The 57,671-nt window shown below is 72.8% G+C and carries 42 protein-coding genes (2 of these 42 cut by a window edge); 21 read left to right on the top strand and 21 right to left on the bottom strand.

Annotation, left to right across the window (positions count from 1 at the left end; genetic code table 11):
* Together NAEX_RS33150 and NAEX_RS33145 are read right to left on the bottom strand one after the other, a co-directional pair.
* Positions 1–452: the beginning of a CHASE domain-containing protein gene (locus tag NAEX_RS33150; RefSeq protein WP_170136197.1), read on the bottom strand. Its footprint begins 1,306 nt before the window's first position; only the first 452 of its 1,758 coding nucleotides appear in the window; its start codon is at positions 450–452; the stop codon falls past the left edge of the window.
* A 262-nt stretch (positions 453–714) separates the two neighbouring features.
* Positions 715–1,062 (bottom strand): hypothetical protein, encoded by a 348-nt coding sequence (locus NAEX_RS33145; RefSeq protein ID WP_096331483.1) that lies wholly within the window; start codon positions 1,060–1,062, stop codon positions 715–717.
* A gap of 553 nt (positions 1,063–1,615) precedes the next feature.
* On the opposite strand from NAEX_RS33145, the gene NAEX_RS33140 reads away from it, so the two are divergent.
* Positions 1,616–5,371, top strand: coding sequence for an ATP-binding protein (locus NAEX_RS33140; protein ID WP_096331482.1), 3,756 nt, complete (start codon positions 1,616–1,618; stop codon positions 5,369–5,371).
* 33 nt (positions 5,372–5,404) lie between these two features.
* Positions 5,405–5,590: an ATP-binding protein gene (locus NAEX_RS48660; RefSeq protein ID WP_143141227.1), complete on the top strand. Its 186-nt coding sequence runs from the start codon at positions 5,405–5,407 to the stop codon at positions 5,588–5,590.
* Positions 5,591–5,656: 66 nt separating this feature from the next.
* Here the strand turns inward: NAEX_RS48660 and NAEX_RS33135 are convergent, their stop codons facing one another.
* Positions 5,657–6,409, bottom strand: a complete 753-nt coding sequence (locus tag NAEX_RS33135) for a hypothetical protein (RefSeq protein WP_096331481.1) — start codon at positions 6,407–6,409, stop codon at positions 5,657–5,659.
* 87 nt (positions 6,410–6,496) lie between these two features.
* Here NAEX_RS33135 and NAEX_RS33130 point away from each other — a divergent pair, with 87 nt between their 5' ends.
* Positions 6,497–8,572, top strand: coding sequence for an ATP-dependent helicase (locus NAEX_RS33130; protein WP_096331480.1), 2,076 nt, complete (start codon positions 6,497–6,499; stop codon positions 8,570–8,572).
* 104 nt (positions 8,573–8,676) lie between these two features.
* Here the strand turns inward: NAEX_RS33130 and NAEX_RS33125 are convergent, their stop codons facing one another.
* Positions 8,677–9,111 (bottom strand): hypothetical protein, encoded by a 435-nt coding sequence (locus NAEX_RS33125; RefSeq protein WP_143141226.1) that lies wholly within the window; start codon positions 9,109–9,111, stop codon positions 8,677–8,679.
* Positions 9,112–9,480: 369 nt separating this feature from the next.
* Between NAEX_RS33125 and NAEX_RS33120 the strand changes: the two genes are divergently transcribed.
* A complete protein-coding gene (locus tag NAEX_RS33120) occupies positions 9,481–9,930 on the top strand; it encodes an SPW repeat domain-containing protein (RefSeq protein WP_143141225.1) in 450 nt (149 codons plus the stop codon).
* Between the two features lie 49 nt (positions 9,931–9,979).
* On the opposite strand, the gene NAEX_RS33115 is transcribed toward NAEX_RS33120, so the two are convergent.
* Positions 9,980–11,047 (bottom strand): glycosyltransferase family 9 protein, encoded by a 1,068-nt coding sequence (locus tag NAEX_RS33115; RefSeq protein ID WP_096331477.1) that lies wholly within the window; start codon positions 11,045–11,047, stop codon positions 9,980–9,982.
* Positions 11,048–11,778: 731 nt separating this feature from the next.
* On the opposite strand from NAEX_RS33115, the gene NAEX_RS33110 reads away from it, so the two are divergent.
* Positions 11,779–13,938 carry an NHL repeat-containing protein gene (locus NAEX_RS33110; protein ID WP_096331476.1) on the top strand — a complete coding sequence of 720 codons (2,160 nt, stop codon included), beginning with the start codon at positions 11,779–11,781 and terminating at the stop codon, positions 13,936–13,938.
* A 24-nt stretch (positions 13,939–13,962) separates the two neighbouring features.
* On the opposite strand, the gene NAEX_RS33105 is transcribed toward NAEX_RS33110, so the two are convergent.
* Together NAEX_RS33105 and NAEX_RS33100 are read right to left on the bottom strand one after the other, a co-directional pair.
* Positions 13,963–14,718 (bottom strand): ferritin-like domain-containing protein, encoded by a 756-nt coding sequence (locus NAEX_RS33105; protein ID WP_096331475.1) that lies wholly within the window; start codon positions 14,716–14,718, stop codon positions 13,963–13,965.
* Positions 14,715–15,923, bottom strand: a complete 1,209-nt coding sequence (locus tag NAEX_RS33100) for a hypothetical protein (RefSeq protein WP_096331474.1) — start codon at positions 15,921–15,923, stop codon at positions 14,715–14,717. The genes NAEX_RS33105 and NAEX_RS33100 overlap by 4 nt, the downstream gene beginning before the upstream one ends.
* A 235-nt stretch (positions 15,924–16,158) precedes the next feature.
* Here NAEX_RS33100 and NAEX_RS33095 point away from each other — a divergent pair, with 235 nt between their 5' ends.
* Both NAEX_RS33095 and NAEX_RS33090 read left to right on the top strand, forming a co-directional pair.
* On the top strand, positions 16,159–17,247 hold the full coding sequence (locus NAEX_RS33095) for a CehA/McbA family metallohydrolase (protein WP_096331473.1): 1,089 nt from the start codon (positions 16,159–16,161) through the stop codon (positions 17,245–17,247).
* Positions 17,248–17,803: 556 nt separating this feature from the next.
* Positions 17,804–19,849 carry a hypothetical protein gene (locus NAEX_RS33090; RefSeq protein WP_096331472.1) on the top strand — a complete coding sequence of 682 codons (2,046 nt, stop codon included), beginning with the start codon at positions 17,804–17,806 and terminating at the stop codon, positions 19,847–19,849.
* A 188-nt stretch (positions 19,850–20,037) separates the two neighbouring features.
* On the opposite strand, the gene NAEX_RS33085 is transcribed toward NAEX_RS33090, so the two are convergent.
* Complete coding sequence (locus NAEX_RS33085) at positions 20,038–21,582, bottom strand: benzoate-CoA ligase family protein (RefSeq protein ID WP_211302516.1); 1,545 nt, start codon at positions 21,580–21,582, stop codon at positions 20,038–20,040.
* A 463-nt stretch (positions 21,583–22,045) separates the two neighbouring features.
* On the opposite strand from NAEX_RS33085, the gene coaA reads away from it, so the two are divergent.
* Together coaA and NAEX_RS33075 are read left to right on the top strand one after the other, a co-directional pair.
* On the top strand, positions 22,046–22,987 hold the full coding sequence (gene coaA, locus NAEX_RS33080; RefSeq protein WP_096331471.1) for a type I pantothenate kinase: 942 nt from the start codon (positions 22,046–22,048) through the stop codon (positions 22,985–22,987).
* A gap of 331 nt (positions 22,988–23,318) precedes the next feature.
* Positions 23,319–24,266, top strand: coding sequence for a hypothetical protein (locus NAEX_RS33075; RefSeq protein WP_096331470.1), 948 nt, complete (start codon positions 23,319–23,321; stop codon positions 24,264–24,266).
* Positions 24,267–24,454: 188 nt separating this feature from the next.
* Here NAEX_RS33075 and NAEX_RS33070 read toward each other — a convergent pair whose 3' ends face one another.
* From NAEX_RS33070 to NAEX_RS33060, 3 genes are all read right to left on the bottom strand, one after another.
* Complete coding sequence (locus tag NAEX_RS33070; RefSeq protein WP_096331469.1) at positions 24,455–25,699, bottom strand: hypothetical protein; 1,245 nt, start codon at positions 25,697–25,699, stop codon at positions 24,455–24,457.
* A complete protein-coding gene (locus NAEX_RS33065) occupies positions 25,696–27,555 on the bottom strand; it encodes an ABC transporter ATP-binding protein (RefSeq protein WP_096331468.1) in 1,860 nt (619 codons plus the stop codon). Before NAEX_RS33065 ends, NAEX_RS33070 begins: the two co-directional genes overlap by 4 nt.
* 441 nt (positions 27,556–27,996) lie before the next feature.
* The gene (locus NAEX_RS33060) at positions 27,997–30,882 is read right to left on the bottom strand and encodes a serine/threonine-protein kinase (RefSeq protein ID WP_096331467.1); all 2,886 of its coding nucleotides are present in this window, start codon (positions 30,880–30,882) and stop codon (positions 27,997–27,999) included.
* A gap of 441 nt (positions 30,883–31,323) precedes the next feature.
* On the opposite strand from NAEX_RS33060, the gene NAEX_RS33055 reads away from it, so the two are divergent.
* Together NAEX_RS33055 and NAEX_RS33050 are read left to right on the top strand one after the other, a co-directional pair.
* Positions 31,324–32,472 carry a serine/threonine-protein kinase gene (locus NAEX_RS33055; RefSeq protein ID WP_170136196.1) on the top strand — a complete coding sequence of 383 codons (1,149 nt, stop codon included), beginning with the start codon at positions 31,324–31,326 and terminating at the stop codon, positions 32,470–32,472.
* A gap of 115 nt (positions 32,473–32,587) precedes the next feature.
* Positions 32,588–34,561, top strand: a complete 1,974-nt coding sequence (locus tag NAEX_RS33050; protein ID WP_096331465.1) for a BRCT domain-containing protein — start codon at positions 32,588–32,590, stop codon at positions 34,559–34,561.
* 663 nt (positions 34,562–35,224) lie between these two features.
* Here the strand turns inward: NAEX_RS33050 and NAEX_RS51085 are convergent.
* From NAEX_RS51085 to NAEX_RS33025, 5 genes are all read right to left on the bottom strand, one after another.
* Complete coding sequence (locus NAEX_RS51085; RefSeq protein ID WP_170136195.1) at positions 35,225–36,601, bottom strand: hypothetical protein; 1,377 nt, start codon at positions 36,599–36,601, stop codon at positions 35,225–35,227.
* Positions 36,602–36,835: 234 nt separating this feature from the next.
* On the bottom strand, positions 36,836–37,228 hold the full coding sequence (locus tag NAEX_RS33040) for a hypothetical protein (RefSeq protein WP_096331463.1): 393 nt from the start codon (positions 37,226–37,228) through the stop codon (positions 36,836–36,838).
* A 210-nt stretch (positions 37,229–37,438) separates the two neighbouring features.
* Positions 37,439–38,374: an FHA domain-containing protein gene (locus tag NAEX_RS33035; protein WP_143141224.1), complete on the bottom strand. Its 936-nt coding sequence runs from the start codon at positions 38,372–38,374 to the stop codon at positions 37,439–37,441.
* A gap of 72 nt (positions 38,375–38,446) precedes the next feature.
* Entirely contained in the window at positions 38,447–38,659 is a 213-nt protein-coding gene (locus tag NAEX_RS33030) for a hypothetical protein (RefSeq protein WP_096331461.1), read from the bottom strand.
* A gap of 89 nt (positions 38,660–38,748) precedes the next feature.
* Positions 38,749–41,673 (bottom strand): serine/threonine-protein kinase, encoded by a 2,925-nt coding sequence (locus NAEX_RS33025; protein WP_170136194.1) that lies wholly within the window; start codon positions 41,671–41,673, stop codon positions 38,749–38,751.
* Between the two features lie 732 nt (positions 41,674–42,405).
* Here NAEX_RS33025 and NAEX_RS33020 point away from each other — a divergent pair.
* Both NAEX_RS33020 and NAEX_RS53250 read left to right on the top strand, forming a co-directional pair.
* The gene (locus NAEX_RS33020; RefSeq protein WP_143141223.1) at positions 42,406–43,533 is read left to right on the top strand and encodes a hypothetical protein; all 1,128 of its coding nucleotides are present in this window, start codon (positions 42,406–42,408) and stop codon (positions 43,531–43,533) included.
* 155 nt (positions 43,534–43,688) lie between these two features.
* Positions 43,689–44,447, top strand: a complete 759-nt coding sequence (locus NAEX_RS53250; protein WP_245913849.1) for a hypothetical protein — start codon at positions 43,689–43,691, stop codon at positions 44,445–44,447.
* A 155-nt stretch (positions 44,448–44,602) separates the two neighbouring features.
* On the opposite strand, the gene NAEX_RS33010 is transcribed toward NAEX_RS53250, so the two are convergent.
* Positions 44,603–46,147, bottom strand: a complete 1,545-nt coding sequence (locus NAEX_RS33010; RefSeq protein WP_143141222.1) for an NHL repeat-containing protein — start codon at positions 46,145–46,147, stop codon at positions 44,603–44,605.
* Between the two features lie 754 nt (positions 46,148–46,901).
* Between NAEX_RS33010 and NAEX_RS33005 the strand changes: the two genes are divergently transcribed.
* Positions 46,902–48,650: an FG-GAP repeat domain-containing protein gene (locus NAEX_RS33005; RefSeq protein WP_096331457.1), complete on the top strand. Its 1,749-nt coding sequence runs from the start codon at positions 46,902–46,904 to the stop codon at positions 48,648–48,650.
* A gap of 186 nt (positions 48,651–48,836) precedes the next feature.
* Here NAEX_RS33005 and NAEX_RS33000 read toward each other — a convergent pair whose 3' ends face one another.
* Together NAEX_RS33000 and soxR are read right to left on the bottom strand one after the other, a co-directional pair.
* Complete coding sequence (locus NAEX_RS33000) at positions 48,837–49,244, bottom strand: VOC family protein (protein ID WP_096331456.1); 408 nt, start codon at positions 49,242–49,244, stop codon at positions 48,837–48,839.
* A 249-nt stretch (positions 49,245–49,493) separates the two neighbouring features.
* On the bottom strand, positions 49,494–49,964 hold the full coding sequence (gene soxR, locus NAEX_RS32995) for a redox-sensitive transcriptional activator SoxR (RefSeq protein WP_211302515.1): 471 nt from the start codon (positions 49,962–49,964) through the stop codon (positions 49,494–49,496).
* A gap of 104 nt (positions 49,965–50,068) precedes the next feature.
* Between soxR and NAEX_RS32990 the strand changes: the two genes are divergently transcribed.
* The 4 genes from NAEX_RS32990 (at position 50,069) to NAEX_RS32975 (ending at position 53,402) form a co-directional block, all read left to right on the top strand.
* Positions 50,069–50,737 (top strand): antibiotic biosynthesis monooxygenase, encoded by a 669-nt coding sequence (locus NAEX_RS32990; RefSeq protein WP_096331455.1) that lies wholly within the window; start codon positions 50,069–50,071, stop codon positions 50,735–50,737.
* Positions 50,734–51,315 (top strand): NADPH-dependent FMN reductase, encoded by a 582-nt coding sequence (locus NAEX_RS32985; protein WP_096331454.1) that lies wholly within the window; start codon positions 50,734–50,736, stop codon positions 51,313–51,315. The genes NAEX_RS32990 and NAEX_RS32985 overlap by 4 nt, the downstream gene beginning before the upstream one ends.
* Positions 51,316–51,516: 201 nt before the next feature.
* Positions 51,517–52,413, top strand: a complete 897-nt coding sequence (locus NAEX_RS32980; RefSeq protein WP_096331453.1) for an arylamine N-acetyltransferase family protein — start codon at positions 51,517–51,519, stop codon at positions 52,411–52,413.
* Between the two features lie 194 nt (positions 52,414–52,607).
* On the top strand, positions 52,608–53,402 hold the full coding sequence (locus NAEX_RS32975; RefSeq protein ID WP_143141221.1) for a hypothetical protein: 795 nt from the start codon (positions 52,608–52,610) through the stop codon (positions 53,400–53,402).
* 194 nt (positions 53,403–53,596) lie between these two features.
* Here the strand turns inward: NAEX_RS32975 and NAEX_RS32970 are convergent, their stop codons facing one another.
* Together NAEX_RS32970 and NAEX_RS51080 are read right to left on the bottom strand one after the other, a co-directional pair.
* On the bottom strand, positions 53,597–54,985 hold the full coding sequence (locus NAEX_RS32970; RefSeq protein ID WP_096331451.1) for a monooxygenase: 1,389 nt from the start codon (positions 54,983–54,985) through the stop codon (positions 53,597–53,599).
* A gap of 243 nt (positions 54,986–55,228) precedes the next feature.
* Positions 55,229–55,378: a hypothetical protein gene (locus NAEX_RS51080; RefSeq protein ID WP_170136193.1), complete on the bottom strand. Its 150-nt coding sequence runs from the start codon at positions 55,376–55,378 to the stop codon at positions 55,229–55,231.
* Between the two features lie 105 nt (positions 55,379–55,483).
* Here NAEX_RS51080 and NAEX_RS32965 point away from each other — a divergent pair, with 105 nt between their 5' ends.
* From NAEX_RS32965 to NAEX_RS32955, 3 genes are all read left to right on the top strand, one after another.
* Positions 55,484–56,557, top strand: a complete 1,074-nt coding sequence (locus NAEX_RS32965; RefSeq protein WP_170136192.1) for a sensor histidine kinase — start codon at positions 55,484–55,486, stop codon at positions 56,555–56,557.
* A gap of 23 nt (positions 56,558–56,580) precedes the next feature.
* Positions 56,581–57,351, top strand: a complete 771-nt coding sequence (locus tag NAEX_RS32960; protein WP_170136191.1) for a LytR/AlgR family response regulator transcription factor — start codon at positions 56,581–56,583, stop codon at positions 57,349–57,351.
* Positions 57,352–57,474: 123 nt separating this feature from the next.
* A protein-coding gene (locus NAEX_RS32955; protein WP_096331448.1) for a hypothetical protein crosses the window boundary here: on the top strand, positions 57,475–57,671 show its beginning. It continues 868 nt past the right edge of the window; only the first 197 of its 1,065 coding nucleotides appear in the window; the start codon lies at positions 57,475–57,477; the stop codon falls past the right edge of the window.

The following is a 57,671-nucleotide window of genomic DNA, read 5'->3' as shown; positions in this document are numbered from 1 at the left end:
GCCGCGCGGTTGCGCAGATCGAGCGGCTCGAGCAGCACGATCGCGTGGACCTCGTCGCGCGGCCACTCCGGCCAGATCTGCACGTGGTGCCAGCCCCTGGCCCGCGCCAGCGCGACCGCCTCGTGGAGCTCCACCGCCCCGAACCGCGCCGTGTAGCCGATCCCCTGGGTGCCCGGGTACTGGTCGGCGAGCTTCAGCCGCTCGACGAAGCGCCCGAATTCGCTGACCGTCACCGGCTGCTCGCGCGCCGGCCAGCCCGACGAGCCGCGCAGGACGGAGATGTAGATCGCCATGCGCTCGACGATCCGGTCCCGCGCCGCCAGCACCGCGCTCGCCAGCCGGGCCCGCTCCACCTGTCGCTCCGCGTGGCTCACGAGCACGGCGGCCGCCGCCGTCAGCACCAGGCACAGCGAGAACGGCAGCCACGCGCTCAGGCTGGGCCGAAGCGACATACGAGCAATGTAGCGCGCCCTGTCGCCGCATATGCCAGCGCCGCGCCCGCGGGTCGCCGCCGCCGTACACGCTCGCGGGCGCGGCGACTCATGCCATTCGCGCCGCGCCCCCTCGCATTCGCTTCGGTTTGCGCCGCCGCCGCGGACGGGCATGCGAGCCGCGCATGAGCGGTCGCCGACCCGCGAGCTGGACCGTCGCCGGTCGAACGAGCGGAACGCCGCCCTGCCGGCGCTCGGCGATTCGCACGGCCGCTCGCTCGCCTCACCCGCATCCCCAGGCGATCTCGGCGCAGCTCAGGACGCGCCCGCCCTCCGCGCTCTCGCACGAGCCCGCGTCCTCGCAGGCGAACGAGCCGTACGCCGGGTCCGTCCCGGCCGGCACGCACCCGCACGTCGCGTCGTCGTCGCAGGCAGCCGGCAGCGGCACGCAGGTCGAGCACCGGTGCGGGCCGCCGACGATGCACAGCTCGGTGGCCGCGTCGCAGGTGCCGCCGTGATCGCCGCAGGGGAACGTGCCGTCGTCGCCGGCGGTGGCGCTGTCCTCGCGGCCCTCGGGGCAGCCGATCAGCAACAACAAACACAGGGACCATCGCCGGTGGATCTCGCGCATCGGGTGCCCACCCTACAGGCGAATGGATCGGTCCGCCGCTCCTGGTCGGCGGCTCGGGCGGGCGCGCGCGCTCGCCGTGCCGGCCCCCGCTGCGAATGCACGGCCCGTTCTTGTCCGGTGAGGACGCCATACCCCGCGGCGCGGTCGAGCGCGCGCGGCCGGGCCGTCTGCGGCGGATCGCCCGGAGCCGGCCACCCGGCGCACGCCGAACCCGGCGAGGCGCGGCCGCGCCTCGCTGCGGCCATGAGTTCGTGCCCGCTGCCGAGCTCGCGGGCGGCCCCGCTCCGGCCTGGCCCGTGCTGTCCTTTTAAACATGTTCATTCGACCATTTTACATGGCTGCTCCTCAAAGCATGTCCGAAAAGACATATGCCCATCGCGCCCCGCCGCGGGCCGGCGCCTCGCGGGCCACCGGCGCCCCGCGAGGCGGGCAGAGGCCGCCGCGAGGCCCCTCCCGCGGGCCGCCGCGGCGCGGTCGGGCCGGGCGGGCGCCCCGCCGCGCGACCGCGGGTATAGACGTCCGAGCTCTCGCCCCCGCGGCAAACAGCGGCCTCATGCGATCGACGACCGACAAGCGCAGCAGCGGAGTCTGCCACTGGCTCATCGGCGGCGGCGAGATGGGCTGCCGGATCCGCGCGTACGACTGGTCGAAGAGCCCGCTCGGCCCGATCGAGGGCTGGCCGGCGAACGTGCGGACGATCGTGCAGCAGTGCGTCGCCACCAATTTCCCGATGGCGATCACCCTCGGCCCCGAGCACGTCATGCTGTACAACGACAGCTACCGGCCGCTCTGCGGCAGCAAGCACCCGGCCGCGCTGGGCGCCGACTACAGCGAATGCTGGGCCTCGGCCTGGCCGGACATCGGCGATTCGTTCGCCCGGGCGCTGGCCGGCACCGCAATCTACCTCGACGATCAGCGGATCTTCCTCGACCGCTACGGCCACATGGAGGAGACCTTTTTTGCGTTCTCGTTCAGCCCGATCCTCGACGAGCGCGGCCAGGTCGGCGGCGTCATCGTGCCGTGCATCGAGACCACCGACAGGGTGCTCGGCGGCCGGCGCACGCGGGCGGTCCGCGACCTCGCCGCGCGCACCGCCGGCGCGCAGACGATGGAGGACGTGCTCCTCGCCGCCGCGGCCGCGCTCGGCGCGTACGAATTCGACGTCCCGTTCGTGCTCGCGTACATGGTCGGCAAGGACGACGTCGCCCGCCTCGTCGCCAGCGGCGGTATCGCGGCCGGGACCGCCGCGAGCCCGGCCATCGCGCCGATCGCCGCGCCGGGCGGCGTGTGGCCGCTGGCCGAGGTCGTGCGCACCGGCAAGCCGGTCGAGGTCGGCGAGCTCGCAGCGGCGTGCGGCCCCGGCTGCGGGCCCTACCCCGAGCCGCCGCGGCGCGCCGTGGCGCTGCCGCTCATGCTGCCGGGCCACGACCGGCCGGCCGCGATCGTGATCCTCGGGGTCAGCCCGCGGCTGGCGTGGAACGAGGCCTACAGCGACTTCTACGGCCTCCTCGCCGGCGCGGTGACGGTCGCCCTCGCGGGCGCGCACGCGTTCGCGGAGGAGCGCCGGCGGGCCGAGGCGCTGGCCGAGCTCGACCGGGCCAAGACCGCCTTCTTCTCCAACATCAGCCACGAGTTTCGCACCCCGCTGACGCTCATGCTCGGGCCGCTCGAGGAGGCGCTGGCCGACGGCGACGCCCCGCTCCCCGAGCGCCAGCGCGAGCGCCTCGCCGTCGCTCACTGCAACTGCCTGCGCCTGTCGAAGCTCGTCAACGCCCTGCTCGAGTTCTCGCGCATCGAGGCCGGGCGGGTCGAGGTCTCGTATCAACCGACCGACCTCGCGCGGTTCACCGCCGACCTGGCCAGCCACTTCCGCTCCGCCTGTGAGAAGGCCGGCCTGACGCTGAAGCTCGACTGTCCGCCGCTCGCGGACCCGGTCTACGTCGACCGCGGCATGTGGGAGGCGATCGTGCTCAACCTGGTCTCGAACGCCTTTAAGTACACCCTCACCGGCGAGATCGAGGTGGCGCTGCGGCGGCGCGGCGCCGTCGTCGAGCTGGTGGTGCGCGACAGCGGCGTCGGCATCCCGCCCGAGCAGCTGCCGCGGCTGTTCGAGCGCTTCTACCGGGTCGAGGGCACCGGCGGGCGCTCGCTCGAGGGCTCGGGGATCGGCCTCGCGCTGGTGCGCGAGCTGGTGCGGCTCCACGGCGGAGAGGTCCGCGCCGACAGCCGCGTCGGCGTCGGCAGCGAGTTCACCGTGACGATCCCGCTGGGCCACGCGCACCTGCCGGCCGACCGCCTGCGCCCCGCCGCGCCCGCCCCGGCGGCCTTCGGCGCCGCCCCGTACGTCGGCGACGCCCTGCGCTGGGTGCCCGAGCCGTGCGCCCGCCGGCTCGCGGCCGCCGGCGCCGAGCCGCCGCGTCCGCCCGGCGCGCGCCCGCGGATCTTGCTCGCCGACGACAACGCCGACATGCGCGACTACGTGCGCCGCCTGCTCGCCGCGCGCTACGACGTGGTCGCCGTCGACAACGGCGCCGAGGCCCTCGCCCGCGCCCGCAGCGACCCGCCCGACCTGATCCTCGCCGACGTGATGATGCCGCGGCTCGACGGCTTCGGCCTGCTCGAGGCGATCCGCAGCGACCCGCGCACGCTCGAGGTGCCGGTCCTCCTCGTGTCCGCGCGCGCCGGCGAGGAGGCCCGCGTCCAGGGCATGCGGGCCGGGGCCGACGACTATCTGACCAAGCCGTTCAGCGCCCGCGAGCTGCTGGCGCGGGTCGACGCCCACCTCGCGCTGGCGCGCCTGCGGCACGAGGCCGGCGACTCGCTGCGGGCCAGCGAGCAGCGCTTCCAGGCCTTCATGGACAACACGCCCGCGGTCGCCTTCATCAAGGACGAGGAGGGGCGCTACCTGTTCGTCAACCGCGAGCTCGTGGAGCGGTTCCACCGCGACGACTGGATCGGCCGCACCGATCACGAGATGTTCCCCACCGACCTCGCCGACGCGCTCCGCCGCAACGACCAGCTCGTGCTGGCCCAGCGGCGGCCCGCTCGCGTCGTCGAGACCGTCACCATCGACGGCGAGCCGCGCACGTACCTCTCGCTCAAGTTCCCGCTGCCCGAGCGCGGCGGTCGCTGGCTGCTCGCCGGCATCGCCATGGACATCACCGAGCAGAAGCACGCCGAGGCCGCGCTCGAGGCCGCCAACCGCAGCAAGGACGAGTTTTTGGCGATGCTGTCGCACGAGCTGCGCAACCCGCTGGCGCCGCTGCGCAGCGTGGCCGACTCGCTGCGGGGCAACGACCTCGCCGGCCCGGCCCGCGCCCGCGCCTACGCGATCATCGACCGCCAGGTCACGCACCTCACCCGCCTGGTCGACGACCTCCTCGACGTCTCGCGGATCACCCGCGGCAAGACCGAGCTCCGCCAGCAGGTCGTCGACCTCGCGCAGATCGTCGAGCAGGCGCTCGAGATGGCCCGCCCGGCGCTCGACGAGCGCCACCACACCGTGGCCGTGACCCTGCCGACGCAGCCGCTGCAGGTGCAGGGCGACCCCGTGCGGCTGACCCAGGTCGTCTTCAACCTGCTCGGCAACGCCGCCAAGTACACCGAGCCGCACGGGCACATCTGGCTCACCGCCGCGCGCGAGGGCGACGAGGCGGTCGTGCGCGTGCGCGACGACGGCATCGGCATGCCGCCCGAGCTGGTGCCGCGGGTGTTCGACCTGTTCGCCCAGGGCGACCGCTCCCTCGACCGCTCCCAGGGCGGCCTCGGCCTCGGCCTCACGCTGGTCCACCGCCTGGTCGAGATGCACGGCGGCAGCGTCGGCGCCAGCAGCCCCGGCCGCGGCCAGGGCAGCGAGTTCGTGGTCCGCCTGCCCGTCCTCGCGGGCCCGCCGGCGACCGTCCCGGCGGCGCCCCCCGCTCGTGCGGTGCCGGCCCGTCCGGCGGCGCGGATCCTCGTCGTCGACGACAATCGAGACGTCGCCGAATCGCTGCTGCTGCTGCTCGAGGCCCACGGCGCCGCGGTCCGGGTCGCCCACGCCGGCGCCGACGCCCTGGCCGTCGCCCGCGAGTTCCTCCCGCAGGTGGTGCTGCTCGACATCGGCCTGCCCGACATGGACGGCTACGAGGTCGCCCGCCGGCTCCGCCACGAACCGGGCCTGGGGCGCGTCCTCGTCATCGCCGTCACCGGCTACGGCCAGGACGACGCCCGCCGCCGCTCGGAGGAGGCCGGCTTCGATTACCACCTCGTCAAGCCGGTCACCGAGGAGACCCTCGACGCCGCGCTGCGCCAGCTCGCCCCCGCGGCGTAAAGGACATGTCTTATCATACATTTCCTTTCGCTCATGTCCTTTCGAGCATGTCCTGGCGATCATCCGGAGGATCGCGACGGTTCGCTCACGGCGGTGGCGGCGGCGACGGACGCGAGCGTCGAAGCCCACGGGGGCAGCCTCCACGTCAGCAACCTGCCGGGCCTCGGGCGCAAATTCACGATCTTGCTGGCGCGCAGGCAGCGGCTGTCGAGGAACTGACGCCGCTCGCGGCTCCGCGCTCGCGCTCGATCGGTCAATGTCCGAAAGGACATGTCTCGAAGAACATCATGCACCCTGCGGCGCCGGCCCGCCGTCCCCGGCGAACGCGCGGGCCCGCTGCTCCGCGCGGCGCACCAGCTCCGCGGCCCGCCGCAGCTCGCCGGGCAGCCGCGCCACGCTCACGGCCGTGCCGATCCAGAGCAGCCGCCGCAAGCCGGCCCGCCGCAGCGCCGCCGTCGTCACGCGCGAGCCGACCGCTCCGATCGCCGCCCGCCGCAGCCCGATCGCCAGCGCCGCCCCGGCGCGCCGCGGCTCGCCGAGGCCGCACGCCACGCGCCAGGCGTCGGCGACGTGGGCCTCGCACAGCTCCTCGCGCGCGAGCTCGGCGATCACGACGGCGAGGACCGCGCGGCGGTCGGCCTGCGGCGCCCGCTCGGCCAGCGTCCGCCGGACCGCGTCGGTGGCGATCGCCAGCACCGCCGCCTCGGCGCCGGCCGCGACCACCGCGCCGCCGATCGGCCCGGTCGCCAGCTCCAGCGCCGTCGCGGCCGCTCGCACGCCGCCGGCGGCCAGCGCGTGCGTCCCCCGCCCGCCGGCCCGCGCCCGCACTCGCCCGACCTGCCGACTCGTCCACGCCAGCGCCGCCCGCGTCGCAGGCGCCCGGACCACCCGCCCGACCTGCTCGCTCGCCCACGCCAGCGCCGCCCGCGTCGCGGGCCCCCCGGCTTGCGCCCGCACGCGCCCGATCTGCTCGGCCGTCCACGCTCGCGCCGTCGTCAGCGCCCGCACCGCTCGCGGCTCCCTGCGCACCTCGGTCATCGCCGCGAGGATCGCAGAAAGACCTGACGTCTGCGCGCCAGCAATGCGACCTTCTCGCGACGCCGCCTGCTAGCCTGCGCCCCTCGCATGCACTGGACCGCCGAACAGCAAGCGATCCTCGCGCACCCGCTCGACGCTCACGCGCTGGTCCACGCCGCGCCCGGCGCCGGCAAGACCACCACCCTGGTCGGGCGCGTCGCCCGCCTCGCCGAGCGGGTCGACGGCGAGCGCGTGCGCGTCGTCATGTTCAACAAAGCGATCCAGGAGACCTTCACCGCGCGGCTCGACGCCGCCGGCATCACCGGCGTCAAGGTCACCACCTTCGACGCGCTCGGCCTCGAGGTCCTGGGCCGGGCCGAGCGGCGCGGCCTGCTGACGCGCCCGCTCGAGGTCGCCGCGCACCGCACCCGCGAGTGGGCGCAGCTCGTGCATCGCCGGTTCGCCCGCAAGATCGAGTCGCCCGACGACATCGCCGCCGCCGTCGGCTTCTGGAAGGCCCACCTCGTCACCCCGAACCGGGCCGCCTGCGAGGACGCGCCCGAGCTGGTCGAGGCCTACCAGGCGCTCGAGGACCTGCGCACCCGCGGCGGCCAGGCGCTGCAGGTCGACTTCCCCGACATGGTCTACACCGCGGTCGCGGTGCTGCGGCGCTACCCGCGGCTGCTCGGGCCGATCGATCACCTGCTGGTCGACGAGTTCCAGGACGTGAACCCCGCCCGCGTCGAGCTGCTGCGGCTCCTCATGCACGAGCAGACCACCCTCATGGCCGTCGGCGACGCCGACCAGGCCATTTACGAGTTTTCGGGCGCGCACCCGCGGTTCTTCCACGACTTCGCCGCCACCTTCACCCACCGGCCGACGCGCACCTATCCGCTGTCGCACAGCTTTCGCTTCGGCCCGACGATCGCCGCCGCCGCGCGCTCGCTGATCGCCCACAACGACGAGCGCTTCCCGATCGACGTCGTCGGCCGCGGCGCGCAGCCCGGCAAGCTCGAGCGCACCGACGACGTCCCCGGCACGATCGAGCGCCTCCTGGCCGCCGGGTACCGGGCCGACGACATCGCCGTCCTCTACCGCGGCCGCCTCCAGGGCACCAGCGTGCTCGCCGAGCTGGCGGCGCGCCGGATCGGCATGGAGACCGACGACCTCGACTTCGTCCGCAAGGGTCGCGGCCCCGAGCTCGCGCTCGCCTACCTCCGCTTCGCCACCAGCGACGCCCCCGTCGCCTTCGACGACGCCTGGGCCGTCGTCTTCGCCCCCGACCGCTACATCCGCAAAGAGGCCTTCGCCAACCAGATCCGCCGCCTCGGCGCCAAGGGCCTGCGCGTCGTCCTCGGCAACACCAGGGCGGCCCGCGAAGCCGACCAGCCGCGCGGCGCGATCGAGGCCATGAGCGAGCTCGCCGACCTGCTCGCGCGCATGGGCAAGTGCCGCACCGCCGGCGGCGCCCTCGACCTTTTGGTCGCCGAGACCGACATCCCCGCCCAGCTCGCCGGCCGCAAGCGCTCCGAGGCCGAGGCCGAGCAGGCCGTCGCCGGCTTCGAGGCCGTGCACACCCTGCTGAGGGGCCTGAAGGTCGGCCCCGCCGAGGCCGCGCAGGCGCTCGCCGAGCTCGACCCGCGCGCCGGTCGCCCGCCCGAGCAGTGCGTGTGGGTCTCGACGATCCACAAGGCCAAGGGCAAGGAGTGGCGGGCCGTCCTGCTGCCGCGCCTCACCGAGGGCCTGTGCCCCGCCGGCCGCCAGGACCTGGCGCTCGGCACCGTCGATGCGCCGGCCGGCGTCGACCCGAGCGACCCGCTCGAGCAGGAGCGGCGGATCTTCTACGTCGGCCTGACGCGCGCCAGCGAATGCGTGTACCTCGAGGTGACGCCGCACGCGCCGAGCCGCTTCGTCGCCGAGCTCGGGCTCGCCAGGCCCGCCCTCGTCGCCCCCGCGAGCAAGCCCCGCGTGCGCAAGCCCGCCGCCGGCGAGGGCAAGACCACCGCGTGGCGGCCGAACGAGGACGCGGCCGTGACCGCCGCCCGCGACGCCGGCGAGGACCTCGACGAGCTCGCCGAACGCCTCGGCCGCAGCCGCCGCGCCGTCGAGGCCCGCCTCGAGCTCCTCGACGCCCTGCGCCAGCGCGCCGAGGCGCGACGCCGGCGCCGCGAAGAAGAGGAGTGAGCCGGCCCTCCGCGCAATCGCGGAAGTGCGGCGATTCCCCAAACCCCGATTCACCAGGGAATGTCCGCGTCGAACTCGCGACCTGCGACCGATCGCTCCGCCGCTCACGGCCCCTGATGGGGCGGCCGCGCCCCGCGATCGATCGGCGGCTCGGGCGGGCACTCGCGCTCGTCGTGCCCGCCCCAGGTCGTCAGCCCCAGCAGCAGCGCCGCGACCCCGGCCAGCACGAACACGACCCGGGCCGCGGGCCACTCGGCGAAGCCCAGGAGCCACGGCAAGGCGACCAGCACCGGCGCCAGCGACGATTCGACGATCCCGTGCACCTTGTAGCGGACCAGGCACAGGGACCCGAACGGATAGCAGGTGAGCTGCGACAGCAGCCACAGCCCGAGCATCACGACGTAGCACGCGGTCGTGGCGACCCTGGGCGTGTCGGCCGAAAACCACGCCGGCGCCAGGGCCAGCGCGAAGATCAACGCGAGGTCACCGGCGCCGTGAGCTTCCGACACCACGACGCGCATGCCCGGAGAGCGGCCCACGGGACAAACCTAGCGCAGGCATCGGGTCTCGTCATTGCTGGCGAAATCCCCTGGCCTCGCCGCGGCCTCGCGAGCGGCGAGATCTGCGGACCTCGAGCTTGCCCCGCCGCCTCGCGCCGGCGACCCGCGCTCCCGCGAAGAGCTTCGTCTCGCGCCTCGGGCGCGCCGGGCGACCGGCCTCGCGGCGATTGGTGGTACCGCGGGCCTGTCGAGCCTGGCTCGGCCCGGGCGGTTCAGGCCGGCGATCGAGCCCGTCCTCCGACCGCCCCGTGCAGCCAGAGCTTGCCCGCCCGCCGATTGTCTTCATCACTAGCCGAGAACCAGCCGCAGCCCCGACCGCGGGCCGCGGCCAGACCCCGGAGAATTCCCATGAGATTCGTGTCCCCGCGTGTACATGGCGTCCTCGACTATTTGTTCGGGGCGCTGTTCCTGATCGCCCCGTTCTGGTTCGATTTCATGAACGGCGCCGCCCAGCTCGCCGCATTCGTGGTCGGTGGGTCGCTGCTGCTCGTGTCCCTCCTGACCCGCTATCCGCTCGGCGCCCTGCGGGTCATCCCGTTCCCGGTCCACGGCGGCATCGAGTTGGTCGGCTCGGTGGCGCTGATCGCCCTGCCGTGGCTCGCCGGCTTCCAGGCGGCGAGCCCGGAGCGCGACTTCTTCGTCGCCACCGGCATCATCCTGCTCGCCCTGTGGGCGACGACCGACTACAAGGCCGCCGAGGCCAAGCCCGGCATCTACGGCCGGCAGGTCCGCACCGGCAGCGAGGCGACCGCCCGGCCCCGCGCGGCCGGCGGCAGCGACATCGGCCGCGCCGCATAAGCATAAGATGTTCCTTCGGACATGATGGGCCGGCGCGCGAGCGCGGCGCTCAGGCTGCGGCGAGCAGCTCGAGCGCCGCCTCGCGGACCGCCGCCACCGGGACCGACGCGACCAGGCTGCCTGCGTGCTCGCAGCGGCCGGCCACGCACGACGTCCCGCACTCGGGACAATGGGTCTGCCACGAGGTGAACAGCCGGTGGTGCGTGCGCGTGAGCGGCGACGACGTGAAGACGTTGAAGCACCAGTACACGCCCACCGTGCGCGCGCCGACGGCCGCCGCCAGGTGGAGCGGACCGGAATCGTTGGACACCACCACCCGCGCCCGCTGCAGCACCCCGGCGAGCCCGCCGAGGCTGACGCGGTCGCACAGATCGATCACCTCCCCGCGCACGCGGCCGAGGATCGCGTCGACGAGCGGGCGCTCGCCCCCCGACCCGATCACGCCGACGCGCGCCCCCGCGGCGCCGAGCGCGTCGGCCACCGCCGCGAAGTTCTCGGGCGGCCAGCGCCGCCGCGGATCCCCGGCGCCCGGGTGGAGGATCGCCAGCGGCCTGTCGCCGGGCGGGACCGCCTCGGCCGCCTCGGCGCGATCGGCCGCCGTGACCGCGAGCCGCGGCTCGAGCTCCACCGGCGGCGCGCCGACCAGCGCCACCACCTCGAGGTAGCGGATGAACTCCTGCTGGAAATACACATAGGGCAGCCAGCGGTCGAGCGGTTCGGCGTCGGCCGACTTGAGCCCGGCGGTGACCCGCGCGCCGAGGCGCCGCACGAACGGGTTCGAGTGGCGCCCGCCGCCGTGGAGCTGCAGCGCCAGGTCGAACCGCTCCGCGCGCATGGCCGCGAAGAACTCGCTCAGCTCGCCCGGGTCTTCGTCTGCGGTCTCGGAGCCGTTCACCCCGCGGCTCGGCGGCACCACGATCACGCGGTCGACCGGACCCGGCCGGCCGCGAAAGAAGCGGGCGTGCCACGCCTGCCCGAGCAGCACCAGCTCCGCGCGCGGATAGGCGTGGCGCAGCGCGACCAGGGCCGGCAAGGCGAACATGAGATCGCCGATCCCGTTGGCCCGCAGCGCCCCGATCTTGCGGACCTCGGCAACGCGCTCGGCGAGGTTGAGCATGGTACGCCTCCGTCGGCCCCGGACCGCCGCGCGAGCCCGCGGCGGCGTCGGACCGACTGCTCCGTGGCCCGGGCCGACCGCCGCGGCAAGCGAGCACCGGCGCCGCGGCGCGTCCACGCGGTGCGCCGCTCGTCTCGCCCGCGCGACGCGGCCGGCGCTGCGGCGGCGCGCGGCCGGCCGCCAGCCGCCGGCCTGCTATGATAAGCTGTGCCCGATCGCGGCAGCGCCTCGCGGGTCATTTGTCAATCCCCGAGCGCCCGGATCGCCCGGCAATTCGCGCCCGCCACGGCTGAGCCCGCTGCCGCGGCGCGGGCGACGGAGCCCGCGCCGCGGACCTCGCGCGACCCGGCGCGGTCACGTGAGAGACGCCGTGTCACACAATTGTCAAGCCTGAAAAAATATCGAGAGGGGGTTCACGAATCACACAACCCCGCTCGCTCGCGCACCTCTGTGCAGGGTCCGCAGACGAGAGTGACTCCGCAGGCGACAGCGGAGTAATCGCCAGTCCCCGCCCCGGCCGTGGGGCGCGCCGCTGGTCGAGCGCAAATGACCCGAGGGGGCTTCAGCCCCCCGTATCGACAATGTCGGAACCGGCCGTTTTTTGCCGGCGTGACGGTGTCATAAATGCACGCGCGCGGGCGATTGTTGCGGACCGGGCACTGCCGGCTATCGTAACATCCCGCTGGACACATTCCCCCATGCAAAAATACCATCTTGACCGTAAGTTTTCATTGGTCCTCTCCAACGTGCTGGTGATGGCTCTGGCGGGATGTAACAATCCGACGCCGGCCGAGACCGATTCGGACACCTCGACGGGGACGACGACCGACGGCACGGAGACCGACCCCTCCGCCACCAATGCGACGCCCGCGACGGAGCCCACCGACTCCTCGCCGACGACGACCGACCCCGCCACCGACACGGAGACGACGGCCCCGACGACCGCGGGCCCGACCACCGAGCCCTCGACCGACACCGACACGACCGACACCGACACGACCGACACCGACACGACGGGCGAGCCCGTGAGCGAGGTCGTGCGGGTGTGGGCGACCGCCAACCCGCCGCTGCTCGAGCAGGACCGCATCGTCGCGCTGTCGCCGGCGCTCGACGCGGCCACGGCGACCCTCACGGTCATGGGCGACGTCGTCAGCATCGAGAGCGTCGCGGTCACCCAGCAGGGCCACGCGATCATCACCTACGACGCGCCGAACTCGACCGGCGGCGTGATCATCAAGACCGACCTCGCCGACAACCCCGCCGACGGCCCGCTCGGCCTCGGCGACCGCGTCATCCGCGGGCCCGCCACCGGCCTCGTGACCCCGAAGGGCGTCGAGGTCGGGCCGATGGGCACCTTCCTGGTCGCCGACACCGGCGCCCCCTCGATCAAGGTGTTCGAGTTCGACGCCGAGGGCGACGTGGCCCCGACCTTCGAGATCACCGACCTCGGCGGCTCCGAGGCGGTGTGGGACGTGCATTACGTCGCCAACGACGACGTGCTGTACGCGGCCGGCACCAACGGCGAGGTCCAGGTCTACGAGGACTTCTCGAACGCGATGGGCCAGACGGGCCCCGACCGCACCATCGTCCCGGTCGAGGCCGGCACCAAGGTCAGCGTCAACCTGCACGGCATCACCGTCGTCGGCGACAACCTGTTCCTCAGCGACGTCGGCGACCCGATGGAGACCACCGACGGCCAGCTGTTCCGCATCGCCGACCCGGCCAACGCCGACGGCGACGTCGAGGTGGCCCAGCGCATCGAGGGGGGCGACCTCGGCAACCCGGTCGACCTCGAGGTCACCAGCGGCGGCCAGGCCACGCTGTGGGTGGTCGAGAAGGCCAACGACAAGCTGCTGCGCTACCGGCCGTCGCTCCTCGGCGAGGACTTCGAGCTGGTCGACAGCATCGACGTCAGCAAGCCGGAGTCGGTCGCGCTGGCGACCAACAACCGCCTGATCCTGGCCGCCAACCCGGCCGGGCTCGACCTCGACGCCGTGCTCGAGGTCGAGGTGCCGCTCATCGGCGCGCCGGCGGTCTCGGCCACCATCGACCGCCTCGGCTCGATCACCTCGATCCAGAGCATCGCGCTCGCCGGCGCCGACGGCCTCGTCGGCTTCGACGGCACCCCGGCGTCCGACGGCGCCGGCGTGTTCTCGGCCCCGGCGATCGTCGACGCCGCCGACGGCACCGCGATCGACGCCATCGGCACCCGGATCTGGGGCCCCGGCACCGGCCTCGTCGCGCCCAAGGGCATGACGCTGAACGCGGCCGGCGACCGCCTGTTCGTCGCCGACCTCGGTGACTCCTCGATCAAGGTGTTCGACCCGGTGACCTTCGGCGACGCCCCGCCGCTGTTCGTCATCGCCGAGCTCGGCGGCGGCGCGGTGTGGGACATCGACTACGACGACGCCAACGACCGGCTGTTCGCCGCCGGCGTCGACGGCACCGTCCGCGTGTTCGACGCCGCGCTCGCCGACGAGGGCGCGAGCGGCCCGGCGCGCACCTTCACCCCGGCCAACGACAACGACGAGGTCATCGGCGTCAACCTCCACGGCATCCAGTACGACCCGGCCAGCAAGACCCTGTTCTTGACCGACGTCGGCGACGTGATGTCGGACTCGGACGGCGCGATCTACCTGATCGCCGACGCCGACGCGGCCGAGGGCAACGTCGCCGTCACCGCGCTGATCGCCGGCGACCAGACCCACCTCGGCAACCCGGTCGACCTCGCCTTCGACGGCAAGCACCTCTACGTCGCCGAGAAGGCGCAGTCGCGGGTGCTCCGCTACAGCGACATCCTCGGCCTCACCGGCGCGCAGAACGTCGCCGAGGACGCGTTCATCGAGGTCACCAACGCCGAGTCGGTCCGCCTCGAGTTCAGCAAGCCCTGAGCGGGCCCCGTCCGGCGCACGGCCTCAGCTCGCCCGCGCGAGCTCGCCGTGCGCCGCCGTCTCGACGTGGGCCCTGAGCCAGCGCGCGACCGAGGCCGCGTGCAGGTTCTCCTGCGTCAGCGCCAGGCGACACTGCGCCGCCAGCTCGCCGTGGCCGAGGCTCCCGGCGAGCGTGGACAGCAGGTCCCAGCCGGCGACGTCGGCCAGCTCGGCGATCTGCTGCGCGTGCAGGGCCTGCGCCAGGCCGGTGCGCGGGTCGGAGATGACCTGCAGCACCCCCAGGCTCTCGACCGCGGTGAGGTCGGCCGACGGCGTCATCGCCGTCGCGTCGGCCCCGAGCGCCGTCATCGCCTCGACCATCCACTCGAAGTGGCGCGCCTCGTCGGCGCGGAACGACACCAGGTCCTCGAGCGTCGGCCCGCCCTCCCACGAGCCCGACGCCTCGAGCTTGAGGATCAGCCCGTCGTACAGGCGCACGCCGGAGCGCTCGAACGCGAGCCGCTCGCCGAGCTTGTCGAGCAGCACGTTGCCCTTGTGGCCCTTGAGCAGCTGGACCGCGGCCTCGGCGACGCCGCGCAGGCTCAGCGGCGGCGGCATGTGGCCGATCTCGCCGGCCTCGACGGCGTAGCGGAACCGCAGCACCGCGGCGTCGCGCGCCGAGCCGTCCGAGCTCGGCGGCATCGCCTTCGCGCCCTCGGTCATGCGCGGGCCGTCCACGGGCGACAGCGCGATGCCGGTGCGGTTGATGCCGATGTCGGTGGGACGATCGTTCTTGCTCATTGGGCTGCCTCCTCCTGGACCAGCGAGACGAATTCGGCCTCGCGGACGCGTCGGTCGGTGAGCTCGGTGCCCGGCTTCCAGCGGTAGCCGGCGGCCACGAGCTCGGACGGCGAGCCGCTGGCGTTGAGCTGCTCGCGGTAGGCGACCGAGGCGGGGCTCTCGAGGTCCGGCGGCACGATGTCGAAGCCGCGGGCGCGGAGCAGGACCTCCTCGGTCAGCGTCTGGCGCACGAATTCGCGGTGGCTGCTGAAGCTCAGCGGCTCGGGGAACTCGGCCGGCAAGAGCTCCGCCGGGTCGCGCTTCTCGACCTCCTGCATCAACTCTCGCACGAGCCGCAGGTGGCCCAGCTCGTAGCTGAGGAAGCGCTCCCAGATCTGCTTGATCCGGGGGTTCTGCTCCTGACAATAGCAGCTCCAGTAGGCGTACACCTCGGTCGCCTCCTGCACCAGCCACTTCTCCAGCCAGGTCTCGCGCGGGTCGGACAGCGCCTCGTACTGCGTGACGTGCTGCTCCTCGATCGCGGCGATCTCGGCGTAGAGCAGGCGCGCGACCGGGTCGGCGAAGGTCGGGCCGACCGTCAGGTAGTAATCGCGGGTCTGCCACTCCGAGCCGGTGATCAGCGCCGCGTGGATCTTCGTCAGCGGCGCCGCCTGCGTCTTCTCGTAGTGGCGCCGCAGGTCGTCCTCCGGCGCGCGGTGCTCGACCGACGTCGGCCGGCCCGGCATGACGTCGGTGTAGCTCTGCAGGATGTTGTTGGCGTCCTTGCCGCACAGCCGGTCCATCAGCGCGGCGTAGCGGTACAGGTGGTCGAAGTCCTCGAGCAGGCCGAAGCGGTACACCTGCGCCATGTACGGGTCGGGCTCGACCGCGGCGACGTGCGCCGTCACCTCGATCGCCACCTGCTCGTAGCCGATCGTCGTCTCGAGCGGCGACTGGTCGCCGGGCATCAGCCAGTTGACCATCGTCGCCTGGAGGTGGTCGACCCGGCGGACCCGCGCCAGCGGCAGGCGCAGGTCGGGGTTGAACCGCGCCGCGAAGTGCTTGAATCGGCACGCCTCCTGCTCGACGCCGTGCATCAAGATCTGCCGCACCCGCGTGAACGCGTCGTCGTCGAGCTTGCTGTACGGCTCGCCGGCGATGTCCTTCCACGTGAACTTCTGCTGATCGAGCGGCGTGCCGCGCTCGTTGGAGATGTCGAGGCTCACTGCGTACTCCTGGGCTGAGACCTGCGCCGGGACTCTTGGGCCCCTGCCCCGCGCCGGCAAGTCAAAGCCCATCGTCACGCGCCTGCGGGTCCGTGGGTGCCGCTCGCCCTGCTTCGCGCCCCGCCTGGGCGGCCGGGCCGCCCCTCCGGCGAACCCGACCCGGCGGCGCAGCGGACCACAGGCGGGGAAATTCCCCGGCCGCACGCACGCCCGCATGATAGGTTTCTGCCACGACATGCGCGCGCTCGCCCTCGCCTCCGCGCTGCTGCTCGGCCAGGCCTGCGCCGGCCGCTACCCGAGCGCCCACGATCGCGTGGTCGAGCTGACCGGCGCCGCGGACCCCCCGGCGCTGCCGCGCGACTGCCTGGTCGCCAACCACGTCCACACGCTGGTCTCCGATCGCTACAGCCACGCGCCCACCGCCGCGAACGAGCCCGTCGCCTACGATGCGGCCGGGCTGCGGGCCGCGATCGCGGCGTTCGCCGGCGACGGCGTCGACGCGATCGTCGTCACCGATCACAACAGCCCGCACGCCGCCTTCGACCCCGTCGTCGCCGCCGCGCCGCTGACCGTGATCCCCGGCATGGAGTGGACCACCCGCCGCGGCCACGCCCTGCAGATCGGCATCTCCTTGAAAAATGCCGCCGACGCGATCATGCCGCCGCCGTGGCGCACGCGCGTCGGCGCCGTCGACTTCCGCCGCATGGTCGCCGAGACCCACCGCCACGGCGGCCTCGTGATCATCGCCCACCCGCGGGTCCCGTTCCGCACCTGGCCCGACGACACCTTCGGGGCCGACGGCGTCGAGGTGTGGGGCCTCGACAGTGTGGTGATTCGCAATCGCCAGGCCGTGCGCTGGTGGCACGATCGATTGACCCGCGGCGAGCGGCTCGTCGCCGTCGCCGGCACCGACCTCCACCCCGGCGCCTGGCTGCGAGGTCACCGGCGGCCGCTCAATCGCGTGACCGCGACCACCTGCGACGCGGCCGACGTGCTCGCCGGCATGCGCGCGGGTCACGTCCTGCTGGTCGACGACCGCGACGCGCCGCGGGTCGTCCTCGCGGTCGACGGCGGCGCGCGACCCGGCGACACCGTCGCGCTCGCGGGCCGTGCGGAGATCGATCTGCAGCTGCGGGTGCTCGCGGGCGCCGGGGCTCGCGTCCGCCTGCTCGGCCCGGCCGGCGAGCTGTTCGCGCGCACCCTGACCGGCGCCGACGCGACGGTGCGCTTGCGGCTGCGCGTGCGCGCGGGTGAGTTCGTGCGGGCCGAGCTGCACCGCGGGCGCCGGCCGCTGGCGCTGACGAACCCGGTGTACTTCCGCTGACCGGGGGTCGCTGCGTCGGCGGTCGGGCGCCGCACGACGGCTCGTCGCCGCCGCGTCGCGAAGGTTCACGCTCGACCGGGGATCGCCGCGTCGGCGGTCGGGCGCCGCACGACGGCTCGTCGCCGCCGCGTCGCGAAGATTCACGCTTGACCGGGGGTCGCTGCGTCGGCGGTCGGGCGCCGCACGAAGGTCTTCCCACCTGACGCGCTCTGCTGACGATTCTCGTTCACGCCGGTCCCATCATTCGCGACTGTCCGCGCAATTCATCACGACCGGTGTTCACCCGCGATCGGGCGCGGACGTGGACCCTGCGAACCCCGACGATTCGCCGGAGGTCGAGCGGCGATCGGCGGCGCCGCGGCACGACATGGCCGAAACCCTGAGTCCTCCGAATGACCGCACCGCGCGGAATCACCCTGCTCGCGCGATTTAAAGTAGTTGTTCGCGCCGATCATCTCCGTATACTGCCGCCTCACGCTCGCCGTCGTCTGTCCTTCAGGACAGGCGCATCCGGCGCGCGCGCGTAGACATCGACCGGAGACGCCACATGTACGCAATGAATACCACGACCCTTCGTCGGGGCCGGCGGGCGACGTCCATCGCCCTGCTGTGTACCGCGACCGCGCTGATCAGCTGTACCGCCGGCGAGCCGCCGGAGCAGGACGAGGATTCGGCCGACATCGCCGTGCGGAACGATGATTCCGCCGAGCCCGCGCTCGACGCCACCAGCGTGTCGATCCAGCGGCTGGAGAAGCCGACCGCGTTCGCCGATACGCGGATCTTCGTCACCCTGAGCAAGACCGACGCCGCCAAGCTGGTCAACCCGCAGGTGGTCGGCGCCGGCGACGAGGACGCGCCGATCGTGCTGCGCGACGACGGCAAGGGCGGCGACGAGAAGGCGGGCGACCTCGTGTTCACCGGCCTCGCGTTCGCCGACCTCGACGCCCTCAAGGCCCGCGCCGAGGCCGAGGCCAAGGAGGACGTCAAGGAGGTCCCGCAATTCACCGGTCGCAGCGTCGAGAAGTTCGTGCCGGCCGTCGGCCTCGACCTCGAGAAGTTCTTCGGCGGCGGCGTCATCGAGCTGCCCGGCGCGCCCAAGCTGCTGTTCTCGCTGGCCAACGCCCAGCACAGCCTGATGATCACCGACCCCTCGGTGGTCCGTGACTTCACCCGCACCTACGACCCCTGCACCGACGAGGGCGACGCGATGGGTCCCTGGTCGTTCGGCCACCTCTTCACCGAGCTGGCCAACCAGCCGCTCACCGGCATCGACCCTTCGGATCTGGTCGAGGACTGGCTGGCGAGCTGGCTGACCGCGCAGCTGCCCGGCTCGGCCTCGATCCCGGTGCCGGCGCGGCCGATGATGCAGCAGCTGATCGACGACTGGCGCAACGCCAGCGGCGGCGGCGCGCTCGACCTGAAGAAGGCCCCGTTCCGCCTGCTGGCGATCGTCAACCGCGTCGACCTGGCCCGCCGCGGCAAGGGCGGCGGCGGCTACGGCGGCGGGATCGGCGGCGACTTCCTCGACGCCGGCGAGGGCCGGTTCGTGTTCGGCCTGGTGCTGCCTGACGGCTACTCCACCAAGGGCTACAACAAGCCCGGCGTCCTCGACGAGAAGACGAACTGCATGCTGACGCCGTTCACCGTGATCTTCGAGTACAAGATCGACCGGCCCGGCTGCGAGAAGGTGCGCGACTGGGCCCAGCAGTGGCGCGCGCTCGACACCCTGCCGTTCGGCGCGACCTACAACGACGCCCTGCAGGCGATCACCGACCAGTTCACCGCCGCCGGCGCCAGCCCGACGCGCGGCAACGAGAGCGCGCTCGGCCAGCTGCGCACCAACGACTTCCTCATGGCGCCGCTGTGGCAGATGCGCGAGCACCAGCTGCCGCTCCCGACCGGCTTCCTGAAGCCGCACCAGGTCGCCGACACCGTCGAGCTGTTCCACAACGACACGAACTCGCTCGGCTCGTGGATCGCCACCAACCTCATGCAGCTGCCGCCGCAGAGCTTCCCGTGGGCGGGCGCGTCCGACGTCCCGAGCCCGGGCACCTTCTGGGACGGCGCGCACGCGGCCCTCGACACCCTCCTCATCACCTCGGGCCCGGGCAACGACGACAACGACTCGCGCCACAATTTCTCCCTGTCCGCCTGCAGCGGCTGCCACGCGCGCGAGACCGACGCCGAGTTCACCCACATCGACAACCGCACCCCGCTCGGCCGCACCCAGGAGGCGATCCTCAGCGAGTTCCTGCTCGGCGAGAAGGTCAACCCCTTCTTCGACAACACCGTCACCGGCAACCTGCACTTCGTCGACGACCCGTCGATCACCCCGCGCGGCGGCGTCATCAACCCGACCAACCCGCAGCACCGCCGCTCGTTCCGCGACCTCGAGTTCCGCCAGCAGAAGCTGGTCGAGTTCGCCACCCAGAGCTGCCTCAAGGTGCCCGTGCTCGACCCCAAGCTCGTCGAGGAGGCGCTCGTCTTCAAGAAGCCGCTGCCCGAAGACCTGTTCCAGGGCGCGGACGCGGTCGACGTGAAGGAGCTGCCCAGCTTCGCGCTCGAGCGCCTCGGCGACGCGGCCGTCGCCCAGGTCCACTGATGCGCTGAAAGACATGTCTCCGGAGACCTGTCCTCGGAGACATGTCCTCGCTCACGGCGCCGGTCGTTGGCCGGTCCTGGAGCGCGGTCCGCCCGGCCGCAGCGCGACGCCTCGCTCCGCAGGACATGCCGCAAAGGACATGTACGTCACGACATGTCTTTTCGCCCATGCCCTGGCGATTTCGCGCCTCAGCGCAGGCGGAACCGCTGGATCTTGCCGGTCGCCGTCTTCGGCAGCTCGGCGACGAACTCGATCCAGCGCGGGTACTTGTAGGGCGCCAGGCGGTCCTTGACGAACCGCTGCAGCTCGCCCGCCAGCGCCGGCCCGGCGGCGGCCGGGTCGCGCGCCACCACGAAGGCCTTCGGCTTGACGAGGTCGTCGGCGTCGGCGTGGCCGACCACGGCGGCCTCGAGCACGGCGGGGTGGGCGGCCAGCGCCGACTCGACCTCGAACGGCGAGACCCAGATCCCGCCGACCTTGAGCATGTCGTCGGCGCGCCCGCGGTACGTGTAATAGCCCTCGGCGTCGCGGGCGTAGCGGTCGCCGGTGCGGGTCCACGGGCCGTGGAAGGTCTGCAGGCTGCGCTCGCGGTCGTGGAAGTAGCCGGCCGCCGCGGTCGGACCGCTGACCCACAATGCGCCCTCGGCCGCGCCCTCGAGCGGCGCGCCCGCGTCGTCGACCAGGCGCAGCGCGTAGCCCGGGACCGGCAGGCCGGTGGTGCCGTAGCGGACGTCACCTGGCCGATTGGACAGGAAGATGTGCAGCATCTCGGTCGAGCCGATCCCGTCGAGGATGTCGCTGCCGAAGCGGGCCCGCCAGCGCTCGCCGACGTGGCGCGGCAGCGCCTCGCCGGCCGAGGTGCTGACCCGCAGCGCCGGCAGCCGCACCTCGGCGTGGGCCGCGTCGGCCAGCATCGCCGCGAACAGCGTCGGCACCCCGCAGAAGACCGTGCACGCGCGCTGCTGCAGCGCCCGGAACACCGCCGCCGGCGTCGGCCGCTCGGCCAGCAGCACCGCCGTGGCCCCGAACGCCAGCGGGAACGTCAGCGCGTTGCCGAGGCCGTAGGCGAAGAACAGCTTGGCCGCCGACAGCACCACGTCGTCCTCGCGCAGCCCGAGCACCGCGCCGGCGTACAGCTCGGCGGTGCGGCGCAGGTGCGCGTGGAGGTGGACCGCCGCCTTCGGCCGCCCGGTCGAGCCCGACGAGTACAGCCAGAACGCCGCGTCGTCGGGCCCCGTCGCCGCCGCTTCGACCGCCGGCGCCGCTCGCTCCAGCAGCGCGCGCAGCCGCGGGTGCCCGTCGTCGGGCCCGCCCTCCGGGCTGTCGGCCACGACCGTCGCCGTCAGCCACGGGCTGCGCGCCGCCGCCTCGCGCAGCTTCGGCAGCAGCGCGTCGCTGACCACCAGCACCCGCGCCCGGCTGTCGCGCAGCAGGTGCTCGTAGTCGGCCGGTGGCAGCAGCGTGTTGACCGGCACCGGCACCGCCCCGATCTTGATCGCCCCGAGGAACACCGCCACGAAGTCGACCGTGTCGAGCAGCGCCAGCAGCACGCGTTGCTCGATCTGCACCCCCAGCCCGCGCAGCAGGTCGCCCGCCCGGTCGACCCGCTCGGCCAGCCCCGCGTAGGTCACCGGCCCGAACGCGTCGACGTAGGCGACCTTGTCGCCGAGCCCGCGCGCGAGGTTGCGATCGATCAGGTCGACGGCGGCGTTGTACTCGCGCGGGAGGCTCACGATCGCATCGTACCAGGCGGCCGGCGCGGCGTCAGGACCTCCCTGCCCGCCGCTTGCGAGCCCTCGCGGCGCGTCTGCGTCCGGCGGACGCCGAGCGCGGCCGCGGCCCGGGAGGTGCAGGATCTCCGCGCGCACGGCCTCGCCAGCCCGGCCGCTCGACGCGGCGCTCCCGGAGGACCGACGAAGCGCGAGCGAGCTCTGCGTCCATGCCGATCGCCGCCGTCACGGCGCCGCGACTGCAGGCCCGGCCGTCGAGGCGACGGCGGCGGCACGGCTCGCGGATCGCACGAGTCCGCCGCGGCTCCTACGAATCGCCGGCGAATGCGGCCACGACCGCGAATGCGCAGAGCAGCCGATTGGCGGCACCTCCCGCGCCGGGGAGGCCGCCGCCGGCGTTTGACCCCCCCGGCCGCGTGAACTCGCTCACCCGGGCCGGGGGCGCGCGTGTGCGAGACTGCGGAAAATGACCTCGAGGGCCCCCTTCGCCACCTTCGACCGCGACGCGTGGGCACGGCTGCGCGACCAGACCCCGCTGACCCTGAGCGAGGCCGACCTCGACGCGTTGCGGGGCATCAACGAGCGGCTGTCGCTGGACGAGGTGCAGGCGATCTGGCTGCCGGTCACGCGTCTCTTGAACCTCCGGTTCGCCGCGCTGCGCGAGCTCCGGCGGGTCACGCAGACCTTCCTCGGCCGCACCGGTCCGGACCACGCCTCGCCGTTCATCCTCGGACTCGCCGGCAGCGTCGCCGTCGGCAAGAGCACCGCCGGGCGCGTGCTGCAGACCATCCTGTCGCGCTGGCCCGAGCACCCGCGGGTCGACCTCGTCACCACCGACGGCTTTCTGTTCCCGAACGCCACCCTCGAGGCGCGGGGGATCCTCCAGCGGAAGGGCTTCCCCGAGAGCTACGACCTGCGCGGGCTGATGCGCTTCGTCGCCGACGTGCGCGAGGGCGCCGAGGAGGTCTCGGCCCCGGTCTATTCGCACCTGTTCTACGACATCATCCCGAACGAGCGGCAGTACGTGCGCCGGCCCGACATCCTGATCCTCGAGGGCCTCAACGTGCTGCAGCGGGGCGCCCACGCCACCGGCCGCAAGGGCGTCTACGTCTCCGACTACTTCGACTTCTCGATCTACGTCGACGCCGACGAGGCGGCGATCCGCGAGTGGTTCTTCCAGCGGTTCCGTCGCCTGCGCGAGACCGCCTTCCGCGACCCGCACTCGTACTTCCACAAGTACGCCAGCATGCCCGAGGCCAGCGCCATGCAGCTCGCGCACACGGTGTGGGACAACATCAACGGCGTCAACCTGCGGCAGAACATCGCGCCGACGCGCGAGCGCGCCGACCTCATCCTCGAGAAGGCCGCCGACCACACGGTCCAGCGCGTGCGCCTGCGCGTCGGCTGACGCTACCGCGGGGCGACCGCGGCGTTTCGCCCCTCGCAGGTGCTCCGCCGAGTCCAGGCCCAACACGGCCCGATCCGGGCCCGGAGCTCGCTCGGGCCCGGCTCCTGCAGACGGGCGATGACGGTCACGAGCTGCTCGTCGGCCCAGTCGCCTGAGCCGCGTTCGCGACGAGCCGTTCGTGCCGCCGGCCGATCCGCTCCGCGTCCCCGACACGCACCGTGGCGCGTCGGCCTTGCTTCGATCGGACGGTGTCGGGCGAATCGGTGCAATCGTCGGCCTGCACGCCGCGACGTCGTTGTCTCCGTCTCTCGCCCCGGCTAGCCTGCTCGCGATGTTCGGCCTCGGTTCGCGTTCGCTTGCCCTGCTCGCTCTCGGCCTCGTCACGTTCGCCTGTGGCGAGGACATCGATCCGCTCGCATCCGCCGGTCCTCCGGTCTCGGGGTCGGGAGCGGTCGGCTCGGCGAGCAGCGGCTCGAGTGCCGGCTCGAACACGAACGGCGCCACCGACGGCGGCACCGCGACCGGCGAGCCCACGACCGGCGAGCCCACGACCGGCGAGACCTCCGGTGGCGCCAACATGGAGGTCTGCCAGCGCTACATTCAATGCGTCTCGCTGACCACCCCGACCGGCCTCCCGGACGCGCAGGCCGGCTTCGGCGCCGACAGTGCGTGCTGGTCGGGCAGCCCCGCCGACGCCGAACTGTGCATCCAGGCCTGTCAGACCGCCCTCGCGCAGGCGCACCAGCTCTTCCCCGAAGAAGACGCGTGCGACGAGTGCCTGTCCGACGGCGAGTGCGACCAGGCCGCCGGCGAGACGTGCATCGACGGCGGCTGCACGCCCCCGTGCGGGGACGGCAAGGTCGGCCCGGGCGAGGTCTGCGACGGCCAGAGCGGCTGCGACGACGACTGTCTGGGCCCGCTCGAGTGCAACCCGCTCAACGACTTTGGATGCGCGAGCCCGCTGCGCTGCAGCATCGTGGACAGCGGCATCGGGTCCACGACATGCGTCGAGGAGGATTTTCCTCCGGGCTCGGTGGTCGACGTCGGGGAGAGGTGCGGGTACATCAACGCCTCCACCTACTACTACTGCGGCTTCGGACGCTTGTGCCTGTCCGCGCTCCAGTTCGACCTACCGTGCGATGTGGAGTGTTGCGTCGCCTTCTGCGACGTCAATTCGCCGCAGTCCTGCCCGGAGGGTTACACCTGTGTCTCGTACGAAGACGCCACCGGCGAGGACGTGAGCAATCCGCTGAGCTACCTCGGGCTGTGCCTCCCTTGAAGCTCATCGGGGAAGCGCCGCGCGACAGCCTCCGCTCCGGCTGCAGCTCGCTCGACCCGCCGCCGACGCCCTCGTCGGCGTCCTGGCGAAGCAGGAGCAGGCGACCCTAGGCCGGCCGATGTCGCAATCTCGGCCGCAGGCACGGGAGCTCCACGCGGCCACCGGCACGCTCTTCTTTTTACAACCTGCTACCGCGGCGCGGCCCACAGCCGGTGCATCGTCGGGCCCATGCCGACGATGTACAGGCAACAGAACCCGAGCCCCGCCGCGTAGGCCGCCAGCTCGCGCGGGCCGAGGGCCGACGGCTCGGCGGGTCCGAAGCGCGGCAGGCAGGCGCACGGGACCTGGCCGGGCGGGCCCCCGCCGGCCGCCGTCATCCACGCGAGCGCCACCGGCAACAGCGGCACGACGATCACCGCGGTGGCGAACGCCAGCAGGCACCATTCGGACCGCACCCGCCGCCACGCGGCCAGCGGCGCGGCGACCACGGCGATCGCCGACACCGCGACCAGGCTCGCCAGCCACAGCCCGCGCGTCGACCAGTTGCCGGGGACCCAGCCGATCGCGATCGACGTGTGGACGACGAAGAACAGCCCGAGCGCCACCGCCGGGCCGACGGCGCGCCCGCGGCGGTCCTCCCACAGCGCCAGGAACGGCACCACGACCGCCGCGCAGGCCAGCAAGTACAGCAGCGCGCGCAGCGGCGGGCGGGGGAACACGCGCGCCACCGTGTACAGGTGGAGCCGCTCGATCCGCTCGATGTCCTCGCTCGGGCTCGCGGCCGGATCGTGACAGTGCTTCTCGATCCAGTACGCGCTGCGCGTCGCCGCCGGCCGGGGTCCGCGCGGCGGCCTCCCGCCGTTCCCGTTCGCCCGCGCGGCCTCGATCAGCCCCGCGGCCCGCTCCCGCAGCCCCGCCACCGTGGCCGTCTCGCCGGGCGCGGGCGTGGCGGCGAGGCAGCGGTCCGCGGCCTCGACGATCGCCAGGGCCACGCCGACGTTGTCCTCGTGGGCGGCGATGTCGGCCGCGCGGGCGCGCATGCAGCCGTCGACGACCAGCGGCGGGAGCAGGATCGCCGCCACGCAGCCGAGGCGCAGCAGCGCGAGCCCGGCGATCCGCCCGCGCGCCAGCGGGGCGAACGACACCAGCGCGCGGGTCTGGTCGCGGATCCACAGCACCAGGATCAGCACCGCGCCGAACAGCAGCGGCGACACCACCGAATCGATGGTGCGCAGCGGGTCCTCGGCGTCGACCGGCGGCAGGCTGACGATCAGCGCGCCCACCAGGCTGAGCACCGCGCTGGCGGGCGCGATCCAGTGGACCCGGGTCTGGCGCAGCGCCGGTCGGCGGACCAGCACGAAGCGGTCGTATCGCTGCAGTCGCCGGCGGATCGCCGCCCACCCGTCGACCAGGCGATGGACCGCGGCCCTCACGGCCTGTCCCCCCAGAACATGCGCATGTGCGAGCCGCTGATGTCGCGGAAGTACACCGGCGGCTCGCCGAGCGCGCACAGCAGCTCCAGCACCTCGCGCCGCGACACCTGGCCGCCGACGCGGAGCAGCGTCACGCTCTCGCGCTCGCGCAGGCAGCCCGGCCCGAACTCGGCGGTCAGGCGGTCGCGCGCGGCGTCCTCGAGGTGGCCGCCGATCTCGAACAGCGCCCCGCGGCGCGCCTGCTCGAGGTCGAGGACCCCGCCGTGGAACCACACCCCGCCGTCGTCGCGCAGGCCGACCACGTCGTCGGCGATCGCCTCGAGCTCGGGGATGTGCTGCGAGCTGACCACCGCCGCCAGCCGCAGCGACGAGCTCGAGACGATGTCGCGCAGGTCCTGCAAGAACCACTGCTGGGCCCGCGGGTCGAGGGCCACCAGCGGCTCGTCGACCAGCAGGAGGCGCGGCCGGCCGACCAGCGCGCGCGCCAGGGCGACGCGGGTCTGCAGGCTGCGCGACAGCTCGCGCCAGCGGGCCGAGCGGCAGTGGGCGAGGCCGAGGCGCTCGAGCCAGAAGTCGACGGTGTCGACGTTCTCGCCGCCGCGCAGCCCGCAGGCGCCGGCCCAGACGTGCAGGTACTCGTCGAGGCGGCCGCGGAACCGCGGCACGCGCTGCGGCACGTGGGCGATCCGCGAGCGCACGACCGGCCAGTCGGTGTCTTCGTTGCGCGGCAGCGCCGGGTCGAGCTGCGGGTACGAGATCATGCCGTCGTCGACCCGCAGCTCGCCCGCGAGGACCCGCAGGAAGGTCGTCTTGCCGGCGCCGTTGGGCCCGACCACCGCCACCACCGTCCGCGGGAACACCGTCAGCGACACGTCCTTGAGCACCGGCGGGCCGCCCTTGCGGTAGCGCAGGGACAGCCCGTCGCAGCGCACCAGCGGGCCGTACTCCGGCGCCGACCCGGCGTGCAGCGCCTCGCGGGCGGCCGCGTCGAGCGAGGCCGCCAGCCAGTGCTCGCCCAGGGCGTCGAGGGGCCCCGACGCCGCGGTCTGCACGATCTCGTCGGTCAGCGCGAGGATCGCGTGCAGCAGCGCCAGCCACTCGCGCCGCTCGCTCGCCTCCAGCCTGGCCTTGAAGACATGTCTCGTTCGCCATGTCCCGGCGCGCGCCGACAGCTCGAGCGCGCGCCGGCGGACCCGCGGGTCGCCGAACCGCTCGGCGAGGTCGAGCAGGCGCAGCGCCGCGCGCTTGCCGTCGGCCCGGCGCACGTGGGCCTCGATCTCCTCGCGCAGGCGCAGCGCGTCGGGGTGGATCGCGGCGGCCTCGACGGCCAGGCTGACGCTCGAGGCCTGCGCGCTCATCGACGCCGCCAGGCTGGTCAGCCGGCGGGCGATCGCCGCCCGGTGGTCGCCGCTGGCCTCGCCGCGCTCGCCCGCCTCGCGCTGCCAGCGGTGGAGGTCGGCCACCGCCAGGTTGAGCTCGTGGCGGTCGCCCGCCGTGGTCGTGCTGGCGCGCTCGAGCTCCGCCAGCTTGCTGGCCGCCGCGGCGTCGCGGTGGGCCGACAGCAGGCTCGCCACCGCGAACGCCTCCGCCTCGCTCACCCCGAGCTGGGCCGCGACCTCGCGCAGGTCGCCCGCGAGCTCGGGCCGCGCCGTCGCCAGGTGGACGAGGAAGCGCCCGAGCAGCGGCCCGTCCAGCGCCGCCAGGGCCTCGTCGACCAGCCGCTCGAACCCCGCTTCGGGCCCGGGCAGGCCGGCCCGCGGCGCGCCGTCGTCGGCGGCGAACGCCGAGAACCCGCGCCGCAGCTCGTCCGGCGACAGCTCGCGGAGCAGCAGCGTCCGCAGCGGCGCGAGGTTCATGCCGGACCTCCGCGGCCGGAATCGTGGCAGCGCCGCGCCGCCGAATCGACGGGGCGACGGATCGAGCGCCAGGCTGCGCCCGCTCGATCGCGGGCCGATCGGTCCATCTCGATCGAGTGGGCGAACCCGAGCGCTCGCGCAAGCACGCGGCGCGCCCGGCCGCGCCGCGCCGGTTCAAACCCGCCGTCGCGGCGTCCGCCGCGGCCTGCGCCGGCGGCCGCCGCCGCGGCGCCGACCGCTCTCGACGCGCGACGTCCGGCCCATCGACGGCCTCCGTCGCGCCCGCGGCGCGGACCCTCGCGCCCGGTCGGTGCGGCGATTCGCGGCCGCGTGGTGTGATGATTCGAGCGCCGCGCGGCCGCGCCGACGTCGACCGCGCGCATGGCCGCAGATCTGCCCCGCCGCCGGGATGTCCTCGCATTCGTCCGGTTCATCGTCGGCTCATCGGCGATCGCCGCTGCGATTCGGGCGGGCCCGCAGCCACTCGGCGAGCGTCGCCAGCTTCGCCTGCGGGGGCGCGGCCAGGGCCGCGTACGCGTCGCGGGCGCGCAGCGCGTGCGGCAGGGCGTCCGCCGGCGCCGGCCCGCGCAGCGCCGAGAACAGCGCGTAATGCAGATCGGCCGCGCGCGCGTCGGAGGACTGCCCGCCGGGGTCCCACGAATCGAGGGCCGAGCGAATCACCAGAGTCGCTGCGGCGGTGTGACCGCGCCGGGCCAGCACGGCGCCCTCGGCCAGCGCCAGCTCGACGAGCAGCGCCGGGGCCTTCGCCGGCTCGACGTCGGACAGGAACGAGCGCGCCGCGGCGGCGAAGCGGAGCGCGAGCTCGTCGACCCCGGCCTCCTCGGCCAGCGTCGCCGCGTGGGTGTACGCCTGGGCCAGCCGCGGGCCGTAGGCCGGGTCGCGGCCCTCGGGCGCGGTGAGCAGCTCGTGATAGGGTGCGATCGCGGCCTTGGCCCCACCTGTCTCATGGGACAGGCGCGCGACGAGGTCGAGGACGTAGGGCCGATACCCGCGCTGGTCGGCGGTCAGCCCCTCGGCCCGCAGCGCGGCGCGGGCGCTCTCGGCCAGCGCCAGCGCCCGCTCCAGCTCGCCGCGCTGCTCGGCCACCACCGCGGCGTAGAACTGCGCCAGCGACAGGTGCGGCGAGGCGAGCTCGACGTCGGCCAGCTCGAGCGCGCGGCGAGCCGCCGCCTCGGCCTCGTCGTAGCGCTCCAGCGGCAGCAACGCGTCGATGTGGTTGAGCAGCGCCGGCACCAGCTTCGGGTGGTCGGGCCCGAGCTCGACCTCGATGATCGAGCGCGCCTCCGCGTACACCTCGTGGGCCGCCGCGGGGTCGCCGCGGAGGAGGAACGTGCGCCCGAGCCCCATCAACGCCGGCGTGCGGAGCAGCGGCCACGCGCCCTCGCGGCCGTCGCGGGCCTTGAGGAACTCGTCCTCCGCGAGCGTGACGTCGCCCTCCGCGAGGGCGATGAGGCCGAGGTAATCGTGGGCCTCGACCTCGCGCGGGTCGCCCTCGCTGCCGACCCGCGCCAGCCGCCCGCGCAGCACGTCGTACCAGACCCAACCGTCGCGCGGGTGCTTGCTCTGGTAGACCGCGAAGCGGAGCCGACGCAGCGCCACGTCGGCGGCGAGATCGGGCAGGTCGTGCGCGACCGCCAGGTGGTCGGCCTCGGCCAGCGTCGCGCCGGACAGGGCCGCCCGCGGCCCGGCGTCCTGGGCGCGCGAGAGGTGATAGAGCGCGTGGGCCAGCGTCGGCGGGTGGCCGAGCTCGCGGGCGTCGCGGACGGCCGCGGTCGCCAGCGCCTCGCTGTCGCGGTAGCGGCCCGCGAGCCACGCGACCTCGGCCTCCGCGAGCTGGTCCTCGATCCGCCGCAGCGCCTCGGGGTCCATCACGATCGCGTTCATGGCCGTCTCGGCGCGGTCGAAGCTGCGGACGCACGCGGCGAACTTCGCCGGCGACGGCAGCTGGCGCCAATCGAGGTCGGTCGCGCCGTAGTCGAGCTCTCGCGCCAGCCGCTGCAAGAACTGGCGGTGCGCCGCCAGGCAGCGCGAGCCGCGGTAGAGCATCTCGTCGGACAGCATGCCGCCGAGCCGGCCGAGGCACAGGTCGCGCCGCGCCTCCTTCCACTTCTCGACCAGCGCCAGCACCTGCGTGTGCACCGGCGGCGCCAGCTCGGCCGGGGTCTGCTCGTCCCACACGTCCGCGAGGTCGGCGGCCACCTCCGCGGCGCAGCGCTCGGCCGGGGCCGGACCTCGCAGCGCGCTCAGCCACACGCCGAGCCCGAGCGTCGCCGCGGCGACCGCGATCGTCGTGCGCGCGCGGGCGGGGCCGTCGCGGTCGCGGTCGAGCTCGGCCAGCAGCGCCTTCATCGACGGCCACCGCGCGGCCGGATCCGGCGACAGCCCGCGCACCACCGCCGCGTGCAACCACGCCGGCACCCGCGAGTCGGGGGGCGGCGGGCTGATCTCGCCGCGCTCGCTGGCCTCGAGGGCGTCCCACGCGCTGTTGCCGGCGAACGGTCGCAGGCCGTACAGCGCCTCGTAGAGCGCGACGCAGAAGCTGAACTGGTCGGCCCGGGCGTCGCAGCGGCGGCCGTTGTACTGCTCGGGCGCCATGTACGCCGGCGTGCCGAGGATGTCGCCGGTCATCGTCAACGGCGTCTGGAGCACCGGCGCGTGGGGCACGACGCGCAGCGACTGCGACGCCGACGGGCTCGGCACGTCGTCGGCGAGCGAACCGACCAGGCCGAAGTCGAGGACCCGCACGCGGCCGTCGCTGCCGATCATCACGTTGCTCGGCTTGAAGTCGCGGTGCACCAGGCCGACCTCGTGGGCCGCCGCCAGTCCGCGGCCGGCGGCGATGAACACGTCGAGGATCTGCCGCCACGTCCGCGGCCCCTCGGGCCGGCGCAGCCAGGCCTGGAGCGTCTTGCCGTCGACGTACTCCATCGCCACGAACAGCCGCCCCTCGTGGTGGCCGACCTCGAAGATCTGAACCACGTTCGGGTGCGACAGGCGCGCGAGCGCCTGCGCCTCGCGCAGCAATCGCGGCCTTGCCTCGAGGTCGGTGTCGAGCGCCGCGTGCATCAGCTTGATGGCCACCGATCGCCCGAGCTCGCCGTCGAAGCCGGAATACACCACTCCCATTCCGCCCTCGCCGAGGCGGCCGTGGATGTGGAATCGACCGATCCGCAGCGGATCGGTCCCTCCGCCGTACGAACCGCCGGGGAACGTCCCTTCCACCGACGGCCAGTCGCCCCCGCTGTCGTAGACGGTCGAGCCCGACGCAGTATCGTGCTCCGTGCGTCTCTTGCTGTTGCGCATCATCGGCGCCGCTCCCGCGGCCGATCTCGTCGCCCTTGAGGCGCAAATGTGAAGAGCTCGCGCGTCGCGGTCAACCTCAGCGATGCCGCGACGGCGAGCCGCGCGGACACCGGCGCGAGGCCGAAACGCCCGGGGCCGCCGGCTGGGCGCGGCTGCGAGCCGTCGACGCAGCGCGGCGCGCCGTTTTGATATATCCCTTCGCACATGTTCGTAAAGACATCTTGCAACATGACCGTCCGCGGCTGCGCAGTCGCCACGCGATCGTCGGCGGACGCTTCGTCGGCAGCCGCGAAGAACCGGGGCGGGCCCGGTCGACGCCGGGGCGGCGGCTCTTGACGCTTGCCCGGAGTTGCTGTCGGCGGACGGCTGCGATCGACGCGGCACGGGCCCCACGGCGCCCGTGCCGCGTCGATCACCGGCGCGGGCTCGCGTATCATGACGGGCGTGACGGAGTTCACCGCGGGCGAGCGGGTCGTCGGCCTGAGGTCGGACTACGTCGTCGGTGAGCGGCTCGGCGAGGGCGGCTTCGGGCTCGCGTTCGTGGCGACGGCGGGCGACGGGCGGCGGGTCGTGCTCAAGCAGCTCCGGGTCGCGCGCATGGGCGACTGGAAGGCGATGGAGCTGTTCGAGCGCGAGGCGCGGGTGCTCGCCTCGCTCGCGCACCCGAACATCCCGCGCTGCCACGAATTCTTCGCCACCGACGGCGCCCGGGCCGTCGACCCGGCCGAGCTCGCCGGGCTCGGCGGTGACGTCTCGCTGGTGCTCGTGCAGGACCACGTCGACGGCGCCTCGCTGGCGACGCGCGTGGCCGGCGGCGCGCGCATGACCGCCGGCGAGGCCGAGGCGCTGCTGCGCAAGCTGCTCGGCGTGCTGGACTACCTGCACGGACTCCAGCCGCCGGTCATCCACCGCGACATCAAGCCGGGCAACATCGTCGTCACCCCCGCGGGCGAGCCGATGCTGATCGACTTCGGCGCGATCCAGGACCGGGCCCGCCGCGACTCCGAGGTCGGCTCGACCAGCGTCGGCACGTTCGGCTTCTTCCCGCTCGAGCAGGTGCTGGGCAAGGCGCGGCCGGCCTCCGACCTGTACGCGCTGGCGATGACGATCGTCGTCGTCCTCACCCACCGCCAGCCCGACGCGCTGCCGCTCGACCCCTCGACCAGCAAGGTGGTGGTGCGCCTCGCCTGCCCCGGCCTGCCCGAGCGGCTCGCGCGGGCCCTCGACGGCATGCTCGAGCCGGCCGTCGGCCAGCGGTTCGCGGCGGCCCGCGACGTCCTGGCGGTGCTCGACGGCGACGCGCTGCAGCGCCGGGCCCCGGCCCTGCCTGTCCCGAAGGCCAGGTCCCTGCCGGCCCTGGTCTACGAGGTCCCGCTGTACACCGGCGGGGCCGCGGCGCTGCTGCTGTACGGGTTTCTGTTCGACAATTTTTCGGAGTCCGACCTGGTCGCGCTGAGCTTCGCCTGGCTGCCCCTGGTCGCCTTCGGCCTCGGCGCCCGCCTGCGCGACTCGATCGCCGGCGGCCTGCGCTGGGCCGTGGTCGCCACCCTGCTGCTCGGGGTGGTCCTGCTCGCCGTGTTCCCGGCGCTGTGAGCCCGCGGGCCGCGCCGCGATCCGTGGCGAGGGATGACGCGGCCCGATCGGCCCGGGTGAGACTGCGCTTCGGACTCGCTTCCGCGCGCCCTCGCTTCGTGCGAAGGTCGGCGGGATGAAGGCTCACGACCTCGTCGGCAAGACCGTGGTCCTCACCGGCAAGTTCAGCGACCTCGACCGCGCCGAGGCCGAGGCCGCGCTGGCCCGGCTCGGCGCGACGATCGGCTCCGGCGTCACCAGGGCGACGCACGTGTTGTTCGTCGGCGAGCGCGCCGGGTCGAAGCTGGCCCGGGCGCGCGCGCTCGGGATCGAGGTCCGCGACGAGGCGGCGCTCAAGGAGCTGCTTTCCGCGGCTCCCGCGGCCGCCCCGACCGCTGCCCCCGCGAGCGCCCCTGCGAGCGCCCCCGTCGCCTGCCCGGGCCTCAGCGGCAAGACCGTGGTGCTGACCGGCACCTTCACGCTGATGAAGCGCGCCGACGCGGCGCGCCTGCTGGCCGAGGCGGGCGCCACGGTCGGCACCAGCGTCGGCAATTCGACCGACCTCCTGATCCACGGCGACGACGCCGGCGCGAAGCTCGAGGCGGCGCGCAGCCGCGGCGTCGCGCGGATGACCGAGGCCGAGATGGTCGCGCTGCTGAGCGCCGCGGGGATCGGCGGCGAGCTGCTCGCCGCCGCCGGCGACAGGCTGGCGCGCAAGGCCGCCGAGGACGCCGCCCACGCGACCGAGATGACCCGCGTCGCCGCCGAGCTGCGCGCCTTCCTCGAGCGGCTGCGCGGCCGCCCCGACATCACCGTCACCGTCGCCGAGCTCGGCCGCAAGGCGGGCAAGGCCAAGCTCGACCAGCTGCGCGCGCTGCGGGTCCCGCAAGATCTCGTCGATCTGTACGCGGAGATCGACGGCATTCACATCGAGTGGCGGTTCGTCGAGCCGCCCGGCGAGGGCTGCATCCGCGTCCCGGCGGTGACGCAGTGGACCCGCTTCGGCACCGACGACCAACACTATATGAATTTCGGCGATGACCGCGAGGCGATGCTGCTCGACGAGATCACCCCCGAGGGAAACACCTGGCTCGTCCGCTCGCGCAAGGCCCCGCGCGGCAGCGGCCCGCGCGAGGCGTCGATCGTCTTCGCGTCCGCCGCCGAGGGCGCCGACGGCATCGTCGCCGCCCCCTCGCTGCCCGAGTACTTCCGCGCCGCCATGGCCAGCGGGTTTGTCCCGTACTGGCCGCGCTGCTTCAAGCCGAACCGGTACGTCTCCTACGCGACGCAGGAGGCCGCCGTCGAGCGCTTCCGGGCCGCGCCGGTCGCCCCGACGCCGATCGGCGCCGGCACGCGCGTCGAGTTCGCGTACTTCGCCGAGGGCGGCCGCGGCGAGGCGCTCGCGCTGCACACCGTCGCGGCGTCGCGCCACGCCGCGTTCACCGGCCGCGAGTTCGTGCGCGTGCGCCTCGACGAGGGCACCGTCGCCTGGCTGCCGCAGAAGTGGACGAAGGCGCTGACCGGCCGCGACGCCTACGAGCGCCTGCGCGAGCCGGCCGAGCCGCTCGTCGGCGCCGAGCTGTCGCTGCGCTTCGACGAGCTCGCGCGCGCGATCGGCCCGCTCGCGCACTTCGCCGGCGGCTCGATCGGCATGCTGCCGAGCAACGCCCGCCGCGCGACCGGACTGCTCGCCACCCGGCCGTTCGCCGACGCGCTGCGCCAGGTGCTCGACCTGCGCGACGCGGCCGTCCGCGCCCGCCTCGAGCTCAAGGCCTCGCGCCCGCTCGCCCCCACCGGCGACGAGTTCGGCCCCGCCGAGCTGTCGCGCTTCGGCTGGCGCTACGACCTGTCCGGCGTGCTCACCGGGCTGCTGGGCGGCCTGCAGATCCTCGCGCACCACGAGTCGGCGCGCCGTCGCGTCCCCGGCCGCGAGCTGGTCCCGTCGGCGCTGCGCGAGCGCCTCGTCGACATCGACGCGGCCGCCGAGCTGCGCGAGCGCCTCGACAGCGCCGAGATCCTCGCCGCGCCGAAGTGGGACCACGTCGGCAGCGACCCCGCCGAGCTCGGCTTGCCGTCCGGCGAGCCGGTGCTGTCCGGCGCCGGCTTCTGATCGTCGCCGCCGTCGCAGACCTCGCCGGCGTCGAGCCGGTGAGGAGCGAGCGGAAACCGTCCAGGCCGATGCGAGCGGATCCGCGAGACGGAGCCGCGCGGGAATCGGGCGAAGTCGGCGGGTCGACCGTGCGCGGCACTGGCGGGGCTGTGGCTGGGCGCGTGCGTGCCGGAGGAGCCGCGAGGGAGCGAGCGCGTCGACTTCGTGTTCGAGACCCAGGAATACGAGCTGTGCGCCGGCACCCCCGCGCACCTCGACGATTAAAGCGCGCATCACGTCGAGTTTGAGCTCGAGTACCTGGGCGCCGGGTGAACGGAGGCGGCGCTCGAGCGCCGCGCTCGACGGCTCGCGGCACGTTTCATGCGACTTCGGGCGCCGACCTCGCAGTGCTCGGACCCTCGGGTCGGGGTGGTGAGACCTGACGGTTCGGCCCGTGTCGTCGAACGACACGCTTCATGCGGCGATTCGGACTCGGCGCGCAGCGTCGTCGACGAACGACGCCGCGAAGAGCCCGTCGAGCGCGGGCGGCTCTTCGGGCTGTTCATCCTCGCCGTGTTCCCGGCGCTGGGACGCGAACGAGGCGGCCGTGCGCCGCGCATCGTGACGTGAACGAGGCGACGGGCCCTCCGGCGCCGTCGCCTCGCGAGTCACGCTACACCGGCCTCACTCGGTGCAGGCCGACGTGTCGAACGCGCCGCAGCCGGTGGCGCAGGTCAGGGTGCCGCCGGCGAAGCCCTGGCTCTCGCAGGTCGCGCCGCCGAGGTCGCTGCCGTCGCAGGTCTCGCCGGCGTCGAGCTGGTTGTTGCCGCAATCGCTGCACTGGGACAGGTCGAAGTCGTCGCACTGCTCGGTGCACGCGAGGGTGCCGCCGAAGAAGCCCTGCGTCTCGCAGGTCTCGCCGTCGAGCTCGCTGCCGTCGCACGGCTCGTCGCCGTCGAGCTTGTCGTTGCCGCAGCCGACGCAGCCCGAGGTGTCGAACGCGCCGCAGCTGTCGGCCGCGCAGGCCAGGGTGCCGCCGTCGAAGCCGAGCGACTCGCAGGTCGCGCCGCCGAGCGCCGCGCCGTCGCAGGTCTCGCCGGCGTCGAGCTGGTCGTTGCCGCAGCTGTCGCACTGCGAGGTGTCGAACTCGTCGCAGGTCGCGACGCACCCCAGCGTGCCGCCGCCGAAGCCGAGCGACTCGCAGGTCTGGTTGGCCAGCGCCGCCCCGTCGCAGACCTCGTCGTCGTCGATCTGGTCGTTGCCGCACGGGTCGCACTGCGACACGTCGAAGCCGCCGCAGTCGGCGTTGCACGCCAGCGTCCCGCCGCCGAAGCCCTGCGACACGCAGCTCTCGCCGTCGAGGTCGGCCCCGTCGCAGGCCTCGCTGTCCTGCTTCTGGTCGTCGCCGCAGGTGGTGCAGCCCGACACGTCGAACCCGTTGCAGGTGTCGTTGCAGGCCAGGGTGCCGCCGGCGAAGCCCTGCGACGCGCAGCTCTCGCCGTCGAGGTCGGCCCCGTCGCAGGTCTCCTTCTCGTCGAGCGTGCCGTTGCCGCACGACTCCATCAAGCACAGGCTGGTGTCGAAGCTGCAGTCGTCGGCGCACGCCAGCGTGCCGCCGCCGAACCCGAGGCCGACGCAGTCGGCGCCCCCGAGGTTGTCCTGATCGCAATCCTCCCCGGCGTCGAGGATGCCGTCGCCGCAGGAGTTCGGCGCGGTCGTCTCGGTATCGGTGGTGTCGCCGGTGGTGGTGGTCGTCGTCGAATCGGTGGTGTCGCCGGTGGTGGTCGTCGTCGACGTGTCCGTGGTCTCGCCCGAGGTCGTCGTCGTCGTATCCGTGGTCTCTCCCGTCGTCGTCGTCGTCGACGTGTCCGTGGTCTCTCCCGTCGTCGTCGTCGTCGACGTGTCGGTCGGGTCGACCGTCGTCGGATCGACCGTCGTCGTCGTCGTCGGCGCCGTCGTCGTCGTCGGCGGGTCGGCCGTCGTCGGCGTCACACCCGTCGAGGTGTCCTGCTCCGTGGTCGACGACGTATCCGTCGTCGTGTCGGTGTCAGAACCCTGCACGACGTCGCCAGTGCAACCAGACAGCGCGGCGAGGACAAACAAACCGGGGAAAATTGCGGAATAGCGCATCGAAAAAACCCGAGCTTTCTGCTGAAAGACAGCGGCTGCATCGTGCGCTGAACCGTGCCCTCAATACAGCGACTGTGGACGGCCCCCGACGTGAGCGTCCGCTCGGGCATACCGATGACGGATTCACCGGTCTCGAACAACACACTTGATGGAGTCAATCAGACTTCAACACGACGCGTCGGCGAGGAACAGCACCGCGACGACCCCGTCGATATCGACGATGTCGATGTCGTCGCAGCCCTGCGACCCCGGCGAAACGGCGATTCCCAGCGACGCCGCGGCGCGGTCGTTGGCCAGGCGGAAACGGCCGCCCGCCATCTCGGCGAAGCCGGTGCCGTGGGCCGACACCAGCGCCTCGGCCCAGACCTGCAGCGGCAGCCGCCGGCCCTCCGGCGTGGCGATCTCGACGCGCCCGAAGTCGAGGGCGCCGCGGCGGCCGTCGAACTCGAAGACGACCGGATAGTCGCCGTCGAGCTCGACGAGCACCGATTCACCGCGCTCCAGCTCCCGCAGGTCGCCCGCGGTGATGCTGGTGAACAGCGGCGTCGCCGTGGCCACCCCGCCCGCCGTGAATACATCGTCGCACCCCGCGACAAGCAATGATAGCGCCACAAACGAGGCACGCATCCACATAGACCCTCCGCTGTGTACGCGCGCGCCGGCATCTCCGCCTCCCGCACGCGCGGTCCATCGCGCTCCACGACGGCGTCGGACCGCCGCTGCCAGGCCGGCGACCAGGCGCGGGCCGAAGATGACCGAGACCGTAGTTCAGCTCTCGTCGACCACGGTGTCCTGCGGCAGCAAATACAGCTCGACGTTGCCCTTGCCGTCCGGCCGCACCAGGTCGGGACGGATCCCGGCCTCGCGCAATTGGGCCCGCAGCCGCCGCAGGTTGCGGTCCCAGTTCTGCCGCATGATCCCGCGGTCGGTCTCGTCGCCCCAGATCTCGCGGGCCACGGCCTCCCACGAGACGAGGCGATTGATGGTGGCCAGCTCGCTGACGATCCGCGCCAAGAGGCCCGCGATCACGCATTCGGGCCGCCCGGGCATCCGCACGTAGACTGTGTCGTAGCGGGCGACGATGGTCAGCGGCGGGTCGTTCTGACCGATGCTGCGGGTGCTGAGGGCCCCGTCCCCCAGCGGTCTGGCCTGCACCGCGAAGTGATGCCCGCGCAGCTCCCACGAAGTGCCCGCGGACAGCTCGACCGGCTCGCGGTCGCCGACCCGCAGGGTGAAGCCGTCCGAGGTGCCCCAGATGTACGCCTCGGCCCCGGGCAGGTATTCGGGGTGGAGCTTGTAGCTCGGGGTCTGCGACGGCCCGCTGCTCGCTGTCACGATCGAGTAGACCGACTCGCTGAGGGTGCACAGCTCCTGCCCGTCGCCGTACAGCACCATCACCCGGTCCGGCAGCTCGACCGCCTCGACGTCCAGCGTCACGTTCTGCGACAGCCGGATCCGCTGGCCCGGCGCGAGGATGATCGACGACTTGCGCTCGCCGTCGAGGATGATCCAGCGCCGCAGCGACAGGATCTGCAGGTGCCGGCCGCGCATGCTGATGAACGCGTGGGCCTCCGACACCTCCGGGCTCTCGATCCGCAGCTCGGCCGTCGACGCCCGGCCGATCAGCCCGCCGGCGGCGACCTGGGCGCTGCGCCCGTCAGGGAGGCGAAAACGGACGAACGGGGTGTAGCGACCTTGCAACACGGCGGGCCTCCTCTCGAGCGGAACGACGATTGTACCAGCGAACGACAGCGCAGCCGACCTGCGCGCGAGCGATCACAGCGACGGCGGGATGTTGATGCCCGACGGCGGCCGCGCGCGGAACTTGGCGCAAGAGCCGCAACCCCCGTCGCCGTCGACCGGGCCCGCGTCCTCCTTGAGCGCGGTCGGCCCGGACTGGGTCGCGGCGGCGCGTTGGACCAGCTCGTCGCAGCCTGACACGGCGGTGAGGGCGAGCGCGGCGAGAGCGAGAGTGACGGTGCGAGACATAAGTACCTCCAGACAGGTTGTTCGGGACATGTTCTTTGGGACAGGAAACCAGGAGGGGGCGGGCGGAGCCGGCCGGGGAGCCAGGAAGGCTAGGAGGGCGGGCGGAGCCAGCCGGCCAGCTCGGCGGCGCGGCGCGCCCCGGCCTCGCCGAAGCGGGCGTAGAAGCGCTCGGCGGCGGCCCGGCGCTCGGCGGCGGCCGCGGTCTCGCCGAGCGCGGCGAGGGCCTCGGCGAGGCACCACTGGGTGTCGGCGACCTCGCGGAAGTCGCTGCCGGCGCTGGCCCACACGGCCGAGGCCTGGCGCAGCGCCTGGGCGGCGCCGGCGTGGTCGCCCCGGATCAGCCGGGCCTGGCCGATGCCCTTGAGCACGAAGCCCTGGGCGTCGCCGTCGGCGTCGTCGATGCGGGACAGCAGCGCCTGCGCCTGGGAGAACCGCGCCTCGGCCTCGTCGGGCTGGTGCAGGCCGAGCAGCGCCTCGCCGGCCTTGGCGTGGGCGCGGGCGACGACCTCGCCGTCGGCCCCGTGCAGCGCCGCGGCCAGGGTCAGCTCGCGCTCGGCGGCCGCCAGCGCCTGGGCGTAGCCGCCGAGCAGCAGGTGGGCCTCGCCGAGCACCGCGAACACCTCGTCGTCGGCGCTGCCGGTGGCGTCGTAGATCGCCCGTGCGGCCTCGCCGTGGGCCAGCGCCGAGGAGGCCAGGCCCTCGTACAGGTCGACGCGGGCCAGCGCGAGGTGCAGCTCGAGGACCTTGCCGTGGCTGTCCCCGAAGACATATCGCGCCACCGCCAGCGCGCGCTCGAAGGCGGCCCGCGCGGCGTCGAGGCGGCCGCGCTGCTCCTCGAGCAGGCCGAGGTTGTACAGCGCGACCAGCACGTACGGGTGGCGCGGGCCGAGCGCGGCGACGAAGCCCTGCTCGGCCTCGACGTACAGCACGGCGGCGTCGTCGCCCCGCTCCTGGTCGACCATCGCGGTGGCCAGGTTGAGCTTGAGCTTGGCGATCGCCACCGCGTCGGGGGCCGGGCTCTGGGCCCACAGCGACAGCGCCTTGCGGAACGCGGCCTCGGCGGCGCGCGGCTGCTGGCGCCCGCGCGCGACCAGCCCCTCGGCCTGCAGCGCCCGCGCCCGGCTGTCGGCGGCGGGCCGGCCGAGCCGCTCGGCGCTGGCCCGCGCGCGCCGGACCCACTCGAGCACCGGCAGCCCCGGCCGCCAGTGCAGCGCGCCGACCTCGACCAGGAACTGCCAGACCTCGGCGACCAGCACCTCGTGCCGGCTGGCCTCGGCCAGGTCGACCGCCTCGGAGAGGCTGGCCACCGCGGCCTCGCTGCGCCCGAGGTAGTGCTCGACGCGGCCGCGCTGGTACAGCGCCTCGGCCAGCACCGGCGGGTAGTCGAGCCCGCGCGCCGCCCCGACCGCCTCCTCGGCCATCGCCAGGCTGCGCGCGTACTCGCCGGACACCTCGCGCACCCGGGCCCGCTCGAGCCCGATTCGCAGCGCCGTCACCCGCGGCCGCTCGTGCGCGTCCGGCGGGCGCAGGCCGAGCGCGAGCATCTGCCGGTCGTCGCAGTCGGCCAGCGCCGGCAGCTGCGCGGCCGCCCGCGCCGCGTCGTCGACGTCGACCCGCGACGAGCTGCCGAGCAGCTCGAGCAGCGCCGTGAAGCGCATGCGCGGGTGCTCGAGGCAGGTCGCCCGCGCCCGCAGTTCCTCCGAGGCGGCCGCGTCGGCCCGCCGGGCCCCGTCGCACACCGCCTCGCGCCGGACCTGCCAGCCGGTCACGTAGTCGTCGAGCGCCGACTCGACCCGCGCCCACCGCCCGGCGGCGCCGGCGAACTTGGCCTGCAGCTCGCTCCGCACCTCGGGCGTCCACGCGGCCGCCAGCGCCTCGCCGGCCGCGCCGCAGCGGTCGACCGGAGCTGCCCAAAAGGACATGCCCCCGAGGACACCCGCGAACGAGCCGGCCGCCAGCGCCCACTGCCACGGCCGCATCGGCCGCCCGGCGGCGATCGCCGACAGCTCGGCCAGCAGCGCGTCCATGCCCGGGTAGCGGGCCGCCGGGTCGCGCGCGAGCCCGCGGCGCAGCACCTTCCACAGCTTGGGCGGCACCACCGAGCCCTTCGGCGGGTCCTGCGGCCGGTCCTGCAGCAGCGCGCGCCGCAGGGCCGCCGCGTCCTCGCCGACGAACGGCCGCCGGCCGTACACGCCCTCGTACAGCGCGACGCAGAAGCTGAACTGGTCGGAGCGGGCGTCGGACGGCTGCAGCTTGAGCCGCTCGGGCGCCATGTACGCCAGCGTGCCGACCGGCCCGCGGCTCGAGGCGACGGTCGAGCTGCCGTCGCTGGCCCCGCCGCTGCCGCGCCGCGTGGTCCCGGCGTCGCTGATCTCGCCGCTCACGTCGGCGCCCGCGACCTCGTGCACGCGCGCCAGGCCGAAGTCGCTGACCATCGCCCGCCCGCGCGCGCCGACCAGCACGTTGTCGGGCTTGAAGTCGTGGTGGACGAGGCCCGCCTCGTGCGCCGCCGCCAGCCCGCTGCCGGCCTGGATGAACAGCGCCAGGACCTCGCGCCAGCCTCGCGGCTGCTCCTTGAGCCATGTCCGAAGGGTCACCCCCTCGACCAGCTCCATGGCGACGTAGACGCCGCGGTCGCACACGCCGACGTCGAACACGCCGACCACGTTGGGGTGGGTCAGCCGCGCCATCGCCTTGGCCTCGCGCACCAGCGAGGCCGGGACCAGCGCGCGCGACGACTCGCGCAGCATCTTGACCGCGACCTTGCGGTCGAGGTCCGGGTCGTAGGCGAGGAACACGTTGCCCATCGCCCCGTGCCCCAGGTGCTTCATGATCACGTAGCGCCCGGCGCGGAACGGCTCGAGCTCGGCCTCCACCGCCCGCGTCGCCGCCTCGTAGGCGACCGCCCCGCGGGCCGCGTCGACGTACATCCGCCCGAAGTCCCCGCCCTCGCTGCTGCCCCCGATCGCCTCGAAATCCCCCGAATCCCGGCTCCTGTCGGGGTCCGTGCGCATCCGCGCAGAGTTGGGGGTGGCGTCGAGGGAGGACATGAGGCTTCGCACGAGGCGGAAACCACAATACCAACATTCACGCCGTTACGTGATCCGACTCCGATCGGAACGGCAGAAACATCCTCACACGCGGACTTGCCGCCGATTCCCGCCGTCCGCATGCGCGGTCGCCCCGATCGCCGCCGCGGCGCGGGCTCCGGAGCACCCGAAAGAGCGCCCTACGAGCCGCCTGCGCGGGTTCTTGTCCGCCGCACCGACCCGGAGACCGGCGGAGCGCCGGCGCCGGCCGCCGGGACGGCGCGCGATCGTCTGCGCCACCGCGAGCCGGCGACTCGCGCGCGTCGCTGGCCGGTCAGGCCCGCGCGACCTCGAGCCGCGACCCACGAGACGCCGACAGGCCCGCCGCGCCGGGCTCCGGCCACCCGCGTGCGAGCCCGACGGTCCGCGTCCCGGACGACATGGCCGATGGGACATCCACGCCCCTGGGCCGGACGAAGCCGGGGAGCTCGACGAGGTCGTCGCATTCCGCCGGGAGCCGGCGGCTGCCGAGATGTCCCCTGGGACATTCATGCAAAAGTCGCAGGCGACAAGCCCGCGCCGGCCGCCGCCCTGCGAAATTCAAGTCCGCGGATCTCCAGCGAAACTCGCGCTGGAACGACGTCTGCTCGATGCCCGTCGCGGCCCGCCGATGTTCGGACGGGCCCGACTTCGACCTTACGAGAGAGCAGAGATCGCATGCGCAGAATCCTTCAATCATTGTTGTTCGCGACCGTCACGCTGACCGCGGCCGAGGCGTGGGCGTGGCCGACGACGCCGATCAGCGGCGTCAATTACGCGGAATCGGAGGTCCAGGGCTACGCGTGGAAGGACCAGGGCAGCGGCGCCTGGACCAAGTGGAACAGCGTCGCCTACCGCGATTCGAACGTCGGCGATCTGAAGATCGCCCGGCGCTCGGCCACCAGCGCCAGCCCCTCGTGGAGCGCCTGGTCGCTCGAGACGATCGACAACTCCGCGAACGACGTCGGCCGGGGCGCCTCGATCGCTATCGACGCCGACGGCGTCGAGTACGTCTCCTACGTCGATTCGACCGGCGAGCGCCTCAAGGTCGCGCGCCGGGTCGGCGGCGGCGCCGGCAACTGCTTCGCCGGCAGCAATTGGGACTGCGACACGCTGGTGTTCGGCGGCGTGACCGACCAGACCGCGATCGGCCTGACCTTCGACGCCGCGACCCTGCAGCACACCGTGCACGTGATCTTCGTGAAAGAGGACGCCGGTGTGCACGACCTGTGGTACGCGCGGAAGATCGGCACGGGCAGCTGGACGACCGCGTGGATCCGCGAGACCAACAACGTGTGGCTCGCCCCCGACGCGCTCGCGTTCACCAGCGGCAACCTACCCCGCGTCGCCTACGGCGAGTCGCTCGAGGGCATCCGGCTGAGCGTGTTCGTCGGCCCGGCGCAGGGCAACTGGACCACCAGCACGATCGACGCCAACGGCACCGGCCCGGCCTCGCTGGCGATCCGCTCGTTCGTGCAGAACATCGCCTACCGCAGCGCGACCGGCGACCTGCGATTCGCCGAGCGCAACATCTTCACCAACAGCTTCGTGCTGAGCACCGTCACCAACACGGGGCACGACATCTCGCTGGCGCTCGACGACGACCTCGACCCGCACATCAGCTTCGGCACGGCCGGCGCCGCCAAGCGGGCCGTGCGCAAGAGCGGCACGTGGACCATCGACACCGCCGACGCCAGCGCAGCCGGCTACGGCACCAGCATCAAGATCGACACCCAACCGGCGATCGACAGGGCGCTCGTCGTCCACGACGACGGCTTCGGGCACATCAAGGTGTCGGCCGAGTAGCCGCGCCGCCATGGACCGCGCGCTCGCGCCTGGGCCTGGGCCGCCGCGGGTGAGGGCGCGGGGCCGCATGTTCGAGAGGACATGTCCGTGCCGACATCCTCCGCGCGCACTCGTGCGCGTGTCGGCCGGCCCGGTCCTGTGGCATCCTCGGGCCGATGCGCCCCCTTTTCGCCGCCCTCGCCGTCCTGTTGCTCCCGCTCGCCGCCCGCGCCGACATGCTGCCCGACGGGCACAAGGGCGTCGAACTGTCGGTGCGCGTCGAGGCCCAGGTCCCCAGCGGCAAGGCCCTCGTGCTCGCCAACACCTTCGAGGGCGGGACGCTGATCGTCCCCGGCACCGACCAGAAGATCTCGTGGCACCCGCTCGGCGGCGAGATGCAGCTGCGCCTGGTCGGCGCCGGCGAGGGCGACGCGATCAAGGCCGCCGGGGCCGACCTCGACCGCGACAAGATCAAGAAGCTGCTCGCCGCCGGCGTCGAGTGTGCCCCGCCGTTCGCCGGCGTGCGCACGATCGTGGACACCTCGCCGGCCGAGCAGGTTCGCTGGACCTACCGCGCCACCATCGACGGCAACAAGTGCAGCGCCGAGTTGGTCAAGCAGGAGTACCTCGACGCCACCGGCAAGGCCGTGCCCGCCCCGTCGCCGTCCGGGCCGCCGAAGCCGATCGGGGCCCCCCTCGCCGACCCGCCGAAGCCCGCCGACGCGCCCGCTCCGGCCCCCACGCCGCCCCGGCTCCGGCCCCGCCCCGGTCAAGGCCGCCGACCCGCCCGCCGCCAAGGCCGAGGAGTCCGCCACCGGCTGCGACGCCGGCGGCGCCGCCCCGGGCGGCCTCGCCGGCCTGGCGCTGGTCTGGCTGCTGCGTCGTCGGCGGCGCTGAGCTGTTCTTTCAAGCATGGCTCTCGCGCCATGTCTTGAAGGCCATCCTCCGGGCGGCCGGCGTATCCTGGCGCCCGCTCCGACCGTCCCGCGCGCCCACGGTCGCCGGCCGTCGCCCGCTCGGGACGCGGGCGGCGCTGCCGCTCGCCGCCACCTGTCCCCCGGACAGGCACGCGACGAGCCCCGCGAGCGCCTCAGTTACACGTCGGCCCGTACGACAGGTCGTTGATGCTGACCGAGAGGTCCGGCAGCTGCATGTAGTCGTTCGAGCCGTCGAGCGTGATCTGGTACAGCTCGTCGCCGTTGTTGGAGAACGCCTGCTTGCTGACCGAATCGAACTCGAGGCCGACCGAGTTCCACTGGCCCTCGGGGATGTCGGCCACCACCGTGCCCTCGCCGGTGTTCGGGTCGACGCTGAGGATCCGGCTGTTCTGGCCGTCGGTGACGAGCATACGCTCACCGACGCAGTCGACCGCCATCCCGCAGGCCTGGATGTTGACCCCGTCGCCGTCGAGGGTGAGCGGCTTGGCGTCGGTGACCTCGCCGGTGGCCGGGTCGAAGGTGACGAGCTCGTCGGCGTCGGAGTCGATGCCGTAGAGGGTGCCGTCGTCGAGGAAGCCGAGGCCGCAGATCGATCGCCCGTGGTCGGCCAGCTCGGTCGGCGCGTCGCCGCTGCAGTAGTCGACGACGATGAGGATCTGCTTGGCCGACTGCGAGCAGTAGATCGCGCCGTCGGTCGGCGAGATCGCGCAGGTTATCACCGCGTAGGGCGGCGCCAGCGGGCCGAGGTCGACGCCGGCGAACGGCGTGACGTCGCCGGTCTCGACGTCGATCTCGGCGAATTGGCCGTCGTCGAACGCGGTGTAGAGCACGCGGTCGCCGGGGTTGATGTCGGCGTTCGAATCATAGCAGTCGGCGCCGACGTCGACCCCCGGGTCGACGCTGCTGTCGCCCCAGCCGTCGCCGTCCTCGTCCTTCATGCACTTCTCCGGGTCCTCGACCTCGGCCGAGCCCGGGAACGTCGACGCGTCGTCGTCGTCGCAGTCGGTCCCCGGCGTCACGTCCGGGTTCATCGGCATGCTCTCGCCCCAGTCGTCGCCGTCGACGTCGGTCATGCAGGCCATCGCGTCGTCGTTCGGCGCCGCCCCCGGGAAGGTGTGCTCCGAGCCGTCGTCGCAGTCGGTCCCCGGCGTCACGTCCGGGTCGTCCGGCGTGCTGTCGCCCCAGCCGTCGCCGTCGAGGTCCTGCATGCACGCGTCGGGTGGGTCCTCGTTCTCGGCCGCGCCGGGGAAGGTGTTCGCGTCGTCGTCGGCGCAGTCGTCGTCGTTGGGCACGAACCCGGCCGGCGGGTCCTCGCCCGGCTCCTGCGGCACGCAATTGGCCGGATCGCCGAACCCGTCGCCGTCCTTGTCCTCGCACCACACGCCGCCGCCGCCGCCGGTGATCGTGTCGCTCTCGCTGTTCGAGTTCGAGTTCGAGTTCGACTCGCTGTTGCTGTTGCTGCCCTCGGTCGCGCTCCCCTCGGTCGCGCTCCCCTCGGTCGGCGCCGTCATCGTCTGCCCGTCGGTGTCCGACTCGCTGCCCTCGGTCGCGGTGCCCTCGGTCGCGTTCGCCGTCAGGCCCGCGGTCATGCACGCCTCGAGCGACTGGTTGAACACCGCGCCGTCGTCGACGCACGTGCTCGAACAACCGGGAGCGTGACAGAGTCCTGCTGCGAGCAACAAACCGAAGCGACGCATGGAAACCATGCACCTACGGTATCGAGCCGGCCACGAGCCCGCAAGAGCGCGCCCCGCGGAACCGATCGTCGCGCACGCCTCGCCCGCGCCGACCATTTGCGCGCGCCAGCCCGGCGAGTTTCTCGCCTGGATCTCGGTCCGGCGAGCCGCCTACCCGCTCGCTACTGCGTCGGGGTTTGCCATCGACACGCCCCAGGATGGGGACGCTGGATCCCACTACCTCCACGCGACCGACGACGGCATCACGTCCCCGCAGCCGCCAGCGGCAACCACGCGAGCGCCCACGGGTCGGTGCATGCGCCGAAACTCGGCCGGATGATCGAAGTCGACGAGGTCGAGCGCTTCAGGGAGCCAAACGTCGGGAGCCGGCGAGGCAAGGCGATTCGATGCACTCGTAGCAATCGTACTTGGGTGCGCTGTTCGGCCGCGCCGGCCGGCGCGGACGAAGTGCCGCCAGAAGGTACGTGGCCGCCGAGCACTCCGCGCACGGGTCTTCGACAGTCCGCGCTTTCAACGAGCACCGCGTCGATCTCGACCGCCACCGGAGGCGAGACCTCGCGTCCTCGCGACCCATGCTCGGCTCCTCGCGACGCCCTGCTCCGATCGTGCGTCGCCACCACGACATCGCCGCCCCCGCCACGATGCCCCGTCCCTCGCGATCGCGGCCCCTCCCGCCCCCGCCGCGAACAGCCGTGATGAGCCCCACGGCCCCCCGCATTGACGCCCACGCGGGCGTACGCGAGCCTGCTCGAAGATGCCCCGCTCTCACGCTCCCGCCCTCTCGCTCCTCGTCCTCGGGCTCGCGCCGGTCGCCTGCGGCGATTCGACGGCCAGCACCACCGCCTCGCTGACCACCACCGGCCTGACGAGCGCGACCATGCCCACCGGCACGGCCACCGATCCGTCGACCAGCAGCGCGGGCGTGCCGACCACCAGCGCCGGCAGCGAGAGCGCCACCGGCTCGACCTCCACCTCGACCGGCACCACCGACGAGGTCTCGGCCAGCGGCAGCGACACCGGCTTCAAGTTCGACACCCCGCAGGGCGGCGACATCGGCAACGTCGAGACCGACGGGCCGGCGCCGACCTGTCACGTCGTCGACGACATGGACGCGATCGGCGATTGTGACAAGGAGGCCCCGCCCGACAGCTTCGAGCCCGAGGTGCAGTGGTCGTGGGGCAATCAGAACAGCGGCGGCAGCTCCTCGACCCCGCTGGTCGCCAACCTCACCGACGACAACAACGACGGCTCGATCGACCTCTGCGACACCCCCGACATCGTCGTCGTCACCGGCGGCCCCATCGGCGGCAAGATCCACGTCCTCGACGGCGCCACCGGCGTCGAGCACTTTGCGATCGCCACCCCCGTCGACGGCTTCGTCACCCCGGCGATCGGCGACATCGACAACGACGGCCTGCCCGAGATCGTCGCCGCCACCCCCGGCGGCACCTTCCTCGGCCCCAGCGCGCTCGTCGCGTTCGAGCACGACGGCGCGCTCAAGTGGACCACCGCCGATAAATTCAACCACGACCAGGGCGGCGCGGTCGCTCTCGGCGACCTCGACAACGACGGCGACGTCGAGGTCGTGTGCGACGACCTCGTCGTCGACCACGACGGCAAGACCCTGTTCATCGCCCCCGAGCAGGCGCTGTGGGACATCGTGTTCCACTGCACCGCCACCGTCCTCGCCGACCTCGACGGCGACCTCGACCTCGAGGTCGTCCTCGGCCAGGCCGCGTACCACCACGACGGCACCGTCTATTACAACGACGTCTCGCTCAAGCCCGGCTTCCCGTCGGTCGCCAACCTCGACCCCGACCCGATGCCGGAGATCCTCCTGACGAACAACAACGGCATCACCGTGCTCGAGCACGACGGCGCGGTGAAGTTCAAGGACATCAAGCCGACCGGCGACAACGGCACCGGCGCGTGGTTCCGGCCGTCGACGGTCCACGACTTCGACGGCGACAAGCTCAGCGAGTTCGCCACCAGCTCGGCCGCGCATTATTCGATGTTCGAGGCCGGCGGCAAGGTCGCCTGGACCGCCGACGTCCAGGACGGCAGCGGCTGGGCCGCCGGCACCGCCTTCGACTTCCTCGGCGACGGCATCGCCGAGGCGATGTACGCCGACGAGGTCGAGCTGTTCGTGTTCGACGGCGCCGGCAAGCCGCTGCTGTCGGTCCCGCGCAGCTCGAAGACGCTGATCGAGTACCCCGTGGTCGCCGACATCGACAACGACGGCTCGGCCGAGATCGTCGTCGTCTCCGACGTCGGCTACGACGACCTCCAGACCGCGCCCACCGTCCAGGTCATCCGCGACAAGCAGGACCGGTGGATCCAGGCGCGACGGATCTGGAATCAGCACACCTATCACGTCACCAACGTCCGCGAGGATTCCACCATCCCGCAGTACGAGCCGCACTCGTGGGAGCTGCTCAACACCTTCCGCACCAACGCCCAGATCGAAGGCGGCGCGCTGTGCAAGCCCGAGCCGCCGATGTGACAGTGACACCGAGCCAGCCACGTCGCCCTGTCGCTCCAACGCCTATGCGGGCGGCCGCCCGGCCCTCCGCGCATGGCGGCGCCGTAGCGCCCCACGAGCCGGCCGGGCCGGGGCCTCGCACCCGAAACCGCAGTCTGCCGCACGCCGCGGTCGCTCGCCCCGCTCGCGTACATCATCCCGCGCGGGTCAGGCGGGGACCTGGGCCGGGTCCATCCACATGACCCCCCAGCCATGGCCGTCGAGGTCGTAGAACGACCAGTCGTACATGAAGCCGTGGTCCTGCGGTTCGTCGGGCGTGGTGCCGCCGGCAGCGAGGGCCTTGTGGACGAGCTCGTCGACCTCGGCGCGGGAGCCGGCGGAGATGCAGAACAGGGCCTCGGTGTGCGTGCGGGTGTCGCACAGCTGCTTGCGGGTGAAGTCTTTGAAGCGGCTCTCCGGGAGGAGCATGACGTAGGCGTCCCCGCCGAGGGTCATGCAGCTGCCGCCGAACTGCGGGTCGAAGGTGAAGCCCAAGTCCGTGAAGAAGGCGATCGACCGCTGCAGGTCGCGGACGGGGAGGTTGACGAAGAACTTGCGGGCGGTGGACTTGGTCATGGGGTGCTTCCTCGTGCATGGACCGCGGGGGGCGGGCGAACTCATCGGTCCGCGAAGAAAAATGTCTCGGGAGGCCGTTCCGCGGCTCTCCGGCGGGTTGCGTGGGCCGCTGCGGGGGGCCGTCTCGCCCGAGCTCAACGGACCCGAGGGTTGTCACCCGGGTTTTCTGCGGCCCGACGCGCGGGGAGGTTTACGAGGCCGTGGTCGCCGGCAAGCGGGACGCCGTGGACCCTCGGGCGCACGCCGGCTTCACCCCCGGCCGCGCCGATCGCCCAGCCAGTAGCGGGGGCCGGAGCCGCGGCGGGCGGCGCGATCGTACGGGTTGAGGATCTTGCAGCGCTCGAGCGACAGGCAGCCACACCCGATGCAATCGGTGAGCCCGCGCTTGAGGCGCTCCAGCTCGGCGATCCGCTCGGCGATTCGCTCGCTCCAGGCTTCCGTGAGACGGTCCCAGTCCGCGCCCGTCGGTACCCGGTCTCGCGGCAACTTGTCCAGCTCGGCCAGGATCTCCTCCAGCGTGAACCCGACCCGCTGCGCGAAGACGATGAACGCCACGCGGCGGATCTGCGCGCGAGCGTAACGCCGGTGCCCCGCCGTCGTGCGCTCCGCGTGGATCAGGCCGCGCTCCTCGTAGAAGCGCAGGGCCGAGGCGGCGACGCCGGTGCGCTCGGCCAACTCGCCGACGCTCAGCGGCCGGTGGATGTCGAGTTCCTCCTCCATGACCCGCCGATCGTGCTACCGACCGCTCTTGACTTCAAGTGCACTTGAAGATCTATCGTTCTTCCGACCCGGCCGCCGGGTGCGGTCGGGTCGAGGAGCCAGCCATGAAAACCATCGACAGAGCCTTGATCTGCGCACCGCGCGCGAGGGCGATTCGGGCCAGTCGCTGGGCATTTCCGACGCCGGAGGAGCGAGAGGCCGCCATCGCGGCGCTGGCGTCGTTCCCCGCGCGGCCGGGCCTCGTTCGCCTCGGCGTCTTCGCGGACGTCGAGGACCCCTCGCTGTTCGTCCTCTCGCAGCGCGGCGACGGCGCCGGCACCGACGACACCGTCGCCGCGCCGCCCGGGCATTGCGAGTGGCAGGTTTCTGCCAGCCCGTACCGCAGCTTCGTCCGCGAGGCCGCGGGCGAGGCGAGCTGCCTGGTGGTCGTGCGACAGCCGCTGGTCCGCCCCGACCGCAGTGTCCAGCGCGACTGGGTCGACACCGTCCTCGCCGCGCTCGCCGGTGAGCCCGAGCCGCCGCCCGGCCTGCGCGCGGCGACTTTTTTCCTGTCGGAGGACGGCGGCTGCGTGCTGAACCTCGCCGAGTGGACGAGCGCCGAAGCTCATCGTGCGGCGCTGCAGCCCAGCGGCATCGGTCAGTACGGCAGCCTCGGCGACTCGCCTGCCTGGCGGGCCGCCCGGGCGCATCCGGGGATCGTCGCGGAGCACGAGGTCCGGCGCTACCGGCTCGTGGCTGCGGTCGAGCCCGCGACGAAGGAGGTCGTACCATGAGCGAGACACCGAAGATCGGCATCGTCATCGGCACCATCCGCGAGGGGCGCTTCGGCGAGGTGGCGGCGCGATGGATCTTCGAGCGCGCGGCCGGGCGCACCGACCTCGCGCTCGAGGTCGTCGACCTGCGCGACTACCCGCTGCCGCTGTACGGGGCGCGCGACAGCTCGCCGGCGGACACCGCGGTCGTGGCACGCTGGCAGCAGAAGCTGGCCGCGCTCGACGGCTACATCTTCGTCACGGCGGAGTACAACCACAGCGTCTCCGGCGTGCTGAAGAACGCGCTCGATCACGCCTACGCGGAGTACTGCCGCAAGCCGGCGGCGTTCGTCGGCTACGGCGGCGTCGGCGGAGCCAGGGCCATCGAGCAGCTCCGGCTGATCTGCGTCGAATTCCAGATGGCGCCGACGCGACACGCCGTGCACATCGGCATGGAGCCGTACCGAGCCGTCACGAGCGAGGGCAAGCGCCTGGCCGACTTCGATCACCTGAACCGGAGCGCCGAGACGTTGCTCGACGATTTGGCCTGGTGGGCCTCGACGCTCAAGGTCGGACGGGTCGAACGCGGGGCCGCCTGAGCGCCGCAGCCGGAACCTGCCATCGTATCGCTCGGCCCCACCGGCGTCAGCTCGACGGTCTCGGTGTCCACCGCGACGAGCTCGAAGCAGGAGGCATCGACCGAGGGATGCTACGACTTCAGCCGGGCGCGCCGGGCCTTCCCCTTCACGACGGAACCGTCTCGCGACGGGCCGTGATCTCATCCTCACAAAGGAGACTGTATGGCACACGTCACCGATCCCGCCCGCGGGTGGCAAGGAGAACTGCTGGACCTGGACGCCTACCTGGAACGGATCCGCTTCGACGGCGATCGTTCCCCCACGCTGCGAACGCTGCGTGCCCTGCAACGCGCGCACGTCACGACGATCCCGTTCGAGAACCTGGAGATCGTTCTGGAGCGCCCGATCCTGCTCGGGGTGGCGAACATTCAGGACAAGCTGGTGCGTCGCCGGCGCGGCGGTTACTGTTTCGAGCACACCGAGTTGTTCGCGGCGGCGCTGGAGCGGCTGGGTTTCCGCCTGACCGCGCTGCTCGGCCGGGTCGTGATGGGCACCGACAAGATCCGCCCCGCCACGCATGCGCTGCTCCTCGTGCAGACCGTCGACACCGCGCAGGACGGCCGGATCTGGCTCTGCGACGTCGGATTCGGGCATGGGCCGCTCGAGCCGATCGAATTCGTCGACGGCATCGAGGTGACCCAGGACGGCTGGAGCTACCGGCTGGAACGCCTCACCGCGGCGGCGGAGGGACTGCCCGGTGTGCAGGAATGGGCGCTGCACCAGCGGGGTCCGGAGGGCTGGATTCGGAGGCACACCTTCCTCGTCGCGCCCGCTCATGCCATCGACTACGAGGTCGGCAATCACTACGTCTCGACGAGCCCGAGGTCGCCGTTCACCGGCCGCCTTTACGCGCAGCGGTTCAGCCCGTGGCTACACCACGAGCTCGACGAGACGCGGCTGAAGATCACGCCCGCCGAGGGGCCGATCGAGACGCGTCTCCTCGATCCGGACGGGGTCCCGAAGCTCCTCAAGGAGCTGTTCGAGATCGAGCTCGACGCCGACGACGCGGAGCGCCTCGTCACCGGCCTCCGGCGCCGCCGTGCCGCTGCTGAGCCCTGAGGTCAGCGCCCCAAGCGACTCCCCTGAGCATCGCTCGTTCAGACTCTGCGCCCCCCATCGGCGCTCGGACGTGGCGAAACGACGAGCGGCCCGGCTCTCATGCCACGCGAGCCGAAATTCGCACGCACGGGCTTGAAAAGGGGCATTGCCCAACTCTTCCGCCAGAAGCGGAACGGGCCTGGTAGGATCTACCCATGCGACGTACCGTGCTCCTCGGCGCCTTCCTCGGGCTCGCCTGCGGCCCCGGCAAGGGCGGCACGGGCGACACCGCGACCACCGAGCCCGCCGCGACCACCGACGGCAGCGGGACGTCGGGCGCTTCGACGGCGGTGGATCCGACGGCGGTCGACCCGACGGTCGTGCCGACGACCGGCGACCCGACCACAGGCGCCGCGTCCACCGGCGAGGCGACCACCGGGGGCCCGGCGTGCGCGATGTACCAGCCCGAGGCGATCGGACCGGGGCTCGACGTCATGATCCGGCACGAGGGCGACGCGCCGGTGTGGGTCCGCGCGCTCGACTGCTCGGGCCTCGTCGACCTGGACATCGTCGACCCGCTCGTGCGGGACCTGTTCACCCCCGCTGGGAGCTGCTGGCCAGCCCAGTGCCACGAGTTCCTCGAGGCCGAGGCGTGCAACCCGGCCTGCGACGACTGCGTCGTGCCGTGGGCCGTGCGCATCGAGCCCGGCGCCAGCATCTCGATGCATTGGCCCGGCGGGTTCCTCCAGTCGATGATGTTGACCGCCGAGTGCGCCGCCGGCGAGGGATGCCAGGGCTCCTGCGGGCGCCCGACCCGGGCACCACCGGGGTGGTACTCCGCCGAGCTGCTGACGTTCCATACCTGCACCGGCGCGTGCGAGTGCGATCCGCTGCCGAACGGCTGGTGCCCAATCTTCGAGCCCGTCGCGCTCGAGGACGCGACCTGGCCGTTCACGGCCTTCGAGCGCCCCGGGGAGACCGCGATCGACCTCGTGATCGGCGCGCCGTGACGGTCCTGCGCCGGAGGCATGTCCTTAGGAACATGTCCCGCGGCGAAACCGCGTCACGGTTGCGGACCATGACGGAGCTCGGCACGCGGTACACGCTGGTTGCGAGCGGTAGGATGAATCACGAACGACCCGGTCGTCCGATGGCCGCCGATCGCGGTCCCCGAGCCGGGGCCTCGTGGATGCCGTTCGGAACGCTAGTCAAGCAGCGTCGCGTACAAGATGTTCGTGCACATCTCGTCGTGGGTCCCCTCGCCCCAGGTCGTGGGCATCTCGCGTCCCGACGTGTCGAAGTTGCACGAGATGCTGAGGGTGTCGCCGGGAGACACGTCGATCGGGGTTTCGTACCACCACAGGTCTTGCCAATGGAAGTCCCAGCGATCGACGTCGGTGAGGCATTGCTCGGACCCTTGGTGATGCAGCGTGGTCTGCTGCGTCTTGCCGATCACATGCATGTGAGGCATCGAGCCCCAGACGCGGAGGCCGCCGGGGATCGTGATTCCGGCGTACCACCCGAGCATCTCCAGCGTCATCTCGGCGCTGACGTTGGCCTGCGGGTCGCCGGGGGGCACCGAGAACTCGAAGCTGCCGGCCGGCACCAGGTACGCCCGCTCCAGCGTCGTGCCCTGCTCGAGCTGGTACGTCACCTTCGAGCGGTCGGAGTAGAGGCCTGGTGCCGGCACGTTGTAGTGGACCTGCACCACCACCTGGCGGCCCGCGCCGTGAAAGATCCCCGTGCCTTCGGGCAGGATGGTCGCCCCGCTGCCCGGGACCCAGACGCCGTACAGGATGGACTTCTGGACGCCGGCCGCGCCGAAGCAGCGATACCCGGGATCGGGGTCGGCGGCGTCCAGCGCCGCGGCCTCGGCCTCGGCCTCGGCGTCCAGCAGGTAGAACAGAGACACGTGATGCACGACGCGGGGGTCGCCCGGGAGGATGTCGTAGCCGGTGATGAACGAGTCTTCGGGGATGCCGGGATCGACGACGAAGCAGCGGTATTCGTCCTGCTCGCCCGGCGCGGGCTGGGGCGTGTAATCGAGGCCGATGTCGAAGGTCGCCAGCTCGCCGGTGAGCTTCGGGCTGTCGTCGACCGGAGGCGGGGGCGCGTCCGCGGGGTCGCCGAGCGGTGCGCCGGCTTCGGACCAACTCTGGAACAGCTCGATCTCCGCGTCGCTCAGCCACCGCGCGTTCTTGTACGTGTGGCACGAGCCGTCGTTGTTGACCGGCATCGGCGGCATCGTGCGCGACTCGACCGAAGCCGCGAGCAATCCGCTCAACGACGCTGCGGCCTCGGGGTCTTCCAGCGAGAACGGCGCCACGCCGCCGTCCCGGTGGCAGCCGAGGCACTCCTTGTTCACGATGGGTGCGATGTCCTTGTAGTACGTGGGCGCGATCGAGCCTTCGGTGGGGTCGGAGCCCTCGGTGGGGCTTGCGCCCTCGGTGGGGCTCGCACCCTCGGTGGAGCTCGTGTTCTCGGTGGAGCTTGTGTTCTCGGTGCCGGGCCCGTCGGTGCTGCCAGCGGTGCTCTCGCAGCCGACGCTGAAGGCGAGCGTGATCAACGAGGTGGTGGCCAGATGCAGTTTCATGACTCGTCCATGTGCAATCACAGGCAGCTCCTGGTCGTTCAGGATAGGGACCGGCCGAAGTTGCGACGATACGATTCCGACGAACCGTCGTCTTCCACCGACGAGCCGTCGTCTCCCACCGACGAGCCGTCACCCCGCGAGTAGAGCCCCGCCGCCCCGCCCACAGGGTGTTCCACCGCCTCGTACAGCTTGACACGTGGATCTCGAAGCTGCATTTTGCGAGGTGTAATCATCGCATCGATGTCAATCGTTGGTGAAGTCGGGGACGAAGATGATCTCGGTGGCGGCCGCGACCACGCCGTGCCATCGATCTTGCGGGTGAAGACTGGTCTTGCGGGTCGGGCGGCGGAGTCTCCGCCGGCCTGTCGGCGTGACCGGCCTGGTGCTGCTCACGAGCCGCGCTTGGAGTACTCTCGGTCCCGCCGAACCAGCCGCACGCTCATGAGCGCATCGCCCTCGCCTCCCCATACGTTCCGTTGGAAGCGCTTGGTCGTGGGGGTGGCCATCATCTCCGTACTGGCGCTCACGCACGCGGCGGCCACCGCGCTCTCCGGGGACGGCGTCACGGTGTATTGGTTCGCCTTCTGGCTCCTCGGAGTGCCGGTGAACATGCTCCCGCTCTTCGTGAGCTTCACCTGGGGCACGCGCCGCCGCTCCGGTCCGACGCAAACGCTCCTCACGACCCTCGCCGTCGCTGCCTTCTTCGGTGGTATCGGAGGCGTCGGCGCCTGCTACCTGATGCGGCATCATCCGCAGCTCTTGCCGCCCCCGCCGCGCGCACCGACCTACCTGGGGCACGCCGGATTCGGCGTCGTGTTCGGAGTTCTCATGTGCGCCATCTGGGCGCTCGCGTTCATCTACCCGTTCGCTCTGGAAGACGCCAGGCTGCGCGCGCTCGAGGCCGAGAAGCTGAAGCTCGAGGCCGAGAAGCTACGCAGCAGCGCCGAGCTCGCCAGGCTGCGCACCCAACTCGAGCCGCACTTCATCCTCAACACCCTCAACGCCATCGCCGGCCTCACGACCCAGGAGCCGCAGGAAGCGCGCCGCCTCATCGGCTGTCTGGGCGATCTGCTCCGCGACGTGCTCCACGACGCGGACGAGATGCAGACCCTCGGAGACGAGATCGCCTGGCTGCGCCGGTACGCGGAGATTCTCGAGGCACGTCATGCGGGCTCGCTCCGCTTCCGGTGGGAGCTCGCTCGAGGCACCCACGACGTCTTGTTGCCACGCCTGCTCCTCCAGCCGCTGGTCGAGAACGCCGTGAAGCATGGGGCCCTGCGCCGCAAGGGAGGCGGGCAGGTGCGCATCCAGGCGACGCTCACGAAGCCCGACAAGGGAGCCCCGCGCCTCGTATGCACGGTCGAGGACAACGGCCCGGGCATGGCCGCGACGCCGCCTCGTGCCGGGGCGTTCGGCATCCGTTCCGTGCGCCGGCGCATCGAGCTCAAGTACACGGACGGGACCCTGCGGATCGATTCGTCGCCGGAGGGGACGCGTACCGTCCTCGATCTACCTTGTACCACGGCGGGAGAGCCGATGATGATCATGACAGCGGGCGAGGCGGCGCGATGAGGGAGCCCTCCACGGCGGGAGCTTTGCGCCCGCTCCGCGCCCTCGTCGTCGAGGACGAGTGGCCGGCGCGCAACTACCTGGTCGAGCTGCTCGAGGAGTCCCATCTCGCCGAGGTCGTCGGCGCGGTCGTCAGCGTGGACGAGGCTCGGCAGGCGTTGCAGCTCGCGCCCTCGGGGTTCGGGATCGACGTCGTGTTCGTCGATGTGGCGCTCGGCGGGAACGGCGACGAGACCGGGCTCGACCTGGTGCGCGGCTGGGCACGCGAGGGGCATCGGCCGATGTTCGTGCTGGCGACGGCGTTCAAGGAGCATGCGATCGAGGCATTCGCTCTCGGGGTCGACGACTATCTGTTGAAGCCGTTCACCGCGGATCGGGTCGTGCAGTGCCTCCGCCGCCTGCATGCACGCCGCCGCTCCTCGCCCGCGAGCCCCCTCCGGATCGTGGCCCGCCGCGGCAAGAGCCTGGTGTTCCTCGACACGAGCGAGGTCTGGGCCTTCGAGGCGGCCGATCGGCTCACCTCGGTGCATACCCCGCACGGCACGTTCGACCTCGACCTGTCCCTGTCGGCGATCGAGGCGTCGCTCGGCCGGGCGCTCACCCGCGTCCACCGGAACTGGCTGGTGAACGCGGCCCACATCAAGGAGCTCGAGCGCGATGGGACGGAGACGACGATTTTCGTCGGCGCCGGCATCGGCCCCGGGCAGCCCGGCGTCAGGGTGCCCATCGCACGCGAGCGCGCTGCGTCCGTGCGAGAGATGCTGCTCACGACGGCCACGGGGCTCCGCCGCGGCTGACCCTCCGCAACGACCGCGACACGGCCGTGTCGAAGGAGCACCGCCGCCGGCGGTTTCTCCGAGGCATCACCGTAGCCGCCATGCGACCTCGCGGCGGCCCTGTAGTACAGTCGCCGCTCCCTCATGGCGACCCTCTACATCCTCGCGCACAAGCTCGGCGGCACCTGTCGGCTGACCCTCGCGGGCAACCGGCTCGAGACGGACGAGGGCGGTCCCCGCCACGTCCAGACCTTCCCAAGCGAGAAAGAGGCGAAGGAGCACCTGGAGCGGGTGATCTCCATCCACAAGCGCGGCGGCTACGTGCTCGCCGAGTCGCAGGA

The organism is Nannocystis exedens, assembly GCF_002343915.1.
Classification (GTDB): Bacteria; Myxococcota_A; Polyangia; order Nannocystales; family Nannocystaceae; genus Nannocystis; species Nannocystis exedens.
Note: the sequence above shows the minus strand (reverse complement) of the source record. Positions and strands in the feature narration are given on the sequence as shown.

Bases quoted from the DNA above. Each gene is read 5' to 3' on its own strand.
- NAEX_RS33145 (WP_096331483.1), bottom strand. From the start codon at position 1,062: ATGCGCGAGATCCACCGGCGATGGTCCCTGTGTTTGTTGTTGCTGATC.
- NAEX_RS33140 (WP_096331482.1), top strand. From the start codon at position 1,616: ATGCGATCGACGACCGACAAGCGCAGCAGCGGAGTCTGCCACTGGCTC.
- NAEX_RS48660 (WP_143141227.1), top strand. From the start codon at position 5,405: ATGTCCTTTCGAGCATGTCCTGGCGATCATCCGGAGGATCGCGACGGT.
- NAEX_RS33135 (WP_096331481.1), bottom strand. From the start codon at position 6,409: ATGACCGAGGTGCGCAGGGAGCCGCGAGCGGTGCGGGCGCTGACGACG.
- NAEX_RS33130 (WP_096331480.1), top strand. From the start codon at position 6,497: ATGCACTGGACCGCCGAACAGCAAGCGATCCTCGCGCACCCGCTCGAC.
- NAEX_RS33120 (WP_143141225.1), top strand. From the start codon at position 9,481: ATGAGATTCGTGTCCCCGCGTGTACATGGCGTCCTCGACTATTTGTTC.
- NAEX_RS33115 (WP_096331477.1), bottom strand. From the start codon at position 11,047: ATGCTCAACCTCGCCGAGCGCGTTGCCGAGGTCCGCAAGATCGGGGCG.
- NAEX_RS33105 (WP_096331475.1), bottom strand. From the start codon at position 14,718: ATGAGCAAGAACGATCGTCCCACCGACATCGGCATCAACCGCACCGGC.
- NAEX_RS33095 (WP_096331473.1), top strand. From the start codon at position 16,159: ATGCGCGCGCTCGCCCTCGCCTCCGCGCTGCTGCTCGGCCAGGCCTGC.
- NAEX_RS33090 (WP_096331472.1), top strand. From the start codon at position 17,804: ATGAATACCACGACCCTTCGTCGGGGCCGGCGGGCGACGTCCATCGCC.
- coaA (WP_096331471.1), top strand. From the start codon at position 22,046: ATGACCTCGAGGGCCCCCTTCGCCACCTTCGACCGCGACGCGTGGGCA.
- NAEX_RS33075 (WP_096331470.1), top strand. From the start codon at position 23,319: ATGTTCGGCCTCGGTTCGCGTTCGCTTGCCCTGCTCGCTCTCGGCCTC.
- NAEX_RS33065 (WP_096331468.1), bottom strand. From the start codon at position 27,555: ATGAACCTCGCGCCGCTGCGGACGCTGCTGCTCCGCGAGCTGTCGCCG.
- NAEX_RS33060 (WP_096331467.1), bottom strand. From the start codon at position 30,882: ATGATGCGCAACAGCAAGAGACGCACGGAGCACGATACTGCGTCGGGC.
- NAEX_RS33050 (WP_096331465.1), top strand. From the start codon at position 32,588: ATGAAGGCTCACGACCTCGTCGGCAAGACCGTGGTCCTCACCGGCAAG.
- NAEX_RS33030 (WP_096331461.1), bottom strand. From the start codon at position 38,659: ATGTCTCGCACCGTCACTCTCGCTCTCGCCGCGCTCGCCCTCACCGCC.
- NAEX_RS33025 (WP_170136194.1), bottom strand. From the start codon at position 41,673: ATGCGCACGGACCCCGACAGGAGCCGGGATTCGGGGGATTTCGAGGCG.
- NAEX_RS33020 (WP_143141223.1), top strand. From the start codon at position 42,406: ATGCGCAGAATCCTTCAATCATTGTTGTTCGCGACCGTCACGCTGACC.
- NAEX_RS53250 (WP_245913849.1), top strand. From the start codon at position 43,689: ATGCGCCCCCTTTTCGCCGCCCTCGCCGTCCTGTTGCTCCCGCTCGCC.
- NAEX_RS33010 (WP_143141222.1), bottom strand. From the start codon at position 46,147: ATGCGTCGCTTCGGTTTGTTGCTCGCAGCAGGACTCTGTCACGCTCCC.
- NAEX_RS33005 (WP_096331457.1), top strand. From the start codon at position 46,902: ATGCCCCGCTCTCACGCTCCCGCCCTCTCGCTCCTCGTCCTCGGGCTC.
- NAEX_RS33000 (WP_096331456.1), bottom strand. From the start codon at position 49,244: ATGACCAAGTCCACCGCCCGCAAGTTCTTCGTCAACCTCCCCGTCCGC.
- soxR (WP_211302515.1), bottom strand. From the start codon at position 49,964: ATGGAGGAGGAACTCGACATCCACCGGCCGCTGAGCGTCGGCGAGTTG.
- NAEX_RS32990 (WP_096331455.1), top strand. From the start codon at position 50,069: ATGAAAACCATCGACAGAGCCTTGATCTGCGCACCGCGCGCGAGGGCG.
- NAEX_RS32985 (WP_096331454.1), top strand. From the start codon at position 50,734: ATGAGCGAGACACCGAAGATCGGCATCGTCATCGGCACCATCCGCGAG.
- NAEX_RS32980 (WP_096331453.1), top strand. From the start codon at position 51,517: ATGGCACACGTCACCGATCCCGCCCGCGGGTGGCAAGGAGAACTGCTG.
- NAEX_RS32975 (WP_143141221.1), top strand. From the start codon at position 52,608: ATGCGACGTACCGTGCTCCTCGGCGCCTTCCTCGGGCTCGCCTGCGGC.
- NAEX_RS32970 (WP_096331451.1), bottom strand. From the start codon at position 54,985: ATGAAACTGCATCTGGCCACCACCTCGTTGATCACGCTCGCCTTCAGC.